This window comes from Acinetobacter sp. AOR41_HL (assembly GCF_027854645.1).
Classification (GTDB): domain Bacteria; phylum Pseudomonadota; class Gammaproteobacteria; order Pseudomonadales; family Moraxellaceae; genus Acinetobacter; species Acinetobacter nosocomialis.
Genome location: NZ_JAKTHZ010000019.1, coordinates 57672 through 115342, shown reverse-complemented (window position 1 = coordinate 115342; position 57671 = coordinate 57672). Strand labels below are relative to the sequence as shown.

62 protein-coding genes and 1 pseudogene (2 of these 63 cut by a window edge) are annotated in these 57671 nt (G+C 37.2%); 29 read left to right on the top strand and 34 right to left on the bottom strand.

From position 1 onward, the window contains the following. The 18 genes from gspK to MKL35_RS06250 form a co-directional block, all read right to left on the bottom strand. Positions 1–93, bottom strand: the start of a protein-coding gene (gene gspK / locus MKL35_RS06335; RefSeq protein ID WP_032011227.1) for a type II secretion system minor pseudopilin GspK. Its footprint begins 867 nt before the window's first position; the window shows 93 of its 960 coding nt (coding positions 1–93); it begins with the start codon at positions 91–93; the stop codon falls past the left edge of the window. Beyond that, positions 93–962, bottom strand: a complete 870-nt coding sequence (gene gspJ / locus MKL35_RS06330) for a type II secretion system minor pseudopilin GspJ (protein WP_032011228.1) — start codon at positions 960–962, stop codon at positions 93–95. Before gspJ ends, gspK begins: the two co-directional genes overlap by 1 nt. Beyond that, on the bottom strand, positions 962–1342 hold the full coding sequence (gene gspI / locus MKL35_RS06325; protein WP_270913147.1) for a type II secretion system minor pseudopilin GspI: 381 nt from the start codon (positions 1340–1342) through the stop codon (positions 962–964). The genes gspJ and gspI overlap by 1 nt, the downstream gene beginning before the upstream one ends. Then, entirely contained in the window at positions 1332–1883 is a 552-nt protein-coding gene (locus MKL35_RS06320) for a type II secretion system protein (RefSeq protein WP_002049902.1), read from the bottom strand. Before MKL35_RS06320 ends, gspI begins: the two co-directional genes overlap by 11 nt. 9 nt (positions 1884–1892) lie before the next feature. Then, entirely contained in the window at positions 1893–2501 is a 609-nt protein-coding gene (locus MKL35_RS06315) for a TetR/AcrR family transcriptional regulator (protein WP_000375838.1), read from the bottom strand. 37 nt (positions 2502–2538) lie between these two features. After that, entirely contained in the window at positions 2539–3312 is a 774-nt protein-coding gene (locus MKL35_RS06310) for a TatD family hydrolase (RefSeq protein ID WP_004709116.1), read from the bottom strand. A 17-nt stretch (positions 3313–3329) separates the two neighbouring features. Then, positions 3330–3671 carry a PilZ domain-containing protein gene (locus tag MKL35_RS06305; RefSeq protein ID WP_001183024.1) on the bottom strand — a complete coding sequence of 114 codons (342 nt, stop codon included), beginning with the start codon at positions 3669–3671 and terminating at the stop codon, positions 3330–3332. Positions 3672–3683: 12 nt separating this feature from the next. After that, positions 3684–4664 (bottom strand): DNA polymerase III subunit delta', encoded by a 981-nt coding sequence (locus MKL35_RS06300; RefSeq protein ID WP_032011231.1) that lies wholly within the window; start codon positions 4662–4664, stop codon positions 3684–3686. Between the two features lie 11 nt (positions 4665–4675). After that, the gene (gene kdsB, locus MKL35_RS06295) at positions 4676–5437 is read right to left on the bottom strand and encodes a 3-deoxy-manno-octulosonate cytidylyltransferase (protein WP_004709120.1); all 762 of its coding nucleotides are present in this window, start codon (positions 5435–5437) and stop codon (positions 4676–4678) included. A gap of 9 nt (positions 5438–5446) precedes the next feature. Continuing rightward, positions 5447–6457 (bottom strand): tetraacyldisaccharide 4'-kinase, encoded by a 1011-nt coding sequence (gene lpxK / locus MKL35_RS06290; RefSeq protein ID WP_032011235.1) that lies wholly within the window; start codon positions 6455–6457, stop codon positions 5447–5449. A 2-nt stretch (positions 6458–6459) separates the two neighbouring features. Then, positions 6460–8187: a lipid A export permease/ATP-binding protein MsbA gene (gene msbA / locus MKL35_RS06285; protein WP_004709124.1), complete on the bottom strand. Its 1728-nt coding sequence runs from the start codon at positions 8185–8187 to the stop codon at positions 6460–6462. Then, positions 8184–8612 (bottom strand): ExbD/TolR family protein, encoded by a 429-nt coding sequence (locus tag MKL35_RS06280; protein ID WP_004887492.1) that lies wholly within the window; start codon positions 8610–8612, stop codon positions 8184–8186. The genes msbA and MKL35_RS06280 overlap by 4 nt, the downstream gene beginning before the upstream one ends. A gap of 15 nt (positions 8613–8627) precedes the next feature. Continuing rightward, a complete protein-coding gene (locus tag MKL35_RS06275; RefSeq protein ID WP_004887494.1) occupies positions 8628–9263 on the bottom strand; it encodes a MotA/TolQ/ExbB proton channel family protein in 636 nt (211 codons plus the stop codon). A gap of 49 nt (positions 9264–9312) precedes the next feature. Beyond that, the gene (locus MKL35_RS06270) at positions 9313–10200 is read right to left on the bottom strand and encodes a ParB/RepB/Spo0J family partition protein (RefSeq protein ID WP_032011236.1); all 888 of its coding nucleotides are present in this window, start codon (positions 10198–10200) and stop codon (positions 9313–9315) included. Continuing rightward, complete coding sequence (locus tag MKL35_RS06265; RefSeq protein ID WP_002050124.1) at positions 10197–10979, bottom strand: ParA family protein; 783 nt, start codon at positions 10977–10979, stop codon at positions 10197–10199. The genes MKL35_RS06270 and MKL35_RS06265 overlap by 4 nt, the downstream gene beginning before the upstream one ends. A gap of 21 nt (positions 10980–11000) precedes the next feature. Beyond that, positions 11001–11633 carry a 16S rRNA (guanine(527)-N(7))-methyltransferase RsmG gene (gene rsmG / locus MKL35_RS06260; RefSeq protein WP_002050181.1) on the bottom strand — a complete coding sequence of 211 codons (633 nt, stop codon included), beginning with the start codon at positions 11631–11633 and terminating at the stop codon, positions 11001–11003. A gap of 87 nt (positions 11634–11720) precedes the next feature. Further along, positions 11721–12410, bottom strand: coding sequence for an N-acetylmuramate alpha-1-phosphate uridylyltransferase MurU (murU, locus tag MKL35_RS06255; protein WP_002049766.1), 690 nt, complete (start codon positions 12408–12410; stop codon positions 11721–11723). Beyond that, entirely contained in the window at positions 12410–13423 is a 1014-nt protein-coding gene (locus MKL35_RS06250) for an aminoglycoside phosphotransferase family protein (RefSeq protein WP_106479495.1), read from the bottom strand. The genes murU and MKL35_RS06250 overlap by 1 nt, the downstream gene beginning before the upstream one ends. A gap of 120 nt (positions 13424–13543) precedes the next feature. On the opposite strand from MKL35_RS06250, the gene MKL35_RS06245 reads away from it, so the two are divergent. Both MKL35_RS06245 and MKL35_RS06240 read left to right on the top strand, forming a co-directional pair. Further along, on the top strand, positions 13544–15997 hold the full coding sequence (locus tag MKL35_RS06245) for an LPS-assembly protein LptD (RefSeq protein ID WP_032011241.1): 2454 nt from the start codon (positions 13544–13546) through the stop codon (positions 15995–15997). Continuing rightward, a complete protein-coding gene (locus MKL35_RS06240) occupies positions 15997–17307 on the top strand; it encodes a peptidylprolyl isomerase (protein WP_002050186.1) in 1311 nt (436 codons plus the stop codon). The genes MKL35_RS06245 and MKL35_RS06240 overlap by 1 nt, the downstream gene beginning before the upstream one ends. A gap of 120 nt (positions 17308–17427) precedes the next feature. Here the strand turns inward: MKL35_RS06240 and fba are convergent, their stop codons facing one another. The 3 genes from fba to MKL35_RS06225 form a co-directional block, all read right to left on the bottom strand. Further along, positions 17428–18465: a class II fructose-bisphosphate aldolase gene (fba, locus tag MKL35_RS06235; RefSeq protein ID WP_002049840.1), complete on the bottom strand. Its 1038-nt coding sequence runs from the start codon at positions 18463–18465 to the stop codon at positions 17428–17430. 121 nt (positions 18466–18586) lie between these two features. Continuing rightward, positions 18587–18829, bottom strand: coding sequence for a hypothetical protein (locus MKL35_RS06230; RefSeq protein WP_017392865.1), 243 nt, complete (start codon positions 18827–18829; stop codon positions 18587–18589). Between the two features lie 121 nt (positions 18830–18950). Continuing rightward, complete coding sequence (locus tag MKL35_RS06225; protein ID WP_002049932.1) at positions 18951–20138, bottom strand: phosphoglycerate kinase; 1188 nt, start codon at positions 20136–20138, stop codon at positions 18951–18953. A gap of 138 nt (positions 20139–20276) precedes the next feature. Between MKL35_RS06225 and MKL35_RS06220 the strand changes: the two genes are divergently transcribed. The 14 genes from MKL35_RS06220 to putP all read left to right on the top strand — a co-directional run bounded on the left by MKL35_RS06220 (position 20277) and on the right by putP (position 33919). Next, a complete protein-coding gene (locus MKL35_RS06220; RefSeq protein WP_002050020.1) occupies positions 20277–20660 on the top strand; it encodes a DUF2237 family protein in 384 nt (127 codons plus the stop codon). After that, positions 20660–21253 carry a Maf family protein gene (locus MKL35_RS06215; RefSeq protein ID WP_270913136.1) on the top strand — a complete coding sequence of 198 codons (594 nt, stop codon included), beginning with the start codon at positions 20660–20662 and terminating at the stop codon, positions 21251–21253. Before MKL35_RS06220 ends, MKL35_RS06215 begins: the two co-directional genes overlap by 1 nt. A 30-nt stretch (positions 21254–21283) precedes the next feature. Then, positions 21284–22447: a ribosomal protein uL16 3-hydroxylase gene (locus MKL35_RS06210; RefSeq protein ID WP_004709144.1), complete on the top strand. Its 1164-nt coding sequence runs from the start codon at positions 21284–21286 to the stop codon at positions 22445–22447. A 360-nt stretch (positions 22448–22807) separates the two neighbouring features. Then, complete coding sequence (locus tag MKL35_RS06205; RefSeq protein ID WP_004709146.1) at positions 22808–23374, top strand: TetR/AcrR family transcriptional regulator; 567 nt, start codon at positions 22808–22810, stop codon at positions 23372–23374. Positions 23375–23849: 475 nt separating this feature from the next. Continuing rightward, positions 23850–24158 carry an ArsR/SmtB family transcription factor gene (locus tag MKL35_RS06200; protein WP_002050127.1) on the top strand — a complete coding sequence of 103 codons (309 nt, stop codon included), beginning with the start codon at positions 23850–23852 and terminating at the stop codon, positions 24156–24158. 419 nt (positions 24159–24577) lie between these two features. Beyond that, positions 24578–25780, top strand: coding sequence for a serine/threonine transporter SstT (gene sstT / locus MKL35_RS06195; protein WP_002050031.1), 1203 nt, complete (start codon positions 24578–24580; stop codon positions 25778–25780). 5 nt (positions 25781–25785) lie between these two features. Further along, positions 25786–26466, top strand: a complete 681-nt coding sequence (locus MKL35_RS06190; RefSeq protein ID WP_017398260.1) for a YoaK family protein — start codon at positions 25786–25788, stop codon at positions 26464–26466. A gap of 3 nt (positions 26467–26469) precedes the next feature. Next, positions 26470–27006 carry a DUF2058 domain-containing protein gene (locus tag MKL35_RS06185; protein ID WP_002050144.1) on the top strand — a complete coding sequence of 179 codons (537 nt, stop codon included), beginning with the start codon at positions 26470–26472 and terminating at the stop codon, positions 27004–27006. 373 nt (positions 27007–27379) lie between these two features. Then, positions 27380–29215 carry an ABC transporter ATP-binding protein gene (locus MKL35_RS06180; RefSeq protein ID WP_032011247.1) on the top strand — a complete coding sequence of 612 codons (1836 nt, stop codon included), beginning with the start codon at positions 27380–27382 and terminating at the stop codon, positions 29213–29215. Between the two features lie 11 nt (positions 29216–29226). Beyond that, on the top strand, positions 29227–29667 hold the full coding sequence (locus tag MKL35_RS06175; protein ID WP_016805700.1) for a MaoC family dehydratase: 441 nt from the start codon (positions 29227–29229) through the stop codon (positions 29665–29667). A 108-nt stretch (positions 29668–29775) separates the two neighbouring features. Further along, on the top strand, positions 29776–30801 hold the full coding sequence (locus MKL35_RS06170) for an AraC family transcriptional regulator (protein ID WP_000705529.1): 1026 nt from the start codon (positions 29776–29778) through the stop codon (positions 30799–30801). Between the two features lie 38 nt (positions 30802–30839). Next, positions 30840–31214, top strand: a complete 375-nt coding sequence (gcvH, locus tag MKL35_RS06165) for a glycine cleavage system protein GcvH (RefSeq protein ID WP_032011250.1) — start codon at positions 30840–30842, stop codon at positions 31212–31214. Positions 31215–31311: 97 nt separating this feature from the next. Further along, complete coding sequence (locus tag MKL35_RS06160) at positions 31312–32019, top strand: SIR2 family NAD-dependent protein deacylase (RefSeq protein ID WP_081404442.1); 708 nt, start codon at positions 31312–31314, stop codon at positions 32017–32019. A gap of 409 nt (positions 32020–32428) precedes the next feature. Continuing rightward, positions 32429–33919: a sodium/proline symporter PutP gene (gene putP / locus MKL35_RS06155; RefSeq protein ID WP_004709158.1), complete on the top strand. Its 1491-nt coding sequence runs from the start codon at positions 32429–32431 to the stop codon at positions 33917–33919. A gap of 35 nt (positions 33920–33954) precedes the next feature. Here putP and MKL35_RS06150 read toward each other — a convergent pair whose 3' ends face one another. Further along, on the bottom strand, positions 33955–34443 hold the full coding sequence (locus MKL35_RS06150) for an Lrp/AsnC ligand binding domain-containing protein (RefSeq protein WP_001014235.1): 489 nt from the start codon (positions 34441–34443) through the stop codon (positions 33955–33957). Between the two features lie 124 nt (positions 34444–34567). Here MKL35_RS06150 and putA point away from each other — a divergent pair, with 124 nt between their 5' ends. From putA to MKL35_RS06130, 4 genes are all read left to right on the top strand, one after another. Next, complete coding sequence (gene putA, locus MKL35_RS06145) at positions 34568–38320, top strand: trifunctional transcriptional regulator/proline dehydrogenase/L-glutamate gamma-semialdehyde dehydrogenase (RefSeq protein WP_270913128.1); 3753 nt, start codon at positions 34568–34570, stop codon at positions 38318–38320. A gap of 104 nt (positions 38321–38424) precedes the next feature. Then, positions 38425–38898, top strand: a complete 474-nt coding sequence (locus MKL35_RS06140; protein ID WP_004709162.1) for a GrpB family protein — start codon at positions 38425–38427, stop codon at positions 38896–38898. 106 nt (positions 38899–39004) lie between these two features. Next, complete coding sequence (gene trmA, locus MKL35_RS06135) at positions 39005–40090, top strand: tRNA (uridine(54)-C5)-methyltransferase TrmA (protein WP_032011259.1); 1086 nt, start codon at positions 39005–39007, stop codon at positions 40088–40090. Between the two features lie 248 nt (positions 40091–40338). Continuing rightward, a complete protein-coding gene (locus tag MKL35_RS06130) occupies positions 40339–40569 on the top strand; it encodes a hypothetical protein (protein ID WP_002050077.1) in 231 nt (76 codons plus the stop codon). Between the two features lie 35 nt (positions 40570–40604). Here MKL35_RS06130 and MKL35_RS06125 read toward each other — a convergent pair whose 3' ends face one another. After that, complete coding sequence (locus MKL35_RS06125; RefSeq protein WP_032011261.1) at positions 40605–41351, bottom strand: phosphodiester glycosidase family protein; 747 nt, start codon at positions 41349–41351, stop codon at positions 40605–40607. Positions 41352–41538: 187 nt separating this feature from the next. Here MKL35_RS06125 and MKL35_RS06120 point away from each other — a divergent pair, with 187 nt between their 5' ends. Continuing rightward, positions 41539–42129, top strand: coding sequence for a lecithin retinol acyltransferase family protein (locus MKL35_RS06120; RefSeq protein WP_032011262.1), 591 nt, complete (start codon positions 41539–41541; stop codon positions 42127–42129). 49 nt (positions 42130–42178) lie between these two features. Here MKL35_RS06120 and MKL35_RS06115 read toward each other — a convergent pair whose 3' ends face one another. Continuing rightward, the gene (locus MKL35_RS06115; protein ID WP_004709169.1) at positions 42179–42769 is read right to left on the bottom strand and encodes a YceI family protein; all 591 of its coding nucleotides are present in this window, start codon (positions 42767–42769) and stop codon (positions 42179–42181) included. 214 nt (positions 42770–42983) lie between these two features. Between MKL35_RS06115 and MKL35_RS06110 the strand changes: the two genes are divergently transcribed. Continuing rightward, positions 42984–43394 carry an OsmC family protein gene (locus MKL35_RS06110; protein WP_032011263.1) on the top strand — a complete coding sequence of 137 codons (411 nt, stop codon included), beginning with the start codon at positions 42984–42986 and terminating at the stop codon, positions 43392–43394. A 16-nt stretch (positions 43395–43410) separates the two neighbouring features. Here MKL35_RS06110 and MKL35_RS06105 read toward each other — a convergent pair. From MKL35_RS06105 to tkt, 3 genes and pseudogenes are all read right to left on the bottom strand, one after another. Continuing rightward, positions 43411–43909 (bottom strand): annotated as a pseudogene (locus MKL35_RS06105) (hypothetical protein). A 17-nt stretch (positions 43910–43926) separates the two neighbouring features. After that, a complete protein-coding gene (locus tag MKL35_RS06100; protein WP_025466103.1) occupies positions 43927–44460 on the bottom strand; it encodes a DUF3916 domain-containing protein in 534 nt (177 codons plus the stop codon). 74 nt (positions 44461–44534) lie between these two features. Further along, complete coding sequence (gene tkt, locus MKL35_RS06095) at positions 44535–46523, bottom strand: transketolase (protein WP_032011266.1); 1989 nt, start codon at positions 46521–46523, stop codon at positions 44535–44537. Positions 46524–47047: 524 nt separating this feature from the next. Here tkt and metK point away from each other — a divergent pair. Further along, positions 47048–48214 (top strand): methionine adenosyltransferase, encoded by a 1167-nt coding sequence (gene metK, locus MKL35_RS06090; protein WP_002049844.1) that lies wholly within the window; start codon positions 47048–47050, stop codon positions 48212–48214. A 121-nt stretch (positions 48215–48335) separates the two neighbouring features. On the opposite strand, the gene MKL35_RS06085 is transcribed toward metK, so the two are convergent. Continuing rightward, entirely contained in the window at positions 48336–48584 is a 249-nt protein-coding gene (locus MKL35_RS06085; RefSeq protein WP_004702072.1) for a hypothetical protein, read from the bottom strand. Between the two features lie 258 nt (positions 48585–48842). Between MKL35_RS06085 and MKL35_RS06080 the strand changes: the two genes are divergently transcribed. After that, positions 48843–49031 (top strand): hypothetical protein, encoded by a 189-nt coding sequence (locus tag MKL35_RS06080; RefSeq protein WP_017392879.1) that lies wholly within the window; start codon positions 48843–48845, stop codon positions 49029–49031. A 71-nt stretch (positions 49032–49102) separates the two neighbouring features. Here the strand turns inward: MKL35_RS06080 and MKL35_RS06075 are convergent, their stop codons facing one another. The 3 genes from MKL35_RS06075 to MKL35_RS06065 all read right to left on the bottom strand — a co-directional run bounded on the left by MKL35_RS06075 (position 49103) and on the right by MKL35_RS06065 (position 51211). Continuing rightward, positions 49103–49663 carry an FxsA family protein gene (locus tag MKL35_RS06075; RefSeq protein ID WP_017392880.1) on the bottom strand — a complete coding sequence of 187 codons (561 nt, stop codon included), beginning with the start codon at positions 49661–49663 and terminating at the stop codon, positions 49103–49105. 412 nt (positions 49664–50075) lie between these two features. Next, positions 50076–50621 (bottom strand): GNAT family N-acetyltransferase, encoded by a 546-nt coding sequence (locus MKL35_RS06070; protein ID WP_032011270.1) that lies wholly within the window; start codon positions 50619–50621, stop codon positions 50076–50078. Further along, complete coding sequence (locus tag MKL35_RS06065; protein WP_016805413.1) at positions 50618–51211, bottom strand: helix-turn-helix domain-containing protein; 594 nt, start codon at positions 51209–51211, stop codon at positions 50618–50620. Before MKL35_RS06065 ends, MKL35_RS06070 begins: the two co-directional genes overlap by 4 nt. A 229-nt stretch (positions 51212–51440) precedes the next feature. On the opposite strand from MKL35_RS06065, the gene ruvC reads away from it, so the two are divergent. Further along, positions 51441–51986 carry a crossover junction endodeoxyribonuclease RuvC gene (gene ruvC, locus MKL35_RS06060; protein WP_002050094.1) on the top strand — a complete coding sequence of 182 codons (546 nt, stop codon included), beginning with the start codon at positions 51441–51443 and terminating at the stop codon, positions 51984–51986. Positions 51987–51990: 4 nt separating this feature from the next. On the opposite strand, the gene MKL35_RS06055 is transcribed toward ruvC, so the two are convergent. After that, on the bottom strand, positions 51991–53454 hold the full coding sequence (locus MKL35_RS06055) for a bifunctional ADP-dependent NAD(P)H-hydrate dehydratase/NAD(P)H-hydrate epimerase (RefSeq protein WP_032011273.1): 1464 nt from the start codon (positions 53452–53454) through the stop codon (positions 51991–51993). Between the two features lie 29 nt (positions 53455–53483). On the opposite strand from MKL35_RS06055, the gene queG reads away from it, so the two are divergent. Further along, entirely contained in the window at positions 53484–54584 is a 1101-nt protein-coding gene (gene queG / locus MKL35_RS06050) for a tRNA epoxyqueuosine(34) reductase QueG (RefSeq protein ID WP_002049834.1), read from the top strand. Positions 54585–54671: 87 nt separating this feature from the next. Continuing rightward, a complete protein-coding gene (bioB, locus tag MKL35_RS06045; protein WP_002049782.1) occupies positions 54672–55661 on the top strand; it encodes a biotin synthase BioB in 990 nt (329 codons plus the stop codon). Between the two features lie 45 nt (positions 55662–55706). Here bioB and MKL35_RS06040 read toward each other — a convergent pair whose 3' ends face one another. Beyond that, positions 55707–55919 carry a hypothetical protein gene (locus MKL35_RS06040; protein ID WP_270913120.1) on the bottom strand — a complete coding sequence of 71 codons (213 nt, stop codon included), beginning with the start codon at positions 55917–55919 and terminating at the stop codon, positions 55707–55709. 67 nt (positions 55920–55986) lie between these two features. Then, a complete protein-coding gene (locus MKL35_RS06035; protein WP_002049957.1) occupies positions 55987–56337 on the bottom strand; it encodes a hypothetical protein in 351 nt (116 codons plus the stop codon). 434 nt (positions 56338–56771) lie between these two features. Here MKL35_RS06035 and MKL35_RS06030 point away from each other — a divergent pair, with 434 nt between their 5' ends. Further along, the gene (locus MKL35_RS06030) at positions 56772–57308 is read left to right on the top strand and encodes a fimbrial protein (protein WP_032011277.1); all 537 of its coding nucleotides are present in this window, start codon (positions 56772–56774) and stop codon (positions 57306–57308) included. 70 nt (positions 57309–57378) lie between these two features. Continuing rightward, on the top strand, positions 57379–57671 hold the beginning of the coding sequence (locus MKL35_RS06025; RefSeq protein ID WP_004709188.1) for a fimbrial biogenesis chaperone. 448 nt of this gene lie beyond the right edge of the window; only the first 293 of its 741 coding nucleotides appear in the window; its start codon is at positions 57379–57381; its stop codon lies off the right edge, out of view.

Sequence of the window (57671 nt, the reverse complement as noted above, 5' to 3'; positions counted from 1 at the left end):
GGCAATAGAAGCAGCTAAAATTGTAGCCAAGGCAACCATAATAAGTATTGTCAGTAAAGCGACACCCTGTTGGTGCTTATAATTTTTAAACATTATGAGCCACCTTGTGGGGAAAGCGATAAATTACTTTGATTTAAGCTATAGATCCATTCATAACTTACTCCTGCTACAGTAAGTTGAATTTTTATTCCTTTCGGTAATTTTTTCAATTCATTAGGCTTTGTTGGATCAATATTAACCTCAGGCCACTTTGTTACCTCTTGCGGAGTCAAAATCATAATCTGATATTGGTCAACCTGACTTAGCAAGGTACTCGATAAAGGTTGCTCATTATTCGAAGTATTCAAATTTGTATATTTAAGACGATATAATTTTTTTTGGTCTGCATCATAACGATATTCAATTCGTTCAAACGGTGATAAACCTTGTTTTAAAGGATCCGTTACACCTGCTTTGCTAAAACGCAGAATTTGATTATCAATTTCTAAAGCTGGATGAAGTTGGCCTCCTTGATTTGCAGATAAAGGAATAATTTGCAGACTATCACGAAGAATTTGTTGATAAGCGTCTTGTAACTCAAACAAATGCACTTCATGTTCAGCATTACGGTCACGAACTTTAAGCAAGTAATCGAAAATTTTCCACCCCAATAAAGATAAGACCGCAAAGATAGCAATCGCAACTAACAATTCAACCAACGTAAATCCTGAGCGAGGATTAACAAAGCGAAGCTTTGTCCGAGCGCAAGATGAAGAGCTATGCTCTGAATAGCCAGTCGACACACCACCTGATCGCGCCGCAAGACGAGAAACCATGTTTCGAGTGTGAGGCTCTCTAAAGCGAAGCTTTGTCTGAGCGTAAGACGAAGAGCTATGCCCAGAGTAGTCAGTCGGAATAACACCCGACTGAGCTCTAAGATGAGAAGCAATGCTTTGAATTCGAAAATTCTTATTTTTTATCATTATTTTGCTTTCACTGGATAATTAAAAAAGACCATATGAGTAATACCGTTTTGTACTTTTCCCTTATCCGGATCATATAAGCTAACTTGTACATCAATTTTTTGAACATTAGGGCTAACAGTTGATTCAGCTGATTTATAAATCTGCCAAGTCTCTCCTTGAGAAGTTACTTGCTTAGTTTGAGTGCCCTGCAGCCACTCTTGATTAATCTCCATCATAGCAATTTCATTCATAGCTACAAATTGAGCTTTAATTCTTAAAATGGCATTAGAAGTAGACTGAGTGTACTGCATTGCCACTTTAGTTAAAGCAACAGCTGCTACTGCAAAGATTGCCAAAGCAACCATAACTTCTAAGAGGGTAAAGCCTTTAGATTTCATTTATTTTACCCAAATGATCTATTTGTATTTCTGAACCAATCGGTTTTTGCTCTAGATAAAATTGTATTTTGACGGTCTTGGCTTCTCCATTGCCAAACCAGATAAGCTGAGGTGTTTGTCCACCAACCAAATCGGTATTTTTAGCTTTAGAATAATTCTCACCATCTAAAGGCTGTACTGAAAAAGACACATGCGCAGGAAGTTGTCGTGTTTTAAATTCGGTATATTTCTGCCAGCGATTTTTTAAGTCTTGTACTTGTAAAGTGCTTTGATCGTGATATTCGTATAATTCATAAGAAAATGGTGAGACATCTGTCTCACCATGAGTTTCTAAAGCTAATACACGTGATTGGTCTAGTGATTCTTTATTAATTTTCTGTAAATCGAGTAAAAATAACTCTCTTGCCTGCATTGCCTTTTTTTGGTCTATACCACCGATATTCAATACAACAAGTGAAGTCATAATTGTCATAATCACAATGACTACCATCACCTCTATGAGGGTAAAGCCTTTTTGTGATTGAAATGATTTCAATTTCATATTGACCTATTAAGCGTATTGTTCAACTGCTTGTTTCGGTAAGGCCAACGCCTGATCAATATAAGCTACTCTCAAAGTGTCTCTTGAACCCAAATAACGTTGGTAAAAACTTGAATTCAGAATTGCCGCAGCTCCATGAGTAAGGGACCAAATTGAAGCCAAGTAATCTCGCGTAGTCATATGACTCTGGATTGATTCTAAATAATGATCAGTCATACGAATAATAATACGTAAGCGCTGTTTTCTTACTTGATACAGTTCATTAAAAAGATGATGCACACCTTGTGCTGTAATCGAAAGCTTTTCTTCAATTTGATGGAACAAAACTGTTCGTTCCGGGTGGTGCAAATGATGCAACATAAAGAAAGCCAAATGCTCTGGAAAAGCTTTCTCAGTGTCTTGGACCATTTCGAGTAACATGCGCTCATTACGAATAATCAACAACATGTACAATTCATCTTTGCTTTGAAAATGTTTGTACAAAGTACCTTTTGCCAAATCAAGCTCAGCAGCCAGCACATCAAGTGTCATTCCGGCTTCGCCATTTTCTAACAACAACTGTTCCGCAACTTGAAATATTAACGCTTCTCTTGCTCGGAACTGAGCTTGACGGTCCATCTTCACGCAATTACTCTCTTTGTATAGTTTCTATAAGTTAAATCGCTTTGAGTAAATTTTCGAAATTTTGCGAGGTGATTCTTGCAATTTCCTCAACCGATTTATCATATACCTCACTAAGTGCTTTCGCTACATAGGGTACGTATTTTGGTTCATTTGTTTTACCACGATATGGCACTGGAGCCAAATAAGGACTATCTGTTTCAATTAAAAGTCGATCTAAAGGCACTTGCTTGGCAACATCTCGTAAATCTTGAGCATTTTTAAATGAAACAATACCTGAAAAAGAAATATAGTACCCGCAATCTAATACAGCTTTTGCTGTTTCCCAGTCTTCAGTAAAACAGTGCAAAATACCATGCGTAGATTGTTCAGCTCGAATAATATCTACCGTATCATGTTTTGCTGAACGCGTATGAACAACTACTGGCTTTCTTACATTTTTAGAAGCTTGAATATGTCGAGCAAAACAAGCCTTTTGCTCATTAATAAAATCAGTGCTATGGTAATAATCTAGGCCTGTCTCACCTAAAGCCCACACTTTTTCTGATTGAGCTAACTCAGTCAGATACTCAGTCGTTGCTCGGGCCATGATATCTACATCCTCACAAGGATGCACACCAACGGTATACCCAACGTCTTCATGACGCTTTGCGATTTCAGCTAAAGCAATATGATCATCAAGGTCAACTGAAATTGCCATAAACTTAGAGACACCTTCTGCTCGCGCAGCAGCAAGGGCAAGATCTAAATCACCATTATAAGGTGTTAAATCTAACATTGTTAAATGGCAATGGGTATCAACAAACACTGTTCTTTCCTATCTGCTTACATAGTATAACTTGGACGATCTAAAGACATACTACCAGCTAAAATCCGTTCAGCCTCAGCTTTATAGTAAATGCCTTTATCACCACTTAATTGGATTGCGAAGCCTTGAGGCTTAAAACCACTTTGCTTATGTGAAATCCACACTACTTTACCAGTTAAAGGGATTTTTTGTGATTGTTCTGGTAACGTAGCTAAAATAAAAATTTCTTGCCCCATCTTCACCTTTTGCTTCGATGGCACAAATAAGCCCCCACCTTGTACGTACCCCATATAGCTTGCTTGTAAGGTTGCTCTATCAGGAATATTGACCTGAATAATTCCACCCATTTGTGGTTGCATTATAATTTCCCCTTAAACGTTCATTAATTTTATAAAAAGTTGATCTATGATGAGTTGTGTTTGTACATTTTGTTCAACTAATCTTTTAGATTGCTGCAATTCCTCATAAAGACTGAATAAGCTCTCTAAATTATAGTTTTGCGCCAATTGATCGTACTGTAAATCTATATTTTTCTGTGGTTGATTGAGCTTGACACAAATTAAATCTCCTAACAAGTATTCAAGAAGCATCATAAAATCACTAAAGTTAAGCTCTTTTTGCCATTTAGCCGAATAAAATAAAGGCATGTTTTTTTGATTAACTACCTTAGTCCAGTCTTCTAAAAAGGACTGTCTTTTCGCAAACCAATCACTCGTGGCAATTTCAACTGCTTGCAAAGGCATATCATTAGAAAGACCTAACAATAATTCAGGTGGCACTGACGCAATTTCAGCCAAATGCTCATTTAGATAAGATGTTGCCTGCTCATATGAAATACGGTCTAAAGCAAAATGCTGTAAGCGACTTCGAATGGTAGCTGGTAATTTCAAATAGTGATCAGCCAACAAAATTAAAACAACACGCTCACCGGGTTCTTCTAAAGTTTTTAACAGCGCATTTGATGATGCAAGATTTAAAGCTTCGGCTGGTTCAATAACAATAACACGCCATCCTTCACCAGTTTGCTGGACAAATGGCAATAGATCTCGAATTTTTTCTATTTTAATTTTTGCATTCTGTTTTTTATTTTCTTCATCAGTCGTGATATGAACATAGTTCGGGTGCGTGTCTGATTTTAACCATTGACAGCTACTACACTCACCACAAGCCCCCTGAGGCTGTTTATTTAAACAAAGGACCCATGCTAAAAAATGCTTGGCAAAAGCATGCTTACCACAACCTTGTTTACCATAAAATAATAAGCCATGCCCAATATTAGGAAAACGTGTTGTTAACGTTTCCCACATTGTCTGTTGCCACGGATAAACCTTAGAAGTCACATTCTGATTCATTAAATTAACACTTACTCAAAAGACTCAACAGGCAAATTATTTAGACGGTCAAGATCGGCTTGGGTATCAACACCCGGCGGTAAATTTGCTTCTGCTACAGCAATAGCAATACGGTGCCCGTTTTCTAAAACACGTAATTGCTCAAGACTTTCCAACTTTTCAAGTTTACCCATGTCCCATGTAACATATTCTTGTAACAAGTTCACACGATAAGCATATAAACCTAAATGACGAAATGCTTGAGTATGTAAAGTTGCTTCAGCTTGTTTAGCACCATCTCGATCATAAGGAATAGTTGCACGACTAAAATATAAAGCTTCATTTTGATTAGACATAACCACTTTCACAATGCTATCACGCTGAAATTCATCCAATGCATGAATAGGCTCACATAATGTAGACATTGAGCAATTTGGTTTGTCAACCAGAAGCTTGGCAACCTGTTGAACAAGTTGAGCTGGTAGTAAAGGCTCGTCACCTTGTACATTTACAATAATGTCATCAGCATTCCATCCTTTAATACGAGCAACTTCGCTTAAACGATCTGTCCCCGATGGATGGTCAGCACTTGTTAAAACCACATCAACACCCTCTGCACGGCATATTTCAGCAATACGCTCGTCGTCAGTTGCTACACATAAATCATCGAAGCCTTCAACTTTCTTTGCCTGATCTACGACACGTAAAATCATAGGACGATCATGAATAAGTAACAATGGCTTACCTGGCAAACGCGAACTTGAGAAGCGTGCTGGAATAACGATGTGTTTCATTTTTTCTTCCTAAGATATTTGAATATCAAGCTTTTGCAATTGCTGATTTAAAACCTGATAGCACTCTGCAGACAAAACTGCTTTAACAGGTACGACCCAAATAGGCCGTTTAAATTCTGGATACTTTTCAAGTAAAGGTAACAACTTAACCGCATCTTTTTCAGTCGTAATGATAGGCTGATCATCATTAAATACAAGGTCATCAATAACGTAATCATGATGATCACGAAAAGCATGCTCTTGAAATTGATTTACACCTAAACCTTTAAGTGTTTGGTAAAAGCGCTGAGGAAAACCAATACCCACTACTGCATGGTAATTATTTTGTGTATTGAATGATAATTCAATTGCTGAAGAAGGATTCAATAAGTAAGGATGCCCCGCTTCTAGATGCATATGCATTGCTGTTGAAGGGGCAAATGTATGTTCGATTACTGTACCCGTTTTTAAACGTTCAGCAGGTTCACGCAAATAGCCTTCTGGTAATAACTTTCTATTTCCAAGTCCACGATTTTGATCAAGCACAATCCATTCTATTTGACGACCTAAAGCCCAGTGTTGTAATCCATCATCACTAATAATTAAATCTAGTTTTGTGGATGCTAATAATAACTCGATTGCAGCCTGTCTATTCGGTCCTACTGCCATAGGCACACCAGTTGACTGTACAATCAAAGCAGGCTCATCCCCTGCTTCAGCTGCCTGACTGGCCGATGTTACCAACATAGGAAAAGGACCAGCTCCACCATAACCGCGACTAATTACGCCTACTTTTACATTATGCTGTTTTAAGTAATTGACTAGTTCTATTAATAATGGAGTTTTGCCACTACCACCTACTGTAATATTGCCAATTACCATGACTGGTAGAGGTGCACTATAGGTTTTTTTTAAACCTGAATTATAAAAATAACGATTCAATAAAAACCCAGCACGATACAAACATGACAACGGACGCAAAACAATCAACCAACTTGATTGCTTATTCCATGCATTTTGTATCAGCTGGGCCAAAGACATGCTTAGTTGTCCTCAAAATTACGCTGATGTAATTGATAATAAGCACCATGCTTAGCAAGTAATTCTTGATGGGTGCCTTGCTCAACAATTTGTCCACGATCTAATACAACAATACGATCTGCGTTTTCAATTGTAGATAAACGATGTGCAATCACAATCGTTGTACGGTCTTGCATCGCCTCATCAAATGCTTGCTGAATAAAATGTTCAGATTCATTATCAAGCGCACTTGTCGCTTCATCTAAAATAAGAATTGGTGCATTTTTCAAAATTGCACGAGCAATTGCTATACGTTGACGTTGACCACCAGATAAGTTTAGACCTTGTGCACCTAAAACAGTATCGTAACCATTTGGTAAGTTCATAATAAAGTCATGGGCGTAAGCAGCTTTTGCGGCTGCGATAACCTCTTCATCACTTGCATTATATAACTGACCATAAGCGATGTTTTCACGTACGGTCCGGTTAAACAAAACAACTTGCTGATTAACCATTGCAATTTGTGTGCGCAAACTTGAAAGTTCTATATCACGTATTGGTAAGTCATCTAAATAAATTTGACCACTTGAGACTTCTTGAAAACGTACCAACATATTCACTAATGAAGTTTTACCAGCACCCGAGCGCCCTACCAATGCAACTGTCTCACCTGGGCGAATATTTAAAGAAAAGTCTTTAATCGCCTGAGTACCATCAGCATAGTTAAGCACAACATGATCAAAACGAATTGCACCTTGCAATTGAGGTTTAAGTTGACCGGTATTTTCTTCTTCAGGTAAATCTAATAATTCGAAAACTGAATGTGCTGCCGCTAAACCACGCTGCAACTTTTCATTAATGTCAGTTAAGTTTTTAACAGGTTTAGAAAGAAGTCCTGCTGCTGTAATATACGCAACAAACTCACCAGCACTGGTATTTCCTAAAATTTGTGGTCTTAAGGCTAACCATACAATAAGAGCCATTGCACAAGCCATTACAACTTGAACAACAGGACTATTTAGGTTTTGTACAATCACCATTTTTAAACCGCGTTTTAGATTCTCTTCAGACGACTTATAAAAACGCTCTTGTTCTGAGTCTTCACCAGCGAAACTTTTAACAACTGCATTACCACTAATACTTTCTTGTACGACATGGTTAACATCGCCCATAGTGTCCTGAACTTGCAGTGAAAGTTTACGCATTCTTTTTGATGCTTTGCGCACCAAAACCCCAATAATAGGTAAGAACACCATAATACAAAGGGTCAGACGCCAATTTGTATAAAACAAATAACCTAGTAGCCCCAATGTAATCATACCATCACGAACAATGGTTTTTAATGATTCAGATGAAGCAGCTGTGAGTTGCTCAACGTTATACATAATTTTAGCTGTAATATGTCCCGAAGAGTTATCGAGATAATATTGAGCCGGCAGTCTTAAAAGCTTTGCATAAACTTCTTGGCGAATACTAAAAACTAAACTACGGGAGATAACAGCAGTATAGTAGCCGCCCATAAATAGGCCTAAGCCACGGAAAAATACTAATAAAATGATTAATAAAGGGAACCAGTCTAGATCCGCTCTACTCGCATTTTGAATGGCATCAATAATAAATTTAATGAGCTTAGCAACAGAAACCTCTGTTGCTGAGTTCATACCGAATCCGATAAGAACTAATAAGGCCACGCCCCAATAAGGTTTTAAATAGGATATGAGACGCAAATAAACCTTAAAATCTTGATTCACTCAGAAAAACCTCTAGAAGGAACTTTGGTACTAATATTGATGTTAACAAAACCGAGTTGTCCTGCTACATCCATAACACGAATAACATCCTGATGAGACGCTTTTGCATCTGCAGCGATGATAAACATAAAATCACGGCGCTCTTGAGCAATTTGCTTAATTGCAGTGCTCAAATCAGCGACTTCCTTGGTAGACAATGCTTGACCATTGACAGCGTAATGACCGCTAGAGTCTACCACGACTTCAATTTTATGATCGTACTGTTTTGGTGGGACGCCTTGGGCATCTGGTAAAGTTAGATTGATGCGACTTGGCTGATTAAAAGTGGTAGATAACAATAAAAACACCAGAATGAACAATAAACAATCAATCATGGGCGTTAGATTGATATGAATGTCTTCAACTTGAGAACGTTTAAACTTCATATTGCTACCTACCCATCAACCAACACGGCGATGTTCTTGCACAACAGAAGAACGTTTATAAAACAATGATGCATGAAAGAGTGTAGATTGTTGCTCTAACTCCGCAATGTAATTTTGTACCACTCTCTGAAAATAACGATAAGAAATAAGTGCAGGAATTGCAATGAGCATTCCAACCGCTGTCGTGATCAAGGCCTTTGAAATACCAGGAATCATTAAGCTTGGACTACCTGCCGAACCAAAATCAATCACGAGAAAAGACTCAATAATCCCTACAACTGTTCCAAGTAACCCAAGCAAAGGTGCTATAGCACTTAAAGTTCCCAAGAAGTTAATATTTTTTTCTAAATAAGAAATTTCTTGAGAAGCCATTGCTTCCATTTGAGCCCGAGCAAATTGCTCTCCATGCTCCTGATGCTCAAAACCAGCTTTTAGAATATTTCCTAATGCTGTACTTGAGGCATCAGTATCTTGCTCCAAATTTGTAATGATATGAGAAATATCTGCACTACCATCACTCATCAGTGCTTTAGGCAAAACTTGTGAACGTCTCAAACGTATAAAACGTTCAATACTAATAGCGACCGTTAAAATTGAACACAAAATTAAAGGCAGCATTAACCAGCCGCCCGCTTTCACAAGTTCCCACATATTTTCTTCCCCAAGAATATAAATTAGAAATATATGACCTAACTTAGAATTAATCTGGCAAACAAATATTCAAAATACCATCTAACTCATCGAGTGAATGATAATGAATAACAAGTTTCCCTTTACCTTTCTGGTTATGATCAATTTTAACATTGGCACCAAAACGTTCCGATAATTTCTGAGTTAATTGCTCAATGTCTGGTGCAACAGGAGTTTTTTCCTTTTCCTGTTTAGGTTCGTTCCAATCACGCACCAACTGCTCAGTCTGACGAACGGATAATCCCTTTTCAATGACAATTTTAGCTACTTCAAGTTGCTCTTTACCTTTTAAAGTCAAGATGGCACGAGCATGGCCCATATCAAGCTGGCCTTGTTGCATAAATTCTTTAATGTCATCAGCCAAACTTAATAGACGCAACAAGTTACTGACCGTTGTTCTCGCCTTACCTACAGTATCAGCAATTTCCTGATGACTTAAACCAAATTCATCATGAAAACGTTGTAATGCCAAGGCTTGATCAATTGGATTTAAATCTTGACGCTGAATATTCTCAATAAGTGCTAAAGCTATTGCGACCTGATCATTTAAATCACGAACAATTGCTGGAATTTCAGTTAAACCGGCAATTTGTGCTGCACGCCAACGACGCTCACCTGCAATAATTTCGTAAGGATGAGCTTCATCATCTACAGGACGGATAACAATTGGTTGCATTACCCCATGTTTTTCAATAGAGGATGCCAATTCTTGTAATTCATGTTCATGGATAAAACGACGTGGCTGATATTCACCTCGCTTCAACAAATTCACATCAATTTGTTTTAACTGACCATGATCAAGTGCTTGAGCTTCTAATTGTAATTTTTCTTTTTGAATTGAACCAAGTAATGCATCTAAACCACGCCCTTTCGCCAATCCGCGTTTTTTGATGCTCATACTTTACTTCCTTTCTTTACTTTACTTTTCTTTAACATCTCAGCTGCAAGATTTAAGTATGCAACTGCACCCTTTGAACTCTTTTCAAAATAAATCACTGGCAAACCATGCGCTGGCGCTTCAGCCAAACGAACATTACGTGGAATCACAGTGTCATAGAGCTTCTTACCAAAATACTGTTCCAACTCAGCTGATACATCACGAGTTAAGGCATTACGTGCGTCGTACATCGTACGTAAAACACCGATAATTTCTAAATCAGGATTTAATGCTTTTTGAATACGATCGATTGTTTGGGTTAAATCAGCCAAACCTTCCAATGCATAGTACTCACATTGCATAGGAATGATTACACTATCTACGGCAGCCAAGGCATTTACCGTAATTAAACTTAAGCTAGGGGCACAGTCAACAATAATGTAGTCAAAAGAATTTCTAATTTCGTTCAGAGCATTCTTTAAAATAAACTCACGACCTTCTTGTTCGGCAATTGCCAGTTCAACACCTGAAAGCTCACGGTTTGAACCCAAAACTTTATATCCAACCTCTGCCTTTTGAATTGCAGTTTCAATTGGCACTTCACCCAATAACACATCAGTGATTGAGTAAAGTAGATCATTCTTTTGAATACCAGACCCCATCGTAGCATTACCTTGTGAATCTATATCAACAAGTAATACACGTTTTTTCAATACAGCAAGTGATGCTGCAAGATTTACTGCAGTCGTTGTTTTACCAACACCACCTTTTTGGTTTGCAATCGCAATAATTTGAGCCATGGTAACCCTAATACTTTTTATTTAAATTCGTTGAAGTAAAAGTAAATGACGTTGTTCATCAAGTCTTGGTACATGCAGTTCAATCACTTTACATGAAAATTCTTGCTTAAGCTCTTCCATTTCTTCAACTGGAATCAATCCTTTCATCGCAGCAATTATACTATGCTCATGTAAATATGGACGTGCAGCCTCAACAAAATCAGTTAAAGATGCAAATGCTCGACTTGTGATCACATCAAATTGACCAAGCTCATCAATTGTATCTTGATTTTCAACACGCGTTTGCACAGCTACTACGTTTTTAAGCTTAAGGTCAGCAATAAACTGTTTCAAAAAACGAATTTTCTTACCATTTGAGTCAAGCAATACACAAGAGCGCTCTGGTTGACATAAAGCAATGATCATGCCTGGCATACCACCACCAGTACCAACATCAAGCAATCGACCTGGTGGTAAATCTTTCAAAATACTTAGGCTATCTAACAAATGCTTCACTAACATCTCTTTCGGATCACGAATCGCTGTTAGATTATAAGCTTTGTTCCAAAGTACCAAAGCATCTTGATACTTTAACAATAATGTCAAAGCTTCATCGCTAAGCGACAAACCTAGTTTTTGACTACCCTGTTGTAACTCTTGAAAAAATGGATGCATAAACAGATAACATCTAAGTAAAATTTAAAACAAAGTATACCCATTTATGCATCGTGGAACACTATTTAACGATTAGGGATTACGCAGTTAATCGTAGAAGCCTTCACGAATTTGCAAATCTAGCTCCATTAAACGTTCAGGCGTTCCCACATCTACCCATGCACCCTTAAGCTTTTCAGCAGATATTCTTTGATTCTGCATCGCTTGCTTCAACAATGGTGCTAACGGACGTTTACCAGGCTCCAATCCATCAAAGAGCTTAGGATTGATAACAGATACCCCACTAAAAGTGAGATTCTCGCCCTTCACATCTTGATCGAATGCAAAAGCACGTCCATCCAATAATGTAAAGTCGCCTTCAGGATGTTGTTTAGGATTATCAACCAAGACAAGATGAGCTAAATCATCATTTAGCTTAATATCGCGTAGCGCTTCAAAACCCATTGTGGTCCATACATCACCATTCACTAGAATAAATGGATCTGTTCCAAGCAGTGGCAAAGCATTAATAATTCCACCAGCTGTTTCCAGCCCTTCTTCTTCTCGTGTCCAACGGATGTCCACACCAAATTGAGAACCATCACCTAAGCTACTGATGAGCTTATCAGCCAACCAGGCAGAATTGATGACTATTTCAGTCACACCAATTTTCTTAAGCTTTTCGATATGCCACACAATAAGTGGCTTACCCCCCACCTCAAGCAGAGGCTTTGGTGTATATAGCGTAAGTGGACGCATACGATTGCCCAAGCCAGCAGCAAGAATCATTGCTTTCATTATGCTGCTACCTCATAGGGGCCATATTTTTCTATAAACTTAGGCATGACTGAGTTACGAATAAACGTCATGAAGTCATCAAGCTCATGATAACCACGACTCTCTTCAAGTAAATACCACATGACTCGCGGCAAGTCTTTTAAATATCCAGACTTACCATCTCGCTCAAACAGACGAACAAAAATGCCCAAAATCTTGATATGACGTTGAATTGCCATTAAATCGGCATCACGTTTAAATTGCTCAAAAGTTCGGTTTTGTTTACCAGATGCTGGTAAAAGCTCATAGAAAACTTTAAACCATTGATAAACACGCTCAGCATTCCACTGTACATACGCATCACGTGTAATCGAGATTAAATCATAAGTGTCGGCACCAATAACCGCATCTTGAAAGTCGATTACCCCCAATTCTTCTTCATTAGTAATTTTCATTAAATTACGACTATGAAAATCACGATGCACAATAACTTGCGGTTGAGCCAATGCAGCATGAGCTAAGAAATCAAATGCGTCATCAATAGTTTTCTTTTGCTCAGCCGTTGGATGAATCCCAAGTGATGGCAACATCCAATCTGTTAGCAGCTGCATTTCAGACATAAGCTTTTCATAAGAATAAGCTGGGAAATGATCAATACCATTAATTGATTGCAAATGAGTGAGCTGTTTAAAGCTTTGTTCGTAATATTGATCAACTGTTGCATCATTTAATAATGTCGACAACAGCACATCACCAAAATCTTCTAGCAATAGAAAACCTTGTGTTAAATCCTTTGCAACAATTTGAGGCACGCGGACCCCATGACCTGCAAAAAATTCGTCAATGGTTACAAACGGAACACAGTCTTCTTTTTCAGGAGGCGCATCCATAAGCATATAAGTTTTATTTTGTAACTGGATGCGAGCATAACGGCGAAAGCTGGCATCCCCTGCTAAATAAGCGATCTGAAATTGATCATTTTCAAGAACAGATGTAAGCCATGTATGTATCAATTGTTCACGTTGTGTATTCATTTGCAATAAAATCTAAAACAAGCTGAGATTTTTGAAGGGTTAAGTGTAGCCACTTATAAACTTTTTCTCTATGATGCGACAATAATTAATTGTGAATTAGCATACTTGGTTAATGAGACAATGAAGCATCAGTTTAAATTTAATCCTTTAGCGACCGCTATTTTTACGCTCTTATGTGGCTCCATACAATCAAGTTATGCTGAGTCAGCTGGTGTTGTCTCTAACATAGACAATAATCAACTTAAGGCGAGTATTAAGGAAGCCTATCCTGGGCAGGAATTCTTTCAACAATATTATGTTGATAAATCTGCACCTGAAGCGCAGTTGCGCAATAATAAATATTTGAGTTCCGCATTTTGCCAAGGAACTTGGATTACACCGATTAATCCTGAAACTAAAGCATTAGATGCAGATAAAGCTACATCGGTTGTAACGGCGGATTATGGTCATTACAACCCTGCTGGCGATTCTGAGCTAGAAGGAAACGTAGTAATAGATCAAGAAGGTCGTACTGTACGTGCCGATAAAGTTACCATCGATAAAACTCAAACATTTGCTCATGCACAAGGTCGAGTGCAGTTAGCCCAAGGCGGCTTACTCTCTCAAAGTGATGAAATTAATTACAATTTAAAGACTCAAACTGGTGATTTAAATAATAGTTTTTATATTTCTGAACAGCAGCATGCACATGGTCACGCTGGAAAAATCGAAAGAACCTCTCCAAATGTAATGGTTCTTAATGATGCAAGCTATACCACTTGTCCACCAGGCCAAAAACCTGCTTGGAAAATTCAGGCTAATAAAATTGAGCTAAATCAGGAAACTGGTCGAGGCGTCACTCGCAATGCAAAAATCTATGTTAAAGATGTGCCAGTTATAGCAGTCCCTTACTTTAACTTCCCAATTGATGACCGTCGAACTACAGGTATTCTTAACCCACAGTTTGGTTTTTCAGGTTTCTCAAATAGTGGTGGTGGCGGTGAACTTTCTGTTCCAATTTATTTAAATCTTGCGCCTAATTATGATGCAACGATTACTCCACGATATCTATCAGAACGTGGAGCTATGCTCAAAGGTGAATTTCGCTATTTAACGGATGGCTTCGGTGCAGGGGTAATATCAGGCGGTATTCTTCCATCTGATAAAGAATATAACGATAAAGATCGTAAAGATTTTAATTTCCTCCACAACTGGAATATTAATGATCAATGGTCTACTAACCTTGAATATCACTATGCATCTGATAAAGATTATTTTGCAGACTTAGACAGCAGTCCAAACTCTAAAACCGATGTAAATCTACGAAGAGCTTGGGAACTCAACTATCAACATGGTATTCCGGGTTTAAAAGCTCAGCTTAAAGTTGAAGACTTCCAGACGCTAGATCCTTCAGTTTTGGATGCGAATAAACCTTATGCCCGTTTACCACAGTTCTTATTAAACTACGTCACTGGTAATCCACAAGGTCTACAGTACGAATTTAATAACGATACTGCATACTTTAAAAAATCAATTAATGATGGTTCGGCTCAGGAAAGTAGCGGTACACGTATTTATAACCAGTTTGCAACACGTTATAACTATCGTACACCAGCAGCTTTTGTTATTCCTGAAGTTTCTGTACGTTCTATCCAGACTTTTTATGACAAAGATAGCATTGCCTCACAAGGTTTAGATGCCAGTTCAGAGTCTAAATCAGTCGTCGTACCTCAGTTTACTTTAGATACTGGTCTTACTTTTGAACGTGATGGTAAATATCTTCAAACAATTACTCCACGTGCATTTTATGCCTATGCCCCTTATAAAGATCAGAATGGTTATCCAAACTTCGATTCAACCTCTGCTTCAGTTAACTACGATCAACTCTTTAACCCTTACCGCTTCTATGGGCATGACCGCCTTGAAGACAACAATTTCTTATCACTTGGCGTAAGTTATAGCCTTTTTGATACAGTAGGTTTAGAACGTTTACGTGCAAGTGTAGGTCAAAGCTATTATTTTGAAGATCGACGCGTAACTCTACAAAATCAACCTGATACATTTGATACCGAACGCAATACAGGACCAGTTGTAAGCTTAACAAGCCAACTTAACCAGAACTTTACGATTGCAGCAAATTCAGCTTGGATGTCAAACGGCGATAACGCACAGCGTGATTTCCAAGTTTACTACACGGGTGACAAAGGCAACCTATATAACTTAGGCTACTTCTACCGTAAAGATATCCCTGGTCGCCAAGATAACTATGACCAAGTTGTTGCATCGTTTATACAACCAATTACAGACAACTGGCGTATTATGGGTCTTGTTCAATATGACATGGACAATGATGTGGCTCGTGAGCTGTTATTAGGTGTTAACTATGAATCATGTTGCTGGGGTATCTCAGTCTACGGTCGTTCTTACTATAACGACCTAGATGATCCAAAATCTCCTAATGTTAACGAGAAACGCGCGATTATGGCTGAAGTCACACTTAAAGGTTTAGGTGGTTTAAACAACAAACTTGCATCTATACTTGAAAATCGCGTTTTAGGTTTTAACAAAATTAATCAATCTTGGACACAACGTTAATGAAGGCAAAGCATCTTAAACAGTTTTTTAAAGCAACAACCCTTGCTGTATTAATATCTTCATCAATGCATAGTTTTGCCCAACCCACTGATGAAGTTGTGGCAATTGTGGACAATAGCGTAATTTTAAAAAGTGACCTTGAACAAGGAATGGCAGAAGCTACTCACGAGTTACAGGCACAAAAAAAAGAAGTACCACCTCAACAATACTTACAATTTCAAGTTTTAGACCAACTCATCTTACGTCAAGCTCAACTTGAACAAGTAAAACGTTATGGTATTAAACCTGATGAGAAAAGCCTAAACGAGGCAGTACTTAAAGTAGCGAGTCAATCTGGCAGTAAAAGTTTAGAAGCATTTCAACAAAAATTAGATGCGATTGCTCCAGGAACTTATGAAAATTTACGAGGCCGTATTGCCGAAGATTTAGCAATTAATCGTCTACGCCAACAGCAAGTGATGTCACGTATTAAGATTAGTGATCAAGATGTTGACAATTTCTTAAAATCACCACAGGGGCAAGCTGCTCTCGGCAATCAGGCACATGTGATCCATATGCGAATTTCTGGAGACAATCCTCAAGAAGTTCAAAGTGTAGCTAAAGAAGTTCGTTCAAAGCTGGCTCAAAGCAATGATTTAAATGCTCTCAAAAAACTTTCAACTGCGACAGTAAAAGTTGAAGGTGCAGACATGGGATTCCGTCCCCTTTCTGATATTCCGGCTGAACTCGCTGCCCGTATTACTCCCCTACAAGATGGTCAAACCACTGATCTAATTTCTGTACGAGATGGTGTACATGTTCTAAAACTCTTAGAACGCAAGCAAAATGAACAAAAAGCCTTGGTACCACAGTATCAAACACGCCATATTCTTATTCAGCCTTCCGAAGTAGTAAGTCCTGAAAATGCGAAACAAATCATTGATAGCATTTATAAGCGATTGAAGGCAGGTGAAGATTTCGCCACTCTTGCGGCAACTTATTCAAACGATACAGGTTCCGCGCGTGACGGTGGTAGTTTAGGCTGGGTTAATCCAGGAATGATGGTACCTGAGTTTGATAAAAAAATGCAGGAAATTCCTGTAGGTCAAATTAGTGAACCTTTCCAAACTCAATTTGGCTGGCATATTCTACAAGTGACAGACAAACGCGAAAAAGATATGACTCACGAATATCAAGAACGTATGGCACGTCAAATTTTAGGTGAACGTCAATTCAATACTGAAATTGATAGCTGGTTACGTGAAGTACGTGCAAATGCTTATGTAGAGATTAAAGATCCAAGTCTCGACAAAAAGAATCTGCAAAAGTAAGTTAATTTTTATTTAATTAAAAACCTGTGTTTATCACAGGTTTTTTTATGGATAAGATTTAGATAATAAAAAACCGGTTATATAAATAACCGGTTTCCATAAATCAAACCCTATCGGGAATTATTTATAACGATCCACCATTTTCTCTAATGAAATTGGACGGATCTTGTCAGCATTACCTGCTGTACCAAAGGCTTCATAACGATCGATACAAATTTGTTTCATTGAATCGACAGTTTTAGCAAAGTACTTACGTGGATCAAATTCAGCTGGATTCTCCGCCATGAAACGACGAATTGCACCTGTTGAAGCTAAGCGTAAGTCAGTATCAATATTGATTTTACGTACACCGTGTTTAATTGCTTCTACAAGCTGCTCAACTGGCACACCATAAGTCTCACCGATATTGCCGCCAAACTCATTAATTACTTTTAACCATTCTTGTGGTACAGAGCTTGAACCGTGCATTACAAGATGAGTATTTGGCAACGCCGCATGAATTTCTTTAATGCGATCAATTGCTAAAATGTCACCTGTAGGTGGACGTGTAAATTTATAAGCACCATGTGAAGTACCTACAGCAATTGCTAAGGCATCAACATTCGTGTCAGCAACGAATTGCTTCGCTTCATCAACAGAAGTTAAAAGTTGAGAATGATCGAGTACACCTTCTGCACCAACACCATCCTCTTCTCCAGCCATACCTGTCTCAAGGCTACCTAAGCAACCGATTTCGCCTTCAACAGACACGCCACAAGCATGAGCCATTGCTACGACTTGACGAGTTACATCTACGTTGTAATCGTAAGTTGTAGGGGTTTTACCATCAGCACCTAATGAACCATCCATCATTACTGAGCTAAAACCAAGTTGAATAGAGCGTTGGCATACATCAGGGCTAGTACCATGGTCTTGGTGCATTACCACTGGAATGTGCGGCCACTCTTCGATTGCAGCCAAAATAAGATGGCGTAAGAATGGAGCGCCTGCATATTTGCGAGCTCCAGCTGATGCCTGAACAATTACAGGTGAATTGGTTGCATCTGCGGCAAGCATAATTGCACGCATTTGTTCTAAGTTATTTACGTTAAATGCTGGTACGCCGTAGTTATGTTCCGCAGCGTGATCCAAGAGCTGGCGCATTGAAATGAGTGCCATAATATCCTCCCAGGTAGTGCGGCTTATTCTACCTTGTCATTTATTTCAATTCAGCAACAAATCACAGTATTTCAAAAAAAATCCCTGCATTTGCAGGGACTTTTTAACAAAAAACAACAAATTAATGAGTTTCTGAAGCAGCCGACTCGCTAGACGCACTACCTTCAACCACATCTGTATTCTTTTCATCTAAAACTGGCTTATCAAGCGAATCAATTGTAGCTTGCTGTTCAGGAGTTACTTTATCAGAAACTGCTGTAGATGCTGCATCTTGTCCTGCTTTAGAAGACTCTTCTTTTTTCGCACAAGCAGTCAACATCACTGGAACAATTAATAAAGCAGCTAAGGTAAGTTTTAAATTCATCACTATTTTCCACAATTGGTGATTTAGTGCTCATTATTTTATTTCAGTAATATGACAATTTAATGACTTATCAATGAAAAAGGGGTTGAACCCAACCCCTTCTTATTTTTACATATATGTATTATGCACGTTCTAATAAAACAGCCACTGCTGGCAAAGTTTTACCTTCAACAAATTCAAGGAACGCACCACCACCAGTTGAAATATAACCAATTTGGTCAGCAACATTATATTTATCAATCGCAGCTAAAGTATCACCGCCACCAGCGATCGAGAATGCATCAGATTGAGCAACTGCAAGAGAAAGTGCCTTAGTACCTTCACCAAATTGATCAACTTCAAACACACCAACGGGACCATTCCAAAGAATCGTTTTTGATGTTGTTAAAATATTTGCAAATGCTTTAGCTGTTTCAGGACCAACATCTAAAATCATATCGTTTGCAGTTACATCTTCAACTTTTTTAACAACTGCTTGTGCAGCCGCCAAAGAACCCAAGAAATCTTCAAAGTTAATTTGAGATGCATCCGCTACAACAACATCTGTAGGAAGTGGAACGCTTACTTTAGCAGCAATTTGTTTTGCTGTTTCTACCAAGTCAGCTTCGTATAGAGATTTTCCAACGTTGTAACCAGCGGCCGCTAAGAAAGTATTTGCGATACCACCACCAACAATAAGTTGATCACAAATAGTAGACAATGAGTTTAAAACATCAAGTTTTGTTGAAACTTTAGAGCCAGCAACAATAGCAACCATTGGTTTTTCAGGTGTTTGCATTGCACGGCCAAGTGCATCTAATTCAGCAGCCAATAAAGGACCAGCAGCTGCAACTGGAGCAAAACGTGCTACGCCCTCAGTAGAAGCTTCTGCACGGTGAGCAGTACCAAATGCATCCATCACAAATACATCACATAAAGCAGCATACTTTTGTGCAAGCTCAGGATTATTTTTCTTTTCACCAGCGTTAAAACGAACATTTTCAAGCAAAACAACTTGTCCAGCCTGAACTTCTACACCATCAAGATAATCAGTAAATAATTTAACTTCTTGGCCTAATGCTTCAGTTAAATATGCTGCAACTGGTGCAAGTGATTGTTCAGGCTTTGGTTCACCTTCAACAGGACGACCTAAATGCGAAAATACCATTACAGCAGCGCCTTTTTCTAAAGCAGCTTTTATTGTTGGAAGTGCCGCACGTAAACGAGCATCGCTGGTAATCACACCATTTTTAACAGGAACGTTTAAATCTTCACGAATAAGTACACGTTTACCTGCTAAGTTAAGGTCAGTCATGCGCTGAAAATTCATGTAAAGCTCTCTTTATGATTTTAAAAACGCGCCAATTTTAAATGATTACATCAAAAAAGGTTAGTTTTTTTGCATAAAAGCTGTAGAAAGCCAAAGTTTTGATTATGATAGAGGTAGTAATTTAATATTTCATCGATTATGTCTATTCATCCCGATCCACAAATCAATCGTTTAAATGTTTTAGGTGAGCCTTTAGCGAGCTGTTGTTTTGATCCTATTACCGGATATTTTCGAAATGGTTTTTGCCATACAGCAGTAACAGATCTTGGGCAACACACTGTATGCGCTCAAATGACGTCTGACTTTTTAAATTTTTCGCAAAAAGTTGGCAACGATCTCATTACTCCTTTACCTGAAGCTGGCTTCCCTGGCCTACAGCCAGGTGACTTCTGGTGCATTTGTGTAACTCGTTGGGTAGAAGCATATCAAGCTGGTCAAGCTCCACCTGTCAAACTTCATGCCTGCCATCAAGCAGTATTAAGTTATGTCCCATTAGATGTATTAATGGAATACGCAGTGTAATGAAACACCCCCAAATTATTTTGGCATCGAGTAGTCAAACGCGTAAGGATTTGATGAATCGTTTGGGCATCGAATATATCTGTATCAGTCCAGATATTGATGAAAGTTCTCGTGGCGAGACTCATGCTGATGATTTAGCTAAAAGACTGGCTTTTACTAAAGCTCAGGTTATTGCTCAGAAAAATCCGGAAGCATTTGTAATTGGATCAGATCAGGTTGCATGGCGAGAACATGCACCTCATGATTTTATTGGCAAACCATTGACTATTGAAAATGCTAAAGCTCAGTTAAAAGCAAACTCAGCCAGAACAGTCTTTTTTAGTACAGCCTTAAGTGTTCAATGTCTTGAAAAAAGCTTTGAACACACTCTAGTTGAACATTATCAAGTTAAATTTCGCAATTTAAGCGACTCAGAAATTGAAAGATATATCGATTTAGATCAACCCCTTCATTGTGCGGGAAGTTTTAAGTGTGAAAGTCTTGGCATTAGTTTATTTGAGAAAATGATAGGCCAAGATCAAACCACCCTAATGGGCTTACCCATGATTCAGCTCTGTCAGATTTTAAGACAGCTTGAACTTCAAATTCCTTAATATTTATTAGTTTATTTATAGGTTATCTCCATGACAGAACCTTTAACCGTTTTAGGCGGCATTACTGCTGAACAGTTTTTATCAGAATACTGGCAGAAAAAACCATTACTTGTGCGTAATGCCATGCCTGAAATCATTGGCGTGTTAGAGCCAAATGATGTGAAAGAATTCGCTTTAGAAGATCATGTTAGCGCACGTCTTATTCGTCAAAAAGACAAAAATCCAAATGAGTGGCACGTAAAGTCTTCTCCTCTAACTAAAGGTGACTTTCAAAAATTACCAAAGCTATGGACACTGTTGGTACAAGCAGTTGATCATTACTCATTCGATTTAGCGGAATTATGGAAGAAATTTCCTTTTATTCCTCAATGGCGTCGTGATGACATTATGGTTTCTTATGCACCTAAAGGAGGCTCAGTTGGAAAACATTTTGACTTTTATGATGTATTTCTTGTTCAAGGACATGGTCACCGTCGTTGGCAATTAGGCCAAATGTGTGATGCAACCACTGAATTTGTTCCAAATCAACCATTAAAATTATTGCCAGACATAGATGTTCATTTTGACGAAGTTTTAGCTCCTGGTGACTTATTATATGTTCCACCTGGCTTAGCACATTATGGAGTTGCTGAAGATGATTGCTTAACTTTCTCGTTTGGTTTCCGTATGCCTAATATTTCTGGCATGATTGACAGAATTAGTGACCAATTTGCTACCGATGAATTACTACAGAACCCAGTCATAGATATTGCCCGAAAGAGTATTTCTCAAGTTGGTGAAATTAATACAGAAGAATTAGCATATTTAAGAGGATTGGTTTTAGCTCAATTGCAAAATTCATCAGTACTTGATGCTGCCATCATGGCATATATGACTGAACCTAAATATCCAGATAATATTCCTGAACCAGACGAGATAGAAGTTGAAGACCTCAATGCTATTTTGACAGAAGGTTATGAATTATTGCTAGAACCAGCCTCTCGCCTACTTTATACAGAACAAAATGGAGTTTTAAAGTTTTGGGGCAATGGAGAAGATTTAACAATAGTGGAATCTTTTGCCACTCAACTCAAAACAATAGCAGATGGAGAAAGTATTCCATTTAATAACCAGCTAAGCAATGTAGAGATTTTAGAAAACATTGTTCAATTATTGAATGATTCAATTCTTATGTTATTGCCACCGGCAGAATAATATCGACTAAATAGGTTAAAAGGAGAAAATTCTAAAATTTCTCCTTTTTTCTTTTATAAATACATGTTTAAATATACCAATCTATAAATCTATTTTGCGGTTACATTTCTATGGTTTAAAATTATTTTCTAAATTAAAAAATTATCTAGCAAATACGTCTAATTAAGACATAGAAATTTTTTCAGCAAATATAAAATATATACCTAGAGCATTATGCTTTGCCCTTCTATTGTTTTTAAAAAACCTATTTTTTTCTATCAATAACAATCAATACAATGTAAAATTGTGCGTTCTTGCTTTTTATTTATACACTCGACCATTTAGGCTAAGAGCAAATTTTTTGTGTGAGGCTACTAAAATATGTCAAAAAAAGATGACATTATTACCACTGCATTAAGACTTTTTAACTCATATAGTTATAACTCTATAGGGGTTGATCGTATCATCAGTGAGTCTGGTGTAGCAAAAATGACATTTTACAAATACTTCCCTTCCAAAGAGAAACTAATTGAAGAGTGTTTATTACTAAGAAACTCACTTTTACAAAATTCTCTTACTGCTGCTATATCTAAACAAGACGAAAATGATCCATTAGCCCGTATTAAGGCAATCTTTTTATGGTATGCAGATTGGTTTAATAGCGAAGATTTTAATGGCTGTATGTTTCAAAAAGCCTTAGAAGAAGTATTAAAGCAATACCCTTCAACTCACCAACCTGCGACTTTATACAAAATATGGTTGACTCAGTTAATGCAGGATCTTCTTGTTCAACATGAAATTGAGGAATCTCGTCCTTTAGCATTACTGTTAGTCAATATTTTAGAAGGTATGACCATTCAAGCTCAGGTTGAGCACGGCTCAGTAAAAATTAATGACTACTGGAAACGTGTAGAGAAGCTTATTGAGTTTGAAAAAGTTGCACAGTAAAAAATAAAGCGTGATATTATTCTTCTTATATTGTTGAATCTTCTTCTTATTCATCACGCTGCGTCTGAAAGTCATTCTAGCCTAGAGTTAGACGTTTTTTTTGGACTATCATCCCAAACTAGAATATACAGACCTGTCTGTACAGAATCAATTATATCTTTAAAAAGTAAAAACTCAATCTTTTTTTATTACCCTTTCATAGATAAATCAGAATTAACTATAGATAGAACTTAAAATAAGATTTTTTTCCTTTGACTTTGTTTCATTTATACTTAACAATTACGCTTCTCACACAATGCAACACTTTTGACACAAAACAACTACAAATTATTGTTATACCTTAATAATGTTATATATTTATCAATTACACTTATAAACCTTTTCAACAAAAACAATTGGATTGATTAGTTTTGCTACATTCATTTTCTTAAGATCAATCTATACTATGCCGGCCATATTGATATAGGTATAAAGTATGAAAGATGGACTCCAAATTGAAGAAATGAAAAATGCGGCTGATTCAGTCGTAGGCACATTAAAGTCTTTAGCTAACCCTGACCGTTTATTAATTTTATGTCACTTAGCTCATGAGGAGTTAAATGTCTCTCAAATCGAAGAGAAAACCCAAATCACCCAACCCACTCTTTCACAACAATTAATGATGTTACGTAAAAGTGATGTCGTTTCAACACGTCGTGATGGCAAACAAATTTTCTATTCTATAAAGGATGACAAGATGCACTCAATTTTGAATACGCTTTATCAGTTATACTGTATAGAATAACTGCGCTGAATTTATAAAATTATAATAATATTAATGTATTCCTGAAATATGCGATTTTTCAACTTGGTAGCTGGTAATAAACCGAGCAAAGAGGATTGAAAATTCGCGTAGTTTTTCAAGTATCTAAAGCTATTGAAAACAACAATACACTCTCTTATTTCTTTCAGTCTCTCCCTCCACTATTTTTCAATAGGTTTTTAGACCCCACAGTTAATTTTTTATTGACTGTTATATAAGCAGAATATCTTTTTAATTAATTTAATAATTTAATTTTACTATTTTAAAAACAAATACTTAATATTACCTTTTTTTATTAATCTAATTACTTGATATAAAAAAGCTTAAGATTCACATCACTTAAGTATAAAATACTCCGCTTGTTCAACCTTTAGCCATGAATAGGTTAATAAGGCCTTTATATGCTTGAATTCTTTTCTCGATTAAGCTTAGTCACCAAAATTATTATCGCCATTATTTTAGGAATAGGTGTTGCACTATTATTTCCAACCGTTACACCTTACTTAAGCTTGTTTGGTGAGCTGTTCATTAAAGCATTGAAATCGGTTGCTCCTATTTTAGTTTTCGTACTGGTTCTCTCATCTATTGCTAACTTTCAGGTTGGCCATAGTGCAAATTTACGACCAGTCTTACTATTATATGTAGTGGGTATGCTATTAGCTGCGTTTAGTGCCGTTGTTGCGAGCTTGTCTTTTCCAAGTACTCTTTATCTTAATACTGTTTCACATAACAACCTACAAGCGCCTGGTAGCCTCGCTGATATATTAAAAAATTTGCTTTTAAGTTTTATTGCAAACCCTGTTCAAGCAATTAGTGAAGCGAACTTTATTGGCATTCTGGCATGGGCAATTGGTCTAGGTTTGGCAATGCGTCATAGTTCAGATACGACTAAACAAGTGATGCATGATGTTTCACATGCTGTGAGTGCGATTATTCACAAAGTCATCGCATTTGCACCTGTAGGCATTTTCGGTTTAGTTGCAGTAACCTTTGCCGATGCTGGTTTAGCAACGCTTGAAAGTTATGCGCAATTATTAGCTGTTCTATTAGGAACAATGCTTTTTGTTGCTCTTGTAGTTAACCCAATTTTGGTAGGTTTAACAATTCGTGGCAATCCATACCCACTTGTTTTTAAATGCTTAAAAGAAAGTGGTATTACTGCATTCTTCACACGCAGCTCAGCAGCTAACATCCCAGTTAACCTTGATTTAGCTGAACGTTTAGGTGTTAATCCATCTACTGCAAGTGTTTCTATTCCTTTAGGTGCTACAGTTAATATGGCTGGAGCAGCTGTTACAATCACTGTGCTTACTTTAGCAACTGTGCATACATTGGGGATTCATGTTGATTTGGCAACTATGATTATTTTGTCAGTAGTCGCTACAGTTTCAGCATGTGGTGCGTCTGGTGTTGCCGGTGGTTCTTTACTTTTAATTCCAGTCGCTTGTAGTTTATTTGGTATTTCATCAGAAATTGCGATGCAAGTTGTTGCAGTTGGTATGATTATTAGTGTATTACAAGATTCAACCGAAACAGCTCTTAACTCATCAACTGATGTTTTATTTACTGCCGCTGTTGATATTCGCTCAAGACAAAACTCTTAGAGAACATGCCATTTCAACGTTTACCAAACTGGTTCCAAATTGGCGCCTTTTTACTGGCAATGAATGCCGGAATGATTAATGTATTAGGGTTAATCACCCTTTTACATCAATCGGTGTCGCATATGACAGGTAATGTCAGTATGTTAGCGATGAGTTTGGTAAACTGGCAGTTTGATCACGTCATATATTTGGTACTTGTTATACTATGTTATGTATGTGGATCATTTTATAGTGGTTTTATTTTAGGTAATAGCCATTTCAAATTAGGCCGTCGATATGGCCTCCCTTTAAGCTTAGTTGCCCTCTTTATTTTTCTTTGCTGGTTATTACTGCCTTATTTTCCCAAATATGGATTATTATGGGCTTGTGTCGCCATGGGTTTACAAAATGCCATGGTCAGCCATTATAAAGGGACCATTATTAGGACAACTCACTTATCGGGCGTCTTAACAGATCTTGGCCTTGCACTTGGTTACATAGCACGAGGTTTAAAAGTAGAAAACCGTCGTATTATTTTACATCTACTTATTTTTTCAGGTTTTCTTATTGGTGGTATAATTGCTGCTTCAGTTCACCCCTACTTAAAATTGCAATCATTTTTGCTACCAGCAATTTTAAGCTTAACACTCAGTATTTCATATTGGGCTGTTTATTTTCATCGTTCTTCCTCTTCAGATTCGGATTAAGTCATGGTTAAAAATGCCTTACAAGCTCAGTTACTCAAAGCAGGTTTAGTTGACAATAAAAAAGCAAAAAAACTCACCAAACAAGCTCAGCATGAGCAGCGTACTGGTCAAAGCAATGAAGCAGAAATCAAAGCAAATATTGAAAAAGCTCAACAAGAAAAACTAGCTAAAGACCAAGCTTTAAATCTAGAAAAACAGCAACAACTTGAAGAAAAAGCATTAAAAGCTTCTATTATTCAAATGATTAAACAACACAAAATTGTAGATTTTGCCGGAGATGTGGCTTATCAATTTATTGACGAGAATAAGATTAAAAAGGTATATCTATCTCAACAAGTCTACAATGCCCTTGTTACAGGTAGTTTAGTAATTGCTAAGGATCAAGATCAATACGCTTATCTTCCAAAAGCTTTGGCCGAAAAAATTGATCAAAAAATGCAAGGCTTTATTTTAATTAATAATGCAGAGAAAAATGAACAAACTACTGACGAAGAAGATCCGTATGCAGCATATGTTATTCCAGATGACTTAATGTGGTAATTATTATGAGCCTTTATCAATATTTAGATAAAGGCTCATGCTGCTTAGGCTAAATATCAGTATTTTATCATTTATTAAAAAAACTTATAAAAATTACATTCACATCAAATTCATTCACCACTTCATCTATTATTATCGATATAATGAATAAAACATTTTTTGTCTTTACCATGCCTTTTAGGCTTTTCCCGTTTCCAAATTTATATCTTGACTAAATCTTGTCAGTTTTAGCTAAAGATATACAACATAGACTTTGACGTGTATCCACACACCCAACAGATCAACATCTATATCGAGTTTGATCTAACTGACTTTATTGCAAATTAAATTGCGAAATTTTAATAAAGTAGCTGATGTATAAAGGTAGTCATTCATGCTGAAGTGGTTTGAAAAACTTGTAGATCCTTATCCAACCAAAGGTCTGGATGAGCCCTTACCAACTCGCTTTTTCCCATTTGTTTGGCAAGCTACTGAAGGTGTTCGTCCGTACTTATTATTACTCATTATATGTACAGCGGGTGCAGCCAGCTTTGAAGCTCTACTCTTTTCAAAAATTGGGCAACTTGTCGACTGGCTGAGTAACAGTCAACCAGAAAGCTTTTTAAGCCAACACGCTTCCAATATACTCATTCTTATTAGCGTTTTATTTGCTAATATTTTATTTGTTAATATTCAATCTATTATAAAACACCAAATTTTATATAGTACTTTTCCAATGCGCTTACGGTGGCGTTTTCATAATCTTTTGTTAAAGCAAAGTCTAGATTTTTTCCATAATGATTTTGCGGGTCGCCTTTCAGCAAAAGTCATGCAAACAGCACTAGCTATCCGTGAATTTTGGATTATTTTGGGCGATATGTTGGCTTATGTCAGCATTTATTTTATTACCGTTAGTATCGTTCTTGGTGCAATTTCACCAACTTTACTCATTCCACTTATGGTTTGGTTGGGTTTATTCTTATTAAGCGCTTGGTTCTTTATTCCCCGTTTAAGCAAAGTATCGCAGCAACAAGCTGATGCTCGTGCAGTAATGACTGGGCGTGTAACAGATGCCTACACAAATATTCAAACGGTTAAATTATTTGCCCATGCTGGTCGTGAGAGCCAGTATGCAAAAGCTTCAATGAAAGAGTTTATGACAACTGTCTATGCACAAATGCGATTAGGTACTCTTTTTGAAGTCAGCATTAATTTACTTTCTGCTGTTTTATTTGTAGGCGTGATTGGAACAGCAGTCTGGCTATGGACACAAGGCCTAGCAGCACTAGGTGTAATTGCAGCAACGACCGCCATGATTTTAAAGCTTAATAGCATGGCTGAGTTTATGATGTGGCATATGTCAGCCTTATTTGAAAATGTGGGTACCATTCAAGATGGTATGCAAACTCTTGGTAAGAAAATCAATATTCAAGACAAACCAGATGCAAAACCACTTACAGTAAAGCAAGGTGAAATCGTATTTAAAGATGTGACCTTTGCCTATAACAATAAAAATGTCATCGATCACTTTAATTTACACATTAAAGCGGGCGAAAAGATTGGTATCGTTGGCCGTTCAGGTGCAGGAAAATCCACTCTCATCCAATTACTTTTACATTTCTACCATCTTAAAGAAGGTGCAATTTTAATTGATGGGCAGAATATTGAAGATGTTACACAAGATAGTTTGAGAGCGAATATTGCTTTAGTTACTCAAGATACTTCTCTACTCCATCGTTCAGTTGCTGAAAATATTAAATATGGCCGTCCGGATGCAACCGATCTGGACATGCAAAGTGCAGTGCATAAGGCAAAAGCAGCTGAATTTATTCCTCAACTTGTCGACTTAAAAGGCCGTTCTGGCTATGAAGCACAGGTTGGTGAACGCGGTGTTAAACTTTCAGGCGGTCAAAGACAACGTATCGCTATTGCACGTGTCTTCTTAAAAGATGCACCAATTTTAATATTAGATGAAGCAACAAGTGCATTAGACTCGGAAGTTGAGGCAGCTATTCAGTCTAGTTTAAATGACCTGATGGTAGATAAAACAGTTATTGCAATTGCTCACCGTTTGTCTACCATTGCTCAAATGGACCGTTTAATTGTTCTTGATGAAGGTAGAATTGCAGAGCAAGGTACCCATGAAGAATTAATTGCTAAAAATGGTATATATGCACAATTATGGAAACGCCAAACTGGCGGCTTTCTTATTGAGCAAAAAGTAGTATAGGGTCAGGATTAATGCTTTATTTAGAAGATTTAAAAATTGGTGATCGTTTTATCAGTCGTGAATATGAAATTACACTAGATGAGATTAAACAATTTGCAAGCCACTACGACCCTCAGCCTTTCCATATAGATGAAGAATTAGCTAAAGAAGATCCAATCTTTAAAGGTATTGCTGCCAGTGGATGGCATACCTCGGCAATTACTATGCGCTTATGGACAGAATGTATGCCTATTCATGGGGGGCTCGTGGGTTCAGAGTCTAGTTTACGTTGGCCTCGCCCGACTCGACCTGGTGACCGTATACATGTTGAAGCTGAGATTTCAGCAATTACACCATCCAAAACAAAATTGGATCGTGGTATTGTAAGCTACGTTACGCAAGCTTTAAATCAACATGGAGATGTTTTACTTATTTCAACGACAAAAATCGTTGTCTTTAAAAAGAATATTTAACGAATCCTTGATATGATTGTCTAACAGTTTTTATAAACTCAAATTATATTTCATGACAAGATGTGTAAGAAATGCACGTAGAAAATTGATGAGAGCAACGGAACGCATATGAAAATTACCTCAGCTCGTCAAGATCAAGGTATTCCAGGAGTCTATGGCTTATTGCTATTAGATGTTGTTTCACGTTGGGGATACAACGATGAGACATTATTTGCCCCTTTTCATCTTACAAGTGAACAATTGGCTGACCCTGAATATCGTATTTCAACACCTGTAGCAAATGAACTGGTTAAACATGCCTTAAATCTCACTGGAGAAAGTACATTGGGTTACCATATTGGCACCCAAATGCGTATTTCAATTCATGGATTTATTGGCTACGCAATAATGACAGCAAAAGATATTACTGAAGCAATTGCTCTTGCTGCTCGTTTTATCCAGTTACGCTTACCTTTTTTACAACTCTATTTTTCTACGTTCGGCCCAAAAGCCACATTACAACTACAATGTGATATTGAGTTAGAACCACTTCGCACCGAAATTGTTTTAGGCTTAACCATTGGCATCATGACAATGGCAAAAGCCATGACAGGTATTGAAGATTTAGCGGGCGATGTCGACCTAGATTTTCCAGAACCAGCAGGCTTTGATAAATATAAGAGCAAACTAAGCAGTACTATTCGGTTTAATCAGCCTCATTTAATTTCTAGTTTTGATAAAAAATATTTAGGCCTTAAATTAATTAATTCAGATCCAATCGCCAGTCAAATTGCTATTAACCAATGTGAGGCTGAACTCTCTGCTTTAGGTGAACGCCGCCGTTTAGCAATGCGTGTACGTGATATTTTAAGTAACTCGGAACAACATTACTTAAGCATAGAAAATGTAGCAGAATACTTACACATGTCAGATCGCACATTAAAGCGACAGTTGGCAGCGGAAGGAACTTCATTTTCAACATTAGTAGATGAAGTCCGTTATCGTCATGCGACTTCTTTACTTTCACGTACAGATTATAGTCTTGAACAAATTGCGGATGAACTGGGTTATTCTGATGTCGCAAATTTCAGCCGCGCATTTAAACGCTGGAGTGGTCGTAGTCCTAGTAACTGGCGCAAAGACCCCTATTTATAATGTTATTAAAATATTGGACACAAGCTTAAGGAGATGTCATGAATCACCCTTCAGAATTGAAGTATGCACGTACACATGAGTGGGTAAAAATTGAAGGTGATCTTGTTATTACTGGGATTACCGACCATGCACAAGACGAGCTTGGAGACTTGGTCTATGTTGAAACTCCGGAAGTGGGCAGCCAAGTAACAGCTGGCGAACAAGCTGGAGTAGTTGAATCAGTTAAAACTGCTTCTGACATCCACGCTCCTGTTTCTGGTACAGTAATGGAAGTAAATACAAACCTTGAAGATGATCCGGATTTTGTAAATGAAGATCCATACGGGAAAGGCTGGATTTATAAAATTAAGCCAGACAACATGGCAGACGTTGAAAAACTTTTAACAAATGAAGAATATGAAGCTGGCTTATAAAATTTAGCATTGCTTTCAATATTTGATAAAAACCAGTTTACTTTTAAACTGGTTTTTTTATATATGTATAAAATAGTTATAAAACTGGATGCGTAGGATCAATAACATGACAAGACTTGTTGTATTTTCTGGTGCAGGTATGAGTGCAGAAAGTGGAATTAGTACTTTTCGTGACAGTAATGGCCTATGGGAAAATTATGATATACAGCAAGTTGCTACTCCGGAAGCTTGGGATAAAGACCCTGCGTTAGTCCAACGGTTTTATAACGAACGCCGTAAAAATATTTTAGAAGCTCAGCCAAATGAAGCTCATCAATATATTGCCAAATTACAAAATCATTTCGATGTACAAGTCATTACACAAAATATTGATGATTTACATGAGCGTGCTGGTAGCCAGAATGTGTTGCATCTACATGGTAATATTCGATTAGCGAAAAGCTCTGGACCAAATGCCCAATATACAAATGAATTTTATGAAATTAATGGTTGGAAATTAGATCTAGAGCATGACCTTTGTCCAAATGGCTATCCTCTTCGCCCTCATGTGGTTTGGTTTGGTGAAGCAGTTCCAGCATTTGAAGAAGCCATAAAGCAAGTGCAAGAAGCGGATATTTTCATTGTTATTGGTTCAACCTTAAGTGTTTACCCTGTTGCTGCTTTAGTTCATGAAATTCCTAACTACACTGAAGCCTACTATATAGATCCCCAAGCAGATCATTCTCGTGTTCCATCTCAATATAAACTATTAAATATGACAGCCACAGAAGGTATGAAAGAGCTATTTCATCAATTGACGAGCTAATATTTCTTTCATTTTTATTGCAAATTTCACCTCTAAAGTTGTCTCTTCACATAAAATTGATGCAAAAACACTCAACTCATGTCAAATTTTTTCTTGAGTCATATACTGTCATCGCTAATTTTGTAACCAAACATGCTGATCTATTTTCTAAACTTACTATTTTTATAATTTTCTAAACAATAAATGAATTATTTATACCCTCTAAATTACTGATTAAATTTACTTTAATTTTTATTGTAATTGAAATTACACTTGTTTACACAAAAACACACAAAACACATCACAAAGATAACAGAGCAAAAAAATTCTTTTGTGGTTGAATCTCAACCTCTTGAAATGCCGTACAAGAAAACAGCGACCTGGATTAGGTTACAATCACGGATTATGGATATAAGGACACACATCCATTATGAGTTATTTTGATCCCACCCTCATCATGTTTATGGTGTACATCGTAGCAATGGTACTTATCGGCTTATTTGCCTACCGTGCTACAAGCGACTTCTCTGATTATATTCTTGGTGGTCGTAGTTTAGGCAGTTTCGTTACTGCATTATCCGCAGGCGCATCAGACATGAGTGGTTGGTTACTCATGGGCTTACCAGGAGCGATTTATCTTTCTGGTTTATCTGAAGCGTGGATTGCAATTGGTCTAATTATCGGTGCTTGGCTTAACTGGTTACTGGTTGCTGGTCGATTACGCGTTCATACTGAAATCCAAAATAATGCACTCACTCTGCCCGACTATTTTACAAGTCGATTTGATGACAAGAAAAAGATTCTTCGTATTTTCTCTGCCGTTATTATCTTGGTTTTCTTCGCAATTTACTGTGCCTCAGGTATGGTAGCTGGCGCTCGTTTATTTGAAAATTTATTTGGTATGTCATATACCACTGCAATCTGGTTAAGCGCTATTGCAACAATCAGTTATGTTTGTATTGGTGGATTTTTGGCAATTAGCTGGACTGATACTTTCCAAGCGGGCTTAATGATTTTTGCCCTTTTGCTCACCCCAATCGTAACTTACCTTGCAATTGGCGACACAACTCAGTTTGTAACGCTTATTGAAACTGCTCGTCCACATGCATTTAACATCGTTTCAGATTTAAGTGTGGTGGCCGTTTTATCTTCAATGGCTTGGGGTTTAGGCTATTTTGGCCAACCGCATATTCTTGTACGTTTCATGGCTGCTGACTCTGTAAAATCAATTCCTGCTGCTCGTCGTATTGGCATGACTTGGATGATTTTATGTTTAGTTGGTGCAGTCGGTGCCGGTTTCTTTGGTATTGCGTATTTCCAGCAACATCCTGAACTTGCAGGTGTTGTAAGTAAAAACCCTGAAACTGTATTTATGGAATTGACTAAAATTTTATTCAATCCATGGATTGTCGGTATCATCCTAGCTGCTATTTTAGCTGCGGTTATGAGTACATTAAGCTGTCAACTGTTGGTATGTTCAAGTGCGCTAACTGAAGATTTATACAAAGGCTTCATCCGTAAAAATGCTTCTCAAAAAGAGCTTGTATGGGTTGGCCGTATCATGGTACTTGCAATTGCTGTTCTGGCAATTGTGCTCGCTGGTAATCCTGACAGTAAAGTTCTTGGTCTTGTTGCTTATGCGTGGGCTGGTTTTGGTGCCGCATTTGGACCACTCATCATATTGTCATTGTTCTGGAAACGTATGACTTTAGAAGGTGCTTTAGCAGGTATGATCGTAGGTGCAGTTGTTGTAATTGGTTGGAAAAATCTTTTCGCAAGCACCGGTGTTTACGAAATTATTCCTGGCTTTATCTGTGCATTTATCAGCATCATCGTAGTGAGCTTGATTAGCAAAACTCCAAATACTGATGTAACTGACCGCTTCGAACAAGCTGATAAACTCTATAAAGAAAGTGTATAAAAATGAATAAAATAAAAAGGGGCTTCGGCCCCTTTTTATTTATTTTTAGTTTTGATTTTAATTTTTGAACTATCTTTTACAACTTGCATCACAGGGTAGCTACGCGTTTCTTTCACACCTGGTAATTGCCATAGTACCTGCCCAGCAATACGTCTAAACTCTTCCATACTGCCACTTCGTAATTTAATTAAAAAATCAAATCCGCCACTAACCATATGGCATTCAACGATCTCTGGATAATGCACTACTGCGTCAATAAACTCATCTAAAACATTGGGTGTTGTTTTATCGAGTAAGACTTCAACAAAAACCAAAAAATTTGCATTTAACTTAACTGGATTTAATTTAGCTTCATAACCCAAGATAAATTCATCCTTCGTCAGCTTCTGCACCCGGGCCATAACTGCAGTTGGAGATAGGTTTACAAGTTCAGCCAATCTACTGTTGGAAATACGCCCATCTGTTTGAAGAATATCCAAAATTTTTAAATCTGTACGATCAAGGCTTAATAAGGGGCCATTCATCTGAATTTTCCTCTAAAAAATGGGCAAAATATAGTGAGTTATTCGGTGTTTCTTCTGTAATGATAAATTATCTAAACCTCTCTACTCAAGATGAGTTTACGAGAGCTGGTTGGCGGAAATAGATATGAACACAATGGATACTTTTCATCAAATGGATAAATCTCACCAAGGCTATATCACCGAATTCAACGATAAAAGTGAGTTTGAACAACGCATTAATACAGCTTGGCGTCGTGCCGAACCTGAAGCTGTAGAAGAGCTATTACAAGCTGCTGCGGTATCTGATGATTTAGATCATAAAATTTATGACCTTGCATTTAACCTTGCCCATAATTTACGTGAACGTAAGACCTCTTCGGGTAAAGCGGGTATTGTTCAAGGGTTATTACAAGAATTCTCACTGTCTTCACAAGAAGGCGTGGCTTTGATGTGTCTTGCTGAAGCTTTGCTTCGTATACCAGACACAGCAACACGTGATTTGCTCATTCGCGATAAAATCAATCAAGGTAACTGGAAAGAACACGTTGGCCAAAGTAGCTTAATGTTTGTAAATGCTGCAGCATGGGGCCTCATGTTAACCGGTAAGCTTATGGAGACACCAAAGCAAACCAGTCTTTCAAGTGTACTTACTGGCCTGTTAGCCCGTAGTGGTCGTGGCATTATTCGTAAAGCAGTTGATGTAGCAATGCGCATGATGGGTGAACAGTTTGTAACTGGTGAAACCATCGAAGAAGCTGTCGACCACGCAAAAGTACTTGAAGATAAAGGTTTCCGCTATTCTTATGACATGTTAGGTGAAGCTGCCTTAACCGAACATGATGCTGAACGCTACTTTAACGATTACACACAAGCCATTCATGCAATTGGTAAAGCATCTAATGGTAAAGGCGTTTATGATGGCCCTGGTATCTCAATTAAGCTTTCTGCTTTACATCCACGTTACCAACGTGCGCAAATTGAACGTGTTCACAAAGAACTCTACGGCAAAGTATTTGAACTCGCTCGTTTAGCTAAACAGTACAACATTGGTTTAAATATCGATGCAGAAGAATCTGAACGTTTAGAAATTTCTCTTGAGTTACTTGAGCGTCTTTGTTTTGAGCCAGAACTTGAGAACTGGAAAGGTATTGGATTCGTTATTCAAGCTTACCAAAAACGCTGTTTCTTCGTAGTTGATTATATTATTGATCTTGCTAAACGCAGCCAAAAGCGTCTCATGATTCGCCTTGTAAAAGGTGCATATTGGGATAGCGAAATCAAGAAAGCGCAAATCGAAGGTATGGATGACTACCCTGTCTTCACACGTAAAGTGCATACAGATCTGTCTTATATTGCTTGTGCTAAAAAATTACTTGCAGCGCCTGAGTTCATCTATCCACAATTTGCGACTCACAATGCTCAAACACTAGCAACAATTTATCATTTAGCTGACCCAAGCAAATATTATGCTGGTCAATATGAATTCCAATGCCTACATGGTATGGGTGAACCACTTTATGAACAAGTTGTTGGTCCACGTGAGCAAAATAAATTAGGCGTGCCATGCCGCATTTATGCTCCTGTTGGTAACCATGAAACTTTGTTAGCTTATTTGGTTCGTCGTTTACTCGAAAATGGTGCGAATACTTCATTCGTTAACCGTATTGCCGATAAAACACTTAAAGTTGAAGACCTTATTCAGTCTCCAATTTACGATATACGCAATGCAGCGAAGCTTGAAGGTTCAGTTGGTTTAAAACACCCATCAATTCCTCTTCCTTTAGATATGTATGGAACACTTCGTAAAAATTCTAAAGGATATGATTTAGCAAACGACGCTCCGCTTGCAGCTTTAGATAACAAAGCTCAACAGTTACGTAACCGTATTTGGCAGAGCCATCCATTATTAGGAAATAGCGATTTATCGAAACAAGGTCATTCTATTGCAATTACAAACCCAGCACAAAATGATGAAATTGTTGGTTATGTACAAGAAGCTGATCTTAATGATGTAGAAATTGCACTTAATGCAGCTGAACAAATACAAATTGAGTGGGCAAATACACCTAAAGATCAACGCGCTCAATATTTAAAACGTGCAGCTGACCTTATGGAAAGCCGTATCCAAGAGTTAATGGTATTACTTTGCCGTGAAAGTGGTAAAACTTATGCGAATGCCATTGCAGAAGTTCGTGAGGCTGTAGATTTCTTACGTTACTATGCAACTCAGGTTGAAAATCTTCCTAACAATACAACCATTCAGCCACTTGGTACTGTACTTTGTATTAGCCCTTGGAACTTCCCTCTTGCGATTTTCTCTGGTCAAATTGCTGCAGCGCTAGTTAGTGGTAACTGCGTTATTGCAAAACCTGCCGAGCAAACACCTTTAATCGCAGCTCAAGCAGTGCAAATTTTATGGGAAGCGGGTATTCCACATGGTGCTGTACAGTTATTACCAGGTCGTGGTGAAACCGTAGGTGCTCAGCTTAGCCAAGATCGACGCATTGATGGCATCATGTTTACTGGCTCGACTGAAGTTGCAAAAATTTTGCAGAAGACAGTTGCAAAACGTTTAGCTGCTAATGGTCAATCTATTCCTCTCATTGCAGAAACTGGTGGCCAAAATGCAATGATTGTGGACTCATCTGCATTAACTGAACAAGTTGTACTTGATGTTGTAAGTTCTGCATTTGATAGCGCAGGTCAACGTTGCTCTGCTTTGCGTATTTTATGTGTACAAGAAGATAGTGCCGCAACCGTTATTAAAATGCTTAAAGGTGCAATGCAACAGTTAATTGTAGGCAACCCTGCTATTTTAAAAACTGACATTGGTCCAGTTATTGATGACGAAGCAAAACAGACGATTGAACAGCACATCCAAAAAATGAAGTCTAAGGGCTATCCAGTACATCAATTAATGTTTGGAGCGACAAGCCAAACTGAATTAGATAAAGGAACTTTTGTTGTACCAACAGCAATTGAGTTACCTAACCTCGATGACTTACAGCGTGAAGTTTTTGGTCCGGTTTTACATATCATTACCTATAAGTATGGTGAGCTTGAACAACTCATCTCACGCATTAATGCTAAAGGTTATGGTTTAACAATGGGTCTACATACTCGTATTGATGAAACCATCCAAACCGTAATTCAACATGCTGAAGTTGGTAACCTTTATATCAACCGTAATATTGTTGGAGCCGTTGTTGGCGTTCAACCATTCGGTGGTGAAGGTTTATCTGGTACAGGTCCTAAAGCGGGTGGCCCTCTTTACATGTATCGCTTAATGCAGGATTGTTCAAACAAAGTATTAGCAACTCCATTTGCGGTAAAAAATGAGCAAACCATTTTTGAAGGCTTTAACCGTGAAGTTTATCAAAGCTTACAAAACTGGGCGAAACAACATTTACCACAAGCAAGTCGTGAAATTGAACCATTTGGTGTAGGCAAGTTTTATGAGTTACAAGGCCCTACTGGGGAAAGTAACCAATATATTATTTTGCCGCGTCACCGTGTACTTTCAATTGCCGACACTGAACAAAATCAATTACATCAATTGCTCGCAATTTTTGCAGTGGGTAGTCAAGCTGCTGTAATGCCAAATAGTCCATTGTTGGCAAAACATAAACAAACGTTGCCAAAAGATGTACTTGATGCAATTACGACTATCAAAAACATCACTACAGATGATTTTGATGCTGTTTTGCACCATGGTAGCCGTGAAGAGGTTCTCTCATTACAGCAAGAAATTGCAAGCCGCTCTGGTGCAATTGTAGGCATTACACATGTTGAATCAAACGAGTCAATTCCACTTGAACGTTTAGTAATTGAGCGTGCAATTAGTGTGAATACAGCTGCGGCTGGTGGCAATGCAAGCTTAATGACTATGTCGGATTAACAGATAATTTATCGAAAAGCCCAAATTTCAGTATTTGGGCTTTTTTGTTTAATCGAGTAATCTCTTTTTAAATATATAAATGTTATCTATTAGCGAATTTCATAATGATCTTTTTAGAACCAGAACAATATCAACAAAATTGTGTTCATCTTTTCAACTCATATAAAAAGAATATCTCCTCCCTTTTACCATTTGCCAAAATTGAACATATTGGTTCGTCTGCAATCCCAAATGCGATTTCAAAAGGTGATTTAGACATTTATATTGAAGTGATGTCTGATCAATTTGAATTCGCAATAGAACAATTAAAAACACTTAATTTTATAGAAAAACAAAATACCCTTAGGACACATGAGCTTTGCATGCTTGAATCAATGAACGATGATGAAGTTGCATTTCAAATTGTAGTAGCCGATTCAGTATTTACGTTTTTCTTAACATTTAGAAATAAGCTTATAGATTCACCGCTGTTGGTGCATGAATATAATCAATTAAAATTACAATGTAGCCATTTAGATCCCGATCAATATAGAGCAATAAAATCAGATTTTATTAACCGCGTCTTAAATCATCTCTAATTTAAGTACCCTATTTCTTTATGAATATCTGACTAAAATTGACTCCTGCAAGCTCGATTTTTTTGATACCATTCACTATTTGATTCTGTCTAAATTTTCTTTGTCTATGACCTCTTCTTATCGTCAACAACTTCAAGCTAAAATTGATCGCATTACTACTCAATTTTCTGAATTTACACCTCCTACATTAGAAGTGTTTGAATCACCTGAACAACATTTCCGTATGCGTGCTGAATTTCGGATCTGGCATACAGAAAATGATATGTTCTATGCCATGTTTGAACGTAACGATGAAGATAAGCAAAAAACAGTTGTCCGCATAGATGAGTTTCCTATTGCAGACAAAAGCATTAATGATTTAATGCCTCGCCTTTTAGCAGAACTCAAAGCTGAGCCTTTACTTTCACAGCGTTTATTTGAAGTTGATTTTCTCGCAACACTTAGTGGAGAAATGCTAGTTACCCTGATTTATCACCGTAAACTTAATCAGGAGTGGGAACAATCAGCTAAAGCACTTGCTGAAAAATTAAATATTAAAATTATGGGTCGTAGCCGAGGTCAGAAAGTTGTTATTGGCGATGACTTTGTTGTAGAAGAATTTGAACTTTCAAACCGTACATTCAAGTACAAACAAATTGAAAGTAGCTTTACCCAGCCGAATGCACAAGTTTGCAAAAAAATGCTGCAATGGGCATGTGATGCAGCTGAGGGTTCGAAAAAACACTTACTCGAACTTTATTGTGGTAACGGTAACTTTACCCTTCCATTATCACTAAAATTCGAACGCGTACTTGCTACCGAACTTGCTAAATCATCAGTTTATGCTGCTCAATGGAATATTGAACAAAACCAGATTGATAATATTCAGGTAGCACGCCTATCAGCTGAAGAGTTTACTCAAGCTTATCAAGGTGAGCGCGAGTTCCGCCGTCTACAAGAAGCAAATATTGATATTCAAAGTTATGACTTTGATACCGTATTTGTAGATCCTCCGCGTGCGGGAATTGATGATGAAACTTTAAAACTTTTGCAAGGTTTTGAGCGTATTATCTACATTTCATGTAATCCCGACACTTTATATGAAAATTTAAAAACACTCACAAAAACTCATCGAGTGACTAAGTTTGCTTTGTTCGATCAGTTCCCTTATACACATCATGTTGAATCAGGTGTATTGCTCGAGAAGATTTAAACAAAATTTTTCAATGTAACTCTATTTTATAAGGAGGTTAAATATCTCCTTATTTTTCAATATCTTTTAATTAAGTATTTAAATTTAAAAAAAATATCAAGTCATCTATTCGTCATAATTTCGTTTAACTCAACCATTACTATCGAAAATTCTCTAGTTCAACTGGTGGATTTATCACTTATAGAGACTTGTATTTTAATTTAATTTGGCTATATTTCGATCTATGTTAGGTTGTATATGAAGGCTCTATGAGTTTTTGGCAAAAGCTGTTCTTAGCAGATCAACAGCATAACGAGCATAAGAATCAAACTGCTTGTGTTGAAAATGACTGCTCATGTAAAACTAATGAACAACTTCTAAGTGCGCTTGCACAAGCAACAGATGAAGATGTCATTATGGGAATAAAAAAAGTTCTTATTTCCCGTGGGTATAGCCGTAAAGAGTTAAATGAACTCATTCAAAAACCATCTATTCATTAATTATAAAGCCAGTCATGTACTGGCTTTTTTGTATTTTATTTGACTTCACAATTTGTGTGGCTGACTAAACCAATAATAGGTCCCATATAAAATTTTCTATCATTACGGTTATTCTTAGGCAAATACAAACTAGAGATAGAACCATCTAGGTATAATGCCTGCTCTACGTTAAGACCTTTTTGGAAAAATTCAGCAAAATTATAAAAATTCACTCTATTTTTAGATATCACAAAATAAAGTTTATTATTTTTTATACCTACCCCATTACGTATTTTCTTTGAATCGCTATTTGCTAGAAATAAGGGATTTATTTTGCCATTAATCAGCAACATAGGGCCAGATTGAGTTGCATATTCGGGTTGAAAAGCTTTTGCTTTATATTGTTCAGTTGTCAGTATAATAGCTTGTTTGTCATTCCATGCTAGAACTCCATTAGGCTGCAAAAAGAAGTTACCCCATCCATTATCTTCATTTAAAGGTTGGCTCTCTCGCCCATTTTCAATATATAGCCCAACTGGAGAGAAGCCAGAATGAAACATACCTGCATTCATTGCAAAAGTAAGCTGTTCGCATGATTTGAGTTGGCCTTGAATATTGTCAAAGCTTTTATAATATTGACTCGTTTTTGGATTTTGCAAAAATAAGCGCAATTGATTTAAATTTGAAATTTCAATGACTTCAAATTGATCATCGGTAGCATTTTGCATTTGGCTATACTCTTCTGCTAAAGCAGATTGCCCAAAGACCATAAAATTAATAATACACAGCATGAGTATTTTCATTAATGGCAAACCTCATATGTCATTTTCTGTTCATAGCAATACTTTATTAAATAAAATGCTTTGATGTGATATATACACGAAAGGCGCTTATTCCACCTAAACAATACACTAGAGCACAACTATATTCGTTATAATAGTGAACAGCTTTTAATAAAAGTGATCAAAACTTTATTGGATCAGCGTGAAAATGCAACAAACAAATAAACGCTACCCTTTAGGGGCTCATCTTATTGTAAAACATCTCGGCTATAGCCATCATGGTATTTACGCTGGGAGAGGTCGAGTTATTCATTATTCAGGCCTAGCACATTTCATCAAAAAACGACCCATTGAAATTACTTCATTAGATGCCTTTTCTCATGGCAAAAAAATTCATGTGCGTTTTTATGATGCGCCACGCTACAAAGGAAAAGTGGTTGTTCGACGTATGCGCTCACGCATGCACGAAAACCACTATCATTTAATCATTAATAATTGTGAACATTTATGCAGTTGGGCAATCACTGGTATTGAAACTAGTACTCAAGTTGAGCGTATGATGCATCGCTTAACCACCATTGGTTACGTAAGTTCGATCATGAGTTATATGAATGGCATGATGCTGACCGTAGCAACGACCTGCTTTGCTCTTGTTCTTTATATTAAAAAGAAATTACGTGATCAGGCAAAAATGAAAGTTCCAACTTATCAATTTTTAAGAGAAAAAGCCGAAAAAAGAAATGTAGATCCTTCTCAACCCTTAGTTTTTATAGAACCCGATAAAAAAGAACCAATCTAATAATTAAAAAAGTCCTCATGATTGAGGACTTTTTTAGAAAACTTACAACTTATTTTTTAGCTGCACTAGCTGCCGTTGCTTCAGTCGTAATGTTTACAGTGATCTTATCACCTACATTAGGCACATAGTTGCCTAGACCGAAATCAGAACGATTGAATGAAGTTGTCGCATTGAAACCAATCGCTGGAACTTTTGCCATTGGGTGTTCACCCTGTTTGTTTAAAACAGCATCAAGTACAACTGGCTTAGTGACGCCTTTAACAGTTAGGTCACCAGTAATTTTGAAGTGTTTTTTATCTTTAGTTTCTACTTTCGTACTTTTGAAAGTGATATTTGGGTATTTAGCTGCATTAAACCAAGCTTCTTGTTGGAATTCTTTATCTAAAGCAGGTACGTTTGTATTTACACTGCTTAAAGGAATTGTCACATTTACAGAAGAATTTGCTGGTTTAGCATTATCAACTTTAATTACACCTTGGATGTCCGAGAAGTTAGCGCTTGGAGTTGAAAAACCAAAGTGGTTCCATGAGAAAACAGTCGCTGTATGTGTTGGGTCAATTTTATAATCCACTGGTGCAGCTAATGTAACTGTACTTGCCAACGCTACTGCTAAACCGAAGCTTAATGTTTTAAGATGCATTTTTCGTATCCTTTATTGATATAGTCGTTAGTGTATACATCAAGTAATTTAATTCACTATTCTTTATAAAACGATATGTTTCATCCATGCAACAATAAAAGCGTTACAGTTGTTATTCAAAACCCATATTATAAAGTATAGATATTTTTCTATCCGAAACCTTCAGATTTATTGGTTTTTACTTCGATTTTATTGATAAATAACAAGGTAAAACATGGCTAACACTGTTCAAGCACAAAGCACTTCTACTCCGTACCGAGTAACACTTACCGATTCGTCAGGTCATCAATGGTTTGCAGACGAACCAACTGATAAAGGTGGACAAGATACAGCTCCAAATCCAGTTCAGCTTTTACTATCAGCTTTAGGCGCCTGCACTACAATTACACTAGAAATGTATGCAAATCACAAAGGAATTAAGCTTGAGCATGTACAAGTCGATTTAGCTTTAAATCCAAATGGTGATCCGGAAGCTGGTCAAAATAATATTGAACGTAAAATTACGCTAAAGGGTGAATTTACTGAAGATCAACATAAACGACTTTTAAAAGTTGCTGAAAGCTGCCCAATTCATAAGTTATTGACTTCGAATATTTCGATTCAGAGTGAATTAAGTATTGAGTAAGTGGTCCTTCCTTACACTAAATTTCAATCACATCCGTGTGCCATTCCAATGAGCCACTCATTGAAATATCTATTGCTAAGTCGACAATATTTGTGAGCTCATTTGGAATAAATGAATATAAATTTTCCCCATCGAAATGAATCCAAAATTCAGGAGGTGGTGTATCAGAGCCATCTATAAAGCCACCTGTTTCTTTTTCACCTAACGTCAAACATTGATGAGTGCACATCAAATGCTAATATTTTGCCCTTTAACTTCGCGCAACTTGGTATGTAATGATATTTAACCCGAGCTTGAATAGTCTCTTCAAAATAAGTCTGCACACGATAAGCATAATCGCCACCAAATGCTGAGTCACCATTTTCATGTTTGAAACTTTCCTTTAATGCGCGAAATAAAAAATTATATTGTGCACACTGCCAAAACATTTCTTTTTTATTTAAATTTTTCAAATAGCCATATTTAATATCATTTAAGATTTCTTCAAAAACACGAAGTTCAAATTCTTTTCTCATCACAATATCTTAATCTTTCAAGTTTCAATGAAGTACCAGTGATCAGCGATATAATTCTCCGCTTTATCTTCTAAGTCGGTATTACGGATTTTTACACCTTGTTCATACATGTTATCAGGTATTTGTAGTCTCCAATTTTTGGCCAAACTTAGGTTGTCCGCTAAAAGATATTGGGGATCATAAGAATCTGCGGACAAAGTATGAACATTAAAATAATCTTCATCCAAATATAAGCAAATCTCACTCGCAAACATATCTGGCTGTACAATTATACAGACCACTTTGCAGAATATTAGTCCTTGAGGTTTTGCTTCAATTAAATACTGACATGCATTAATTAAATACTGGACACACTGTGCCTTTATTTCTTGTTGAGCATGCTTCCCCTGAACTAGATTCATAGCTACAGGTATTTTCCAATTATAATATTGCTCTTCATACCCGTCTAAATCAGGGAAATACCCTTTAAAACTTTCACTCCAATATTTAAGATTTCTTAATTTACGTGGAATTCCCCGTTCTTTTTTATTTGATAATGCAAACCTTCTCATTTTTATATTCCATTTAACTATCATAAAAAAAGCGCCCCTATCAGAGCGCTTTTTTCTTCTGCTTAGTTAATTCATTAAGCAGTCAATTCTTTTACTGCAGCTACTACAGCTTCAGTTGTAATACCAAAGAATTGGAACAAGTCTTTCGCTGGTGCTGACTCACCATAAGTTGACATACCGATTACTTTGCCATCAAGACCAACAAACTTCCACCAGTAGTCAACATGAGCAGCTTCTACTGCGACACGAGCACGGATGTGGGCTGGTAATACGGCCTCACGGTATGCAGCATCTTGTTTCATGAACTCTTCAGCACATGGCATTGAAACAACTCGAACACCTTCAAGCTGAGCATAAGCTTCCATTGCTAAAGAAACTTCAGAACCAGTAGCAATAATAATTGCTTTCAACTCGCCTTTCTCTTGAGCAAGAACATAACCACCTTTTGCTGCATTCTGAATTTGTTCTTCAGTACGCGTTTGGAATGGCAAGTTTTGACGAGAGAAAATAAGTGCTGTAGGGCCATCTTTACGCTCTAAAGCAGATTTCCATGCAATTGCTGTTTCAACAGTATCTGCAGGACGCCAAGTATTTAAGTTTGGTGTACCACGTAAAGAAGCAATTTGTTCAATTGGTTGGTGTGTTGGACCATCTTCACCTAAACCAATTGAGTCATGTGTATAAACATGAATTACACGTTGTTTCATCAATGCAGACATACGCACTGCGTTACGCGCATATTCCATAAACATTAAGAATGTTGCCACGTAAGGAATGAAACCGCCATGTAATGCAACACCATTTGCAATTGCAGTCATACCGAACTCACGTACACCATAGTACACGTAGTTACCAGCTGGGTTTTCTTGAACACCTTGGCAACCTTTCCAAAGTGTTAAGTTAGAACCAGCCAAGTCCGCAGAACCACCTAATAATTCAGGTAATAAAGGACCAAATGCTTGTAATGTATTTTGACTTGCTTTACGAGTTGCTACAGTTTCAGCTTTAGCATTTGTCTCACGAATAAACGCATCTGCTTGAGCTGAAAACTCTGCTGGTAAATCACCGTTAATACGACGAAGTAACTCAGCTGCTTCTGTAGGATATTTTGCTTGGTATTGAGCAAATACTTCATTCCAAGCTGCTTCAGCTTCATTACCTTTTGCTTTAGCATCCCATGCAGCATATACATCAGCAGGAATAACAAATGCTTCTTCAGTCCAACCTAAAGCTTCACGAGTTAAGGTAATTTCATCTTTACCTAATGGCGCACCGTGACAATCTTCTTTACCTTGTTTGTTTGGAGAACCTAAACCAATAATTGTTTTACAAATAATAATCGTTGGTTTTTGAGTTTCAGCTTTAGCTTCAACTGTTGCTTGACGAATAGCATCAGCATCATGGCCATCTACATGAAGAACTTGCCAGCCATAAGCTTTGAAACGCTCTTCAGTATCATCACTAAACCAGCCTTCTACTTCACCATCAATCGAAATGCCGTTGTCATCATAATAAGCAATCAATTTACCAAGCTGTAAAGTACCTGCCAATGAACATACTTCGTGAGAAATACCTTCCATCAAACAGCCGTCACCCAAGAAACAATAAGTGAAGTGATCAACTACTTTTAAATCATCTTTATTGAATTGAGCAGCTAAAGTTTTTTCAGCCAATGCAAAACCAACGGCGTTTGCAATACCTTGTCCTAAAGGACCAGTCGTTGTTTCAATCCCTGGAGCATAACCATATTCAGGATGACCAGGAGTTTTTGAGTGCAATTGACGGAATTGTTTTAAATCTTCAATTGAAAGATCATAACCTGTTAAATGAAGCAAAGCATATTGCAACATTGAACCATGACCATTTGACAAAACAAAACGGTCACGGTTTGCCCATTGTGGATTAGTTGGGTTGTGATTTAAAAACTCGCGCCAGACGACATCAGCAATATCTGCCATCCCCATTGGAGCACCTGGATGCCCTGAGTTTGCCTGTTGCACAGCATCCATTGCCAATACACGAATTGCGTTTGCAATACGACGTTCGTTTAAAGGGGTCGTCATAGATCAGAATCCAATTTTAATAGATTGATGAAAAGAAGATGATGAATAACCATTCAATGCCGCTATATTGTCTTAAAAAAACGCCTAGGGGTAAACCCCAACACGGTATATTTCTTTATTTTTAACCTTTTCTTGGTTACTCAAAAAACATTTATATTCTTAAGCTGTGTAAAACAATACTATTTACGGGTACTTCTATCCTCAACAATTGTAGAGATATCCCGCTTTGATCAACATATAAAGTTATATTTATTCTCTTTAATTATAGTCTTTCGCTTCATAGTCTAAATTTTTTGGTTAATATTTAATAAAATCAAATGTTTAAAATTTAGACATTTTTTTAAATTTTTTATATAAAAATAATTAATTTTTATCTAGCTATATCAATTTCCCTGATACACTTATCAATTAAAACATAGTAGAAATGAAATAAATTCATGCTTTTTAGTCAGTATGAACTGGTCCTCAAGCTCAAGTCGATGTAACATATTATGTCTTTTTGAAATAACCAAGATAGGACTTTCATGCGCGAGTACGCTGTTTTTACCTCGGAATCTGTAAGCGAAGGTCATCCCGATAAAATGGCCGACCAAATTAGCGACGCTATTTTGGATGCAATCTTAAAAGAAGACCCATACGCACGTGTTGCTTGTGAAACACTGGTAAAAACAGGCGCTGTTGTACTTGCAGGTGAAATCACAACAACTGCTAATATTGATGTAGAAGCTGTAGTTCGCCAAACTGTTAACGGTATCGGTTATCACCATTCAGATCTAGGCTTTGATGGATCAACTTGTGCCGTAATCAACATGATTGGTAAACAGTCACCTGAGATTGCACAAGGTGTAGATCGCCAAAAACCTGAAGATCAAGGTGCTGGTGACCAAGGTTTAATGTTTGGTTATGCAAGTCGCGAAACTGACGTGCTTATGCCAGCTCCTATTTCTTATGCTCACCGTTTAATGGAGCGTCAAGCTGAGCTTCGTCGTTCAGGTGCATTACCATGGTTACGTCCAGATGCAAAAAGTCAGGTTACTTTTGCGTATGAAAATGGCAAGCCTGTACGTTTAGACGCAGTAGTACTTTCTACTCAACATGATCCTGAAATTACTCAAACTCAGCTTAAAGAAGCTGTAATTGAAGAAATTATCAAACCGATCATCCCTGCTGAAATGTTCCATGCAGCCACTAAATTCCATATTAACCCGACTGGTATGTTTGTTATCGGTGGCCCTGTAGGCGACTGTGGTTTAACAGGTCGTAAAATCATTGTTGATACTTATGGTGGTATGGCTCGTCACGGCGGTGGTGCATTCTCTGGTAAAGATCCATCTAAAGTAGACCGTTCAGCTGCATACGCTGGTCGTTATGTTGCTAAAAATATTGTTGCGGCTGGTCTTGCTGACAAATGTGAAATTCAGGTGAGTTATGCAATTGGTGTTGCAGAACCAACTTCTATTTCAATCAATACTTTTGGTACTGCAAAAGTTTCTGATGAGTTAATTATCCAATTAGTACGTGAGCATTTTGATTTACGTCCATTTGGTATTACTCGTATGCTTAACTTAATTCAACCAATGTATAAACAGACAGCTGCTTACGGTCATTTTGGTCGTGAAGGTTCAGATTCTGCATTCACATGGGAAAAAACTGACAAAGTTGAAGTACTTAAAGATGCTGCGGGCCTTTAAGCCCTATATATTAAAAGCCCGCTTAATGCGGGCTTTTTTATTATTTTTTATATTTTGTTAAAATTAAGCAATAAACTTTCCAACACACATTATTTAAAAGTATGTAGCAAATTAAGCACTACTACTGTTTCGTAGTTTTATCACCTTCATTTAGTACATCTAATAAAGTCGATTGGGTAGGTGTATCCTGATGATTTTGAATATAAATATGGACAACTTTGAATACAACAACTACTGCCAAACAAGCCATCACACAAAACATCCATAATCCATAAGGACTACGAATATGATGTGAACCACAATATGGACATGATTTGTCAGTTGATGCCACAACTTTGTCACAACACGCACAATGATATTGATATAGCATAGGTAACCCTCCTTCCCTCACTTCAACCGTTGTTGTTTTAATAGGTTTGCTACAATTTTTAATTTATACATCCTTTATATTTATCCTATGTGAAATGAAAAGAGAATTCAATCTGAATGAACAATGCGTTCATTTTTAAAAAATTTAGTTTATACAATGAGATAAATTAAATATTATTTTTTCTGTACTATTTTTCTTATTTTGATATTTTGCTGAATTTGTTAAAATACATGAATAATTCATTTTCTAGGCCAATCCATGTCACACACCCAGCTCATTAATAAAGGTGGCTTTCGTGAAAGAGCCAATAGAAGCCGGAAATATCAACAATCTGAAAACAAGCAGACAGCTCTACCTTCAAACAAGTATCAACCTCAGACGAAGTCAGAAGAAAATTCAACTGTAATAGCTCAAGCTGGAACAGAGAATGCTGATTGTTCAAATTAATAATCGATAGAATATTAAAAAAGGCCTAATCATTTAAGATTTAGGCCTTTTATTTTTATATAAGGAATTAATCAATCCTTATTTTTATGTTCAATTTTCTTATGGTCTGGGGTAACTTCTCTCGCTTCGCCATCAATAATGCTGGAATCACCACGGTATTGACTGCCACCTTGTGAGTTCTGCATATCCTGCATTTGACGCATTAAATCAGCAAATGGGTTTTGACCAGCACCTGCTCCGCCCATGCCACCCATCATTTTTTCCATCATTGCTTGCTGACGCTTTGCAAGTGTTCTCATTGCGATATTACGAAACGCAGTTTGCACGCCTGGAATTAGAATTAAAAGCGCTAACACATCAGATACCAGACCAGGGACCATCAATAAAAAACCAGCAAAAGCATATGCTAGTTTTTTAGTTACGGTCGGATCACTACCTAATTGCCCGGTCATCTGCATTTGTTGTAATTGCGGCATAATACCAGCCGTACTTTTGCGAATAAGCGTAAGACCAATAAAGAAAGCAATAATGAACCAGAAAAACACATACCATCCACTGATGAACTGTGCTACGCCAATCCATACGGCAATTTCAACAATCGCGCCCAGAACCACAATAAGAAGTAAATTCATGTAAAACTTTATCTATCTCAAAAAGAAAATTCATTGCAGTTTTAGCTATCTAATCCATGAACCATTTTCAGTTGAAAATACGGATTAAAGAGCTTGTAGTGAAGCTTAGGCAATGTTTTCTTTTAACCTAAAAACATGGCTAAACCCAAATGCTGCAATACTATCAATAAGACTGATTTAAATTAATAAAATAGCCATACTTTATTATTAATGAGTGCTATAACAACTTTATCAAGTGTTTTTTCTACAAGATTGCAATTTTTTCATAAATTGAGCTCTTTTATTATATGAAATAGGTGGTTTTACATGAAAAGAGATTAGAACTATTAGGTATTTTATAAATCCTTGCTATGACTCAGTTCAAATTTTCTTACTTTGAACTGAGCCGTTGTCTACCCAAAAATTCAATAATTTATCCATCCACTGGTTCAAATGGTGTATTTAAAATTAGCTGATAAAATGCAGCATCTAACCAGTGTCCAAATTTAAAGCCTACCTGTTTAAAAGTACCTGCATGTGTGAACCCGAGTTTTTCGTGGAGCCCAATACTGGCTTGATTTGTCGCATCAATACAACCAATCAATACATGAATCTGAGCCTCTTGAGCCCGCTGAATTAACGCTTGCATTAAAACTTTACTTAAACCACAGCCCCGATGTTCATGATGAATATAGATACTATGCTCAACCGTATACTTATAAGCCGGAAAAGCTCTGAAAGCTCCCCAACTAGCAAATCCTAATAACTTACCTGACTCATCTACAGCCCCGATTACAGGAAAACTATTTCCGGTTTTTACCGAAAACCAAGTTTTCATTGAATCAAGCGAACGCGGTACATAGTCATACAATGCTGTAGAATTAACAATTGCCTCATTTAAAATCTCTAATATAGCTGCCGCATGTTCTGCTTCATTACAATCAATTAAACGAAAATTAGAATCGAGGGAATAGTTCATGAAGATTCCTTAAGAGCAGACACGAGTTGATTAGAGACGACCAAAATATAGCGAGCGACTTGTGATGAATTATTGCTATATATGACGGGTTGATCTAATTGCATAGCTAAGCAATCCCCTTCGCCCAATGCATAAGAGTTTTTGCCCAGTTGAATATCAATTTGCCCTTCAACTACCCACAGTTGCTGTTGTACTACTTTAGAGCTTTCACTAATTTCATACGTAATTCGAGCGTGAGGAGGGAATTCAATTTCAACAATTTGAAATGGTAGTTTTAAATTTGGTGGTGAGACAATACGGCGAACATATCCAGTTTCCGGATCTTGCCACTCAGCTTGTTCATTTCGGCGAATAAATGGTTGAGGAGATGGACTAGTTGTTTCGTTCGTAAAAATTTTAGTTAAAGGTACTTCTAGACCATTGGCTAGTTTTTCAAGAACAACTGCCGTTGGACTCGTTTCCCCTCTTTCAATTAAAGAAATAGCTGAACGGCTAACTTGGCATCGGGCAGCTAGCACATCCAAAGTATATCCACGTGCTAAACGCAGCTCCCTTATTCGATGTGCAATCCTGATGTTGATATCATCCATCGACCAGACCCAATTCCATATTTATAGATAAGTATTCCATTAAACTAGAATTACATCAAGTGATCTTAGACCAATTACGATTAAGGCCCAAAAAGTACCTAACAAAATATACATCAGTAGGGTTAGAAATCGAAAAATAACCATTTATATCAGGATTGGATAAATTACTTATGCAGAACCTTTTTGGCTATGCAACAATACTCTTTAAACTATTTATGTAAGTCTACACATGGCATTGATTATTGGAATTGACCCAGGTTCACGCTTAACAGGTTACGGAATCATTGAAAAAGATGGTAGTAAACTGCGTTTTGTCGATGCTGGTACAATCCGAACGGAAACTCAAGAAATGCCTGAGCGCTTAAAACGTATCTTTGCTGGTGTTGAGCGAATTGTAAAATTTCATGGCCCAACTGAAGCTGCGGTTGAACAAGTTTTTATGGCACAAAATCCGGACTCTGCTTTAAAACTAGGGCAAGCCCGAGGAGCTGCAATAGCCGCCTTAGTTAATTTAGATTTACAAGTTGCAGAATATACAGCCCGACAAATAAAACAATCCGTAGTGGGTTATGGTGCTGCCGATAAAGAGCAAGTACAAATGATGGTCATGCGTTTACTCAACCTAACTATTAAACCTCAAGCCGATGCAGCCGATGCTCTTGCTGCTGCGATTTGCCATGCCCATGCTTCAGGAAGTATGAGTAAACTTTCTGTCTTGAATGCTTTAGGTGGTATGGCACGTGGACGCAGCCGTTCGAGTAGCCGTAGACGTTAAAGCTTTATTGATTATTTACTACTCGAGTAATTGCCTGATTCATTTCATAAGCTTGTAAACCACGTATTCCGTTTTTTGCCAGTTGGTCCCCTGCCTGAGCATGAAGAGTTACAATCTCATGTAATGCAATACCTTTGTGGAACTGGGCTTTTAAGCTTGCGATCATACCCGCTAATATGTCTCCCATGCCGCCAGTTCCCATACCAGCATTACCTTGGGTACAAATATATAACTTATTCTCTAAAATTAAGCTGCCCGCACCTTTCAGCACCCATTGAGCCGCATATTTTTGTTGCAACGCATAAATAGCAGCAATTCGGTCATTTTCAATTTTCGCTGTAGAACAATCCAATAAAGTAGCGGCTTCTCCAGGATGTGGAGTTGCATAAATATGTGCACCCAATTTTTTAGGTTGTTTGGCAAGAAACCATAGTGCATCTGCATCTAATACAACTTCCAAATGTGAGTCATGATTTAAATAATCGAACCACTGTTGATAGATTTGCTGTGCCCATTCATCACGCCCTAAGCCCATGCCAAAACATACTGCATCAACCTGAGATAAAATCTCTTTAATACTGTTTTCATCGAAATTATTAATGTCACGAAGCATAATATTAGGAGCTCTCGACAAAATAGCCTGATGATGGTTTCGGTGACAAACTACCGTAACTTTGCCTGCTCCTGCATGAAAGGCAGCTTCAGCAGCCATAATGACAGCCCCGCCCATTTGCTCATGACCACCTATCACCAAAACATGTCCATAACTTCCCTTATGACCAAAAGCCAAACGTTTAGGAAGTCTGATATGTGTTGGCGTCAAGTAAGCAAGAGGCTTTAGGTCTTGATCTACTGGAATTAAATTAATTAAATGAATTTGCCCCGCATACTCTTTACCTTGGCCTGTAAATAATCCTGCTTTAAGCCCTAAAACAGTAAATGTATAATCAACCCTTACAGCACAAGGTAAGACTCGTCCTGTATTTGCATGTAAGCCACTTGGTATATCAATTGAAATTTTTAACCCAGCTTGCTCGTTAAACTGTTGAATAGAATGTTGCCAATAATCATTTAACTCTCGATTTAAACCAATCCCAAATAACGTATCAATATGACAATCAAATGTTCTGTGTACCTCAAAACCTTGATGTATTTGGACGTGATTTGCCTTAGCAAAATGGGCAGCATGGTGTAAATCGGCTGACTCGCCCAATTCGGCCGCAAATATTTCAACATATAACCCTGCTTCCTTGAGATAACTTGCTATAAAGTAGCCATCACCAGCGTTATTACCTTGTCCACACCAAACAGCTATATTCTTAATATCTTGGTTTTGAAAAAGTACAATGAGTTGTTGAGTGATTGACCAAGCTGCTTGTTGCATTAAGCCTAATGATGAGTTTTGCGCAGCAAACCAACGTTGCTCCCATGCCTGGATATCTTGGCTATGGTAAACTACTGCCTGCATCTTCTTATCCTCTTGCATTTTTCGGTTTTATGACATCTTCCAACACATCACGCATTGCAGTGCAACAAATTGATCCACATGAATTAAAAGCATGGATCAAAGCTCAAGCATTAGACTTGGGTTTTGCTGATTGTGTCATTGCAAAACCAGATGCTCAAGAGCAAATGCCACGTTTTTTAGAGTACCTTGAACGTGGTTATCATGCAGATATGACATACCTAGAAGAAAATTTGGAAAAGCGGGCTGATCCGACTCTATTAGTTCCCGGCACAAAAAGTATTATTTGCGTGCGTATGAATTATTTGGTGGAATCACCAAAGCCAAGATATGTACCTTTTGAACCCAACTCTGCGATTATCGCTCGTTATGCTCGTGGTCGTGATTACCATAAGGTGATGCGTGGCAGATTAAAAACATTAGCTACACGTATACGTGAAAAAGTGGGAGATTTTGAATCTCGCCCTTTTGCAGACTCCGCGCCGATATTTGAAAAATCATTAGCTGAAAGTGCTGGAATGGGCTGGACAGGTAAACATACTTTGCTCATTCATAAAAAGTCAGGTTCTTTCTTTGTCTTAGGTGAACTATTTACATCACTCGACTTACCTTTTGATGAACCTGCAACATCTCACTGTGGTTCTTGTAGTGCTTGTATTGATATTTGCCCAACTCAAGCGATTGTCGAACCTTATATGTTAGATGCTAGACGCTGTATTGCTTATTTAACAATCGAATATAAGGGAATTATTGATGAAGAATTACGTGCAGGTATTGGTAACCGAATATTTGGTTGTGATGACTGTCAATTAATTTGCCCGTGGAATAGCTTTGCTAAGACAGCTTCTATTACTGACTTTAACCCTAGACATGGTTTAGATAATATTAGTCTGCTTGATATCTGGCAGTGGGATGAAGCTACTTTTTTAGCCAATACAGAAGGTAGTCCAATACGACGCACAGGTTATCAGTCATTTAAGCGCAATATTGCTATCGGTTTAGGCAATGCACCGTACTCAAAAGAAATTGTAGATCAGCTACACAAAGGCAAAAATTTACATGACGAAATCGTCAATGTGCATATTGATTGGGCAATTGAACAGCAACTTAATCAACTTCAGCTATCAAATTAAAAAAATGATGTTTTTTGCCCTATAGCTTTAATACGAATTCTGTATGATTATGTACAGTGAATTAATGCCATCATCATGGATATGACAATGACTCTACGTAATGATTGGACTCGTGAAGAAATCCAAGCTCTATATGAACAACCTTTTTTGGATTTAGTTTTTAAGGCTCAGCAAGTACACCGTGAGCACTTCACTGCCAATACAATTCAGGTCAGCACCCTTTTATCGATTAAAACGGGTAAATGTCCTGAAGATTGCAAATATTGCTCTCAATCTGCACATTACGATTCAAAATTAGAAGCAGAAAAACGTATTGCTGTTGAAAAAGTAATTAGCGAAGCAAAAGCTGCAAAAGATTCAGGTTCATCTCGTTTTTGTATGGGTGCTGCTTGGCGTAACCCACATGAACGCGATATGCCATATGTTTTAGAAATGGTACGTGAAGTTAAAGCATTAGGTATGGAAACCTGTATGACATTAGGTATGCTTAACCAATCACAAGCAGAACGCCTAAAAGATGCTGGTTTAGATTATTACAACCATAACTTAGATACTTCTCGTGAGTACTATTCTCACATTATTAGCACACGTACTTTTGATGACCGTTTGAATACTTTGGATTATGTACGCCAAGCAGGTATGAAAGTATGTAGTGGTGGTATTGTTGGTTTGGGTGAAAGCCGTGAAGATCGAATCGGTTTATTACACGAGTTAGCAACCTTACCTATTCACCCAGAATCTGTGCCAATTAACATGCTTGTACCAATTGAAGGTACACCTCTAGCTGATGTTGAAAAACTAGATGTTATTGAATGGATCCGCACTATTGCGGTAGCACGTATTGTTATGCCGCATAGTTATATTCGTTTATCTGCTGGTCGTGAATCTTTAAGTGATTCAGATCAAGCTTTAGCATTTATGGCAGGTGCAAATTCACTGTTTTCGGGTGATAAATTGCTTACCACTCCAAATGCAGGTGAAGGTAAAGACCAAGCATTATTTAACAAACTTGGTTTAACTGCTGAAAAGCCAAAGCCAACTGTTTCTGATTTATCAGTAGATGCAATGAGTGCTTAACAGCATCAAGAATAAAAAAGCCCTGATCATTCAGGGCTTTTTTATTCATACAGAAGTTACTAATATTCCATAAGTAGCATTCAGGAAAGTTCCAACTCGAATAATATCCCTACCTGCTGCATGTGTAACCGATAATTCTTGGCTCAATACATCAAACTGAAAAGATTCAAAAACATCTTGATGGTTTAAAAGCCATAGAATGGTATCTGAAATATTTTCTTCTGCGATATAAGTCAAAGCTTTGTAGTCTTTGCTCATGAATAACTCAAATAAAAAAAACCAAGTAAATTTTATCTGAGATATTCAAAGCTTAAAAGAAATTTCCTTAGGCCGCTTTAGGGTTTACTAATGAGTGACCTGACAATAAGCTATTTAACGCTTTAGGTGAAAACTCTAAAGAAAGTACATGGCTCTTTAAATTAATCGAGTGTCTACTAATCAATGGCAAAAGCCCTTCTTCAGTTTCTAAAACATACTCATCAACAATATTTAAAATACCTTCCAAATTCGTTGTGCTAGATGCTAAGTCATGACTAAAGACATCATAAATTGTTTGTAAGTTAAACGTCGTGTTCTGTTCTGTAGGATGTTTAAGTAAATAGTCCTTTAAGAATAAGACTAATTTATGAGCAAAGAAAAAATAATTCGGTTTATAACTGTATTTCATGCTGTTCATGGAAACAAACTCCAGAAGATCTTTTATTGAATCACAACTAAAACACTAGGAATTAAACCTTAAAAAATTCTTAAAAAAATAATTATGTTTATATAAGATACACAAAATAAATTTATTAATAAAAACAATAAGTTAATCAAACAATATATACATATTTCATAAAGAAAAACTTAACTCAATTAAATTCAATAACTTAAATTAAACTTATTATCAATTTATTTTAAATAAAATAAATTTATTATATTTTACCATGTGGTATAAATTAAAATTACAAATCAATTATTCATTAAAAAACAACCAAACAAAATACATAAAAATATAATGTAATTCTTGTTTTTTAATTTAAAGGTGCTATATTTCCACCGCGTTACTTGATCAGAATAAAAGCACTGAAAAGTAATTAATCTATATTTATAGGATACTTCGGGGAATTCATGAAAAAATTTATTTTTATAGCGGCAGCTTCACTTTTTAATATTACAACAGCACAAGCAGCTGATGGTACGATTACTATTAATGGCCTAGTAACTGATAATACTTGTACGATTGATACAGGTGATAAAAACCTTACAGTGAATTTACCAACAGTATCATCTCAATCTTTAAAAAATGTAGGGGATGTTGCTGGTCGTACACCTTTTCAAATTAATCTAACAAATTGTGCTTCTGCTGGAAAAGTTGCGACTTATTTTGAACCAGGAGCAACGGTTGATTTTAATACTGGACGTTTATTAAACCAAGCCACTTCTGGTGCAGCTGCTAATGTCAATATTCAACTATTAGGAAGCAATAACGCAGTAATTCCTGTACTTGCTAAAGAGGCTTCCGGTGCACAAGATAACTCTCAATGGGTAAATGTTTCTGCTGGTGGTAATGCGGATCTTAATTATTATGCTGAATATTATGCGACTGGTGTATCTACTGCGGGCACTGTAACTTCGCAAGTAAAATACACGATTATTTATCAATAATTTAAAGCCAGCTTCTATTATTAAATAGAAGCTCTATTTCATCTATTATTTATTATTGAGAATATGACTCATGCTTTTTCGTGGTCGTAAATTTTTTTGGGGAATGGCTTGTCTTCAAGCAGTACTTGCTAGTATAGGACATGCTGAAATAATACTGCATGGTACACGCGTAATATATCCATCGGATGCTCGAGAAGTCAGCTTACAACTAAGCAACAATGGTACAACACCCTCACTTGTTCAAGCTTGGATTGATGATGGAAATTCAAAATCGACTCCCGATGAGTCGAATGTACCCTTTATTATTACACCTCCTATTTCAAGAGTCGAACCCACTAAAGGCCAAACCTTACGAATTACTGC

Bases quoted from the DNA above. Each gene is read 5' to 3' on its own strand.
- putP (WP_004709158.1), top strand. From the start codon at position 32,429: ATGAGTTATTTTGATCCCACCCTCATCATGTTTATGGTGTACATCGTA.
- MKL35_RS06215 (WP_270913136.1), top strand. From the start codon at position 20,660: ATGAAACACCCCCAAATTATTTTGGCATCGAGTAGTCAAACGCGTAAG.
- MKL35_RS06140 (WP_004709162.1), top strand. From the start codon at position 38,425: ATGATCTTTTTAGAACCAGAACAATATCAACAAAATTGTGTTCATCTT.
- MKL35_RS06100 (WP_025466103.1), bottom strand. From the start codon at position 44,460: ATGAGAAGGTTTGCATTATCAAATAAAAAAGAACGGGGAATTCCACGT.
- MKL35_RS06190 (WP_017398260.1), top strand. From the start codon at position 25,786: ATGCCATTTCAACGTTTACCAAACTGGTTCCAAATTGGCGCCTTTTTA.
- MKL35_RS06110 (WP_032011263.1), top strand. From the start codon at position 42,984: ATGGCTAACACTGTTCAAGCACAAAGCACTTCTACTCCGTACCGAGTA.
- MKL35_RS06080 (WP_017392879.1), top strand. From the start codon at position 48,843: ATGTCACACACCCAGCTCATTAATAAAGGTGGCTTTCGTGAAAGAGCC.
- MKL35_RS06065 (WP_016805413.1), bottom strand. From the start codon at position 51,211: ATGGATGATATCAACATCAGGATTGCACATCGAATAAGGGAGCTGCGT.
- MKL35_RS06305 (WP_001183024.1), bottom strand. From the start codon at position 3,671: ATGCAACCACAAATGGGTGGAATTATTCAGGTCAATATTCCTGATAGA.
- gspI (WP_270913147.1), bottom strand. From the start codon at position 1,342: ATGAAATCTAAAGGCTTTACCCTCTTAGAAGTTATGGTTGCTTTGGCA.
- MKL35_RS06210 (WP_004709144.1), top strand. From the start codon at position 21,284: ATGACAGAACCTTTAACCGTTTTAGGCGGCATTACTGCTGAACAGTTT.
- MKL35_RS06245 (WP_032011241.1), top strand. From the start codon at position 13,544: ATGAAGCATCAGTTTAAATTTAATCCTTTAGCGACCGCTATTTTTACG.
- MKL35_RS06315 (WP_000375838.1), bottom strand. From the start codon at position 2,501: ATGGACCGTCAAGCTCAGTTCCGAGCAAGAGAAGCGTTAATATTTCAA.
- MKL35_RS06115 (WP_004709169.1), bottom strand. From the start codon at position 42,769: ATGCATCTTAAAACATTAAGCTTCGGTTTAGCAGTAGCGTTGGCAAGT.
- gspJ (WP_032011228.1), bottom strand. From the start codon at position 962: ATGATAAAAAATAAGAATTTTCGAATTCAAAGCATTGCTTCTCATCTT.
- MKL35_RS06070 (WP_032011270.1), bottom strand. From the start codon at position 50,621: ATGAACTATTCCCTCGATTCTAATTTTCGTTTAATTGATTGTAATGAA.
- MKL35_RS06150 (WP_001014235.1), bottom strand. From the start codon at position 34,443: ATGAATGGCCCCTTATTAAGCCTTGATCGTACAGATTTAAAAATTTTG.
- MKL35_RS06185 (WP_002050144.1), top strand. From the start codon at position 26,470: ATGGTTAAAAATGCCTTACAAGCTCAGTTACTCAAAGCAGGTTTAGTT.
- MKL35_RS06225 (WP_002049932.1), bottom strand. From the start codon at position 20,138: ATGAATTTTCAGCGCATGACTGACCTTAACTTAGCAGGTAAACGTGTA.
- kdsB (WP_004709120.1), bottom strand. From the start codon at position 5,437: ATGAAACACATCGTTATTCCAGCACGCTTCTCAAGTTCGCGTTTGCCA.
- MKL35_RS06250 (WP_106479495.1), bottom strand. From the start codon at position 13,423: ATGAATACACAACGTGAACAATTGATACATACATGGCTTACATCTGTT.
- gcvH (WP_032011250.1), top strand. From the start codon at position 30,840: ATGAATCACCCTTCAGAATTGAAGTATGCACGTACACATGAGTGGGTA.
- MKL35_RS06180 (WP_032011247.1), top strand. From the start codon at position 27,380: ATGCTGAAGTGGTTTGAAAAACTTGTAGATCCTTATCCAACCAAAGGT.
- MKL35_RS06205 (WP_004709146.1), top strand. From the start codon at position 22,808: ATGTCAAAAAAAGATGACATTATTACCACTGCATTAAGACTTTTTAAC.
- MKL35_RS06240 (WP_002050186.1), top strand. From the start codon at position 15,997: ATGAAGGCAAAGCATCTTAAACAGTTTTTTAAAGCAACAACCCTTGCT.
- MKL35_RS06270 (WP_032011236.1), bottom strand. From the start codon at position 10,200: ATGAGCATCAAAAAACGCGGATTGGCGAAAGGGCGTGGTTTAGATGCA.
- MKL35_RS06230 (WP_017392865.1), bottom strand. From the start codon at position 18,829: ATGAATTTAAAACTTACCTTAGCTGCTTTATTAATTGTTCCAGTGATG.
- MKL35_RS06035 (WP_002049957.1), bottom strand. From the start codon at position 56,337: ATGAACAGCATGAAATACAGTTATAAACCGAATTATTTTTTCTTTGCT.
- MKL35_RS06055 (WP_032011273.1), bottom strand. From the start codon at position 53,454: ATGCAGGCAGTAGTTTACCATAGCCAAGATATCCAGGCATGGGAGCAA.
- MKL35_RS06125 (WP_032011261.1), bottom strand. From the start codon at position 41,351: ATGAAAATACTCATGCTGTGTATTATTAATTTTATGGTCTTTGGGCAA.
- MKL35_RS06120 (WP_032011262.1), top strand. From the start codon at position 41,539: ATGCAACAAACAAATAAACGCTACCCTTTAGGGGCTCATCTTATTGTA.
- MKL35_RS06130 (WP_002050077.1), top strand. From the start codon at position 40,339: ATGAGTTTTTGGCAAAAGCTGTTCTTAGCAGATCAACAGCATAACGAG.
- MKL35_RS06175 (WP_016805700.1), top strand. From the start codon at position 29,227: ATGCTTTATTTAGAAGATTTAAAAATTGGTGATCGTTTTATCAGTCGT.
- MKL35_RS06265 (WP_002050124.1), bottom strand. From the start codon at position 10,979: ATGGCTCAAATTATTGCGATTGCAAACCAAAAAGGTGGTGTTGGTAAA.
- MKL35_RS06275 (WP_004887494.1), bottom strand. From the start codon at position 9,263: ATGTGGGAACTTGTGAAAGCGGGCGGCTGGTTAATGCTGCCTTTAATT.
- bioB (WP_002049782.1), top strand. From the start codon at position 54,672: ATGACTCTACGTAATGATTGGACTCGTGAAGAAATCCAAGCTCTATAT.
- metK (WP_002049844.1), top strand. From the start codon at position 47,048: ATGCGCGAGTACGCTGTTTTTACCTCGGAATCTGTAAGCGAAGGTCAT.
- murU (WP_002049766.1), bottom strand. From the start codon at position 12,410: ATGAAAGCAATGATTCTTGCTGCTGGCTTGGGCAATCGTATGCGTCCA.
- MKL35_RS06085 (WP_004702072.1), bottom strand. From the start codon at position 48,584: ATGCTATATCAATATCATTGTGCGTGTTGTGACAAAGTTGTGGCATCA.
- lpxK (WP_032011235.1), bottom strand. From the start codon at position 6,457: ATGTCTTTGGCCCAGCTGATACAAAATGCATGGAATAAGCAATCAAGT.
- ruvC (WP_002050094.1), top strand. From the start codon at position 51,441: ATGGCATTGATTATTGGAATTGACCCAGGTTCACGCTTAACAGGTTAC.
- MKL35_RS06300 (WP_032011231.1), bottom strand. From the start codon at position 4,664: ATGAATCAGAATGTGACTTCTAAGGTTTATCCGTGGCAACAGACAATG.
- trmA (WP_032011259.1), top strand. From the start codon at position 39,005: ATGACCTCTTCTTATCGTCAACAACTTCAAGCTAAAATTGATCGCATT.
- MKL35_RS06075 (WP_017392880.1), bottom strand. From the start codon at position 49,663: ATGAATTTACTTCTTATTGTGGTTCTGGGCGCGATTGTTGAAATTGCC.
- rsmG (WP_002050181.1), bottom strand. From the start codon at position 11,633: ATGCATCCATTTTTTCAAGAGTTACAACAGGGTAGTCAAAAACTAGGT.
- fba (WP_002049840.1), bottom strand. From the start codon at position 18,465: ATGGCACTCATTTCAATGCGCCAGCTCTTGGATCACGCTGCGGAACAT.
- tkt (WP_032011266.1), bottom strand. From the start codon at position 46,523: ATGACGACCCCTTTAAACGAACGTCGTATTGCAAACGCAATTCGTGTA.
- putA (WP_270913128.1), top strand. From the start codon at position 34,568: ATGAACACAATGGATACTTTTCATCAAATGGATAAATCTCACCAAGGC.
- MKL35_RS06170 (WP_000705529.1), top strand. From the start codon at position 29,776: ATGAAAATTACCTCAGCTCGTCAAGATCAAGGTATTCCAGGAGTCTAT.
- sstT (WP_002050031.1), top strand. From the start codon at position 24,578: ATGCTTGAATTCTTTTCTCGATTAAGCTTAGTCACCAAAATTATTATC.
- MKL35_RS06200 (WP_002050127.1), top strand. From the start codon at position 23,850: ATGAAAGATGGACTCCAAATTGAAGAAATGAAAAATGCGGCTGATTCA.
- MKL35_RS06280 (WP_004887492.1), bottom strand. From the start codon at position 8,612: ATGAAGTTTAAACGTTCTCAAGTTGAAGACATTCATATCAATCTAACG.
- queG (WP_002049834.1), top strand. From the start codon at position 53,484: ATGACATCTTCCAACACATCACGCATTGCAGTGCAACAAATTGATCCA.
- MKL35_RS06040 (WP_270913120.1), bottom strand. From the start codon at position 55,919: ATGAGCAAAGACTACAAAGCTTTGACTTATATCGCAGAAGAAAATATT.
- MKL35_RS06220 (WP_002050020.1), top strand. From the start codon at position 20,277: ATGTCTATTCATCCCGATCCACAAATCAATCGTTTAAATGTTTTAGGT.
- MKL35_RS06320 (WP_002049902.1), bottom strand. From the start codon at position 1,883: ATGAAATTGAAATCATTTCAATCACAAAAAGGCTTTACCCTCATAGAG.
- MKL35_RS06030 (WP_032011277.1), top strand. From the start codon at position 56,772: ATGAAAAAATTTATTTTTATAGCGGCAGCTTCACTTTTTAATATTACA.